This is a genomic window from Methanobrevibacter sp. (assembly GCF_045126245.1).
In the GTDB taxonomy this organism is placed as follows: Archaea; Methanobacteriota; Methanobacteria; order Methanobacteriales; family Methanobacteriaceae; genus Methanocatella.
The window spans coordinates 1-57,671 of sequence record NZ_JBGVOG010000020.1; the positions used below are offsets into that span (position 1 = coordinate 1).

Annotated in this window: 60 protein-coding genes (1 of these 60 running past the window's edge); 29 read left to right on the plus strand and 31 right to left on the minus strand. The window is 34.7% G+C overall.

The window, feature by feature from the left end:
* Positions 1-176: 176 nt before the first annotated feature.
* Positions 177-434: a hypothetical protein gene (locus tag ACJMLZ_RS01375; RefSeq protein WP_405303596.1), complete on the minus strand. Its 258-nt coding sequence runs from the start codon at positions 432-434 to the stop codon at positions 177-179.
* Positions 435-485: 51 nt separating this feature from the next.
* Between ACJMLZ_RS01375 and ACJMLZ_RS01380 the strand changes: the two genes are divergently transcribed.
* A complete protein-coding gene (locus ACJMLZ_RS01380) occupies positions 486-653 on the plus strand; it encodes a hypothetical protein (protein WP_405303597.1) in 168 nt (55 codons plus the stop codon).
* On the opposite strand, the gene ACJMLZ_RS01385 is transcribed toward ACJMLZ_RS01380, so the two are convergent.
* Positions 648-974, minus strand: a complete 327-nt coding sequence (locus tag ACJMLZ_RS01385; RefSeq protein WP_405303598.1) for a hypothetical protein — start codon at positions 972-974, stop codon at positions 648-650. The two genes, ACJMLZ_RS01380 and ACJMLZ_RS01385, sit on opposite strands and share 6 nt — an antisense overlap.
* A 43-nt stretch (positions 975-1,017) precedes the next feature.
* Between ACJMLZ_RS01385 and ACJMLZ_RS01390 the strand changes: the two genes are divergently transcribed.
* Positions 1,018-2,382: an MATE family efflux transporter gene (locus tag ACJMLZ_RS01390; protein ID WP_405303599.1), complete on the plus strand. Its 1,365-nt coding sequence runs from the start codon at positions 1,018-1,020 to the stop codon at positions 2,380-2,382.
* Between the two features lie 218 nt (positions 2,383-2,600).
* Positions 2,601-3,068, plus strand: a complete 468-nt coding sequence (locus ACJMLZ_RS01395) for a hypothetical protein (RefSeq protein WP_405303600.1) — start codon at positions 2,601-2,603, stop codon at positions 3,066-3,068.
* A gap of 1 nt (position 3,069) precedes the next feature.
* Here the strand turns inward: ACJMLZ_RS01395 and ACJMLZ_RS01400 are convergent, their stop codons facing one another.
* The 11 genes from ACJMLZ_RS01400 to ACJMLZ_RS01450 form a co-directional block, all read right to left on the minus strand.
* Positions 3,070-4,086 carry an alcohol dehydrogenase catalytic domain-containing protein gene (locus ACJMLZ_RS01400; RefSeq protein ID WP_405303601.1) on the minus strand — a complete coding sequence of 339 codons (1,017 nt, stop codon included), beginning with the start codon at positions 4,084-4,086 and terminating at the stop codon, positions 3,070-3,072.
* Positions 4,079-4,789: a 2-C-methyl-D-erythritol 4-phosphate cytidylyltransferase gene (locus tag ACJMLZ_RS01405; protein WP_405303602.1), complete on the minus strand. Its 711-nt coding sequence runs from the start codon at positions 4,787-4,789 to the stop codon at positions 4,079-4,081. Before ACJMLZ_RS01405 ends, ACJMLZ_RS01400 begins: the two co-directional genes overlap by 8 nt.
* Positions 4,790-4,794: 5 nt before the next feature.
* The gene (locus ACJMLZ_RS01410; protein ID WP_405303603.1) at positions 4,795-5,382 is read right to left on the minus strand and encodes a class I SAM-dependent methyltransferase; all 588 of its coding nucleotides are present in this window, start codon (positions 5,380-5,382) and stop codon (positions 4,795-4,797) included.
* An 87-nt stretch (positions 5,383-5,469) separates the two neighbouring features.
* Positions 5,470-6,072, minus strand: coding sequence for a class I SAM-dependent methyltransferase (locus ACJMLZ_RS01415; RefSeq protein ID WP_405303604.1), 603 nt, complete (start codon positions 6,070-6,072; stop codon positions 5,470-5,472).
* 306 nt (positions 6,073-6,378) lie between these two features.
* Positions 6,379-7,602, minus strand: a complete 1,224-nt coding sequence (gene argJ / locus ACJMLZ_RS01420) for a bifunctional ornithine acetyltransferase/N-acetylglutamate synthase (RefSeq protein ID WP_405303605.1) — start codon at positions 7,600-7,602, stop codon at positions 6,379-6,381.
* Positions 7,603-7,623: 21 nt separating this feature from the next.
* On the minus strand, positions 7,624-7,986 hold the full coding sequence (locus ACJMLZ_RS01425; RefSeq protein ID WP_405303606.1) for a hypothetical protein: 363 nt from the start codon (positions 7,984-7,986) through the stop codon (positions 7,624-7,626).
* Between the two features lie 21 nt (positions 7,987-8,007).
* Positions 8,008-9,210 carry a hypothetical protein gene (locus ACJMLZ_RS01430; protein WP_405303607.1) on the minus strand — a complete coding sequence of 401 codons (1,203 nt, stop codon included), beginning with the start codon at positions 9,208-9,210 and terminating at the stop codon, positions 8,008-8,010.
* On the minus strand, positions 9,203-10,228 hold the full coding sequence (locus tag ACJMLZ_RS01435; RefSeq protein ID WP_405303608.1) for an NYN domain-containing protein: 1,026 nt from the start codon (positions 10,226-10,228) through the stop codon (positions 9,203-9,205). The genes ACJMLZ_RS01430 and ACJMLZ_RS01435 overlap by 8 nt, the downstream gene beginning before the upstream one ends.
* A gap of 92 nt (positions 10,229-10,320) precedes the next feature.
* Entirely contained in the window at positions 10,321-11,064 is a 744-nt protein-coding gene (locus ACJMLZ_RS01440; protein ID WP_405303609.1) for a metallophosphoesterase family protein, read from the minus strand.
* A gap of 5 nt (positions 11,065-11,069) precedes the next feature.
* The gene (locus tag ACJMLZ_RS01445) at positions 11,070-11,420 is read right to left on the minus strand and encodes a nascent polypeptide-associated complex protein (protein ID WP_405303610.1); all 351 of its coding nucleotides are present in this window, start codon (positions 11,418-11,420) and stop codon (positions 11,070-11,072) included.
* 89 nt (positions 11,421-11,509) lie between these two features.
* On the minus strand, positions 11,510-12,649 hold the full coding sequence (locus tag ACJMLZ_RS01450) for an aldo/keto reductase (RefSeq protein ID WP_405303611.1): 1,140 nt from the start codon (positions 12,647-12,649) through the stop codon (positions 11,510-11,512).
* 243 nt (positions 12,650-12,892) lie between these two features.
* Here ACJMLZ_RS01450 and ACJMLZ_RS01455 point away from each other — a divergent pair, with 243 nt between their 5' ends.
* A complete protein-coding gene (locus tag ACJMLZ_RS01455; protein ID WP_405303612.1) occupies positions 12,893-13,429 on the plus strand; it encodes a DNA-3-methyladenine glycosylase I in 537 nt (178 codons plus the stop codon).
* A 37-nt stretch (positions 13,430-13,466) separates the two neighbouring features.
* Here the strand turns inward: ACJMLZ_RS01455 and ACJMLZ_RS01460 are convergent, their stop codons facing one another.
* The 3 genes from ACJMLZ_RS01460 to modA are packed head-to-tail and all read right to left on the minus strand — an operon-like array spanning position 13,467 to position 16,086.
* Entirely contained in the window at positions 13,467-14,504 is a 1,038-nt protein-coding gene (locus ACJMLZ_RS01460) for a sulfate/molybdate ABC transporter ATP-binding protein (RefSeq protein WP_405303613.1), read from the minus strand.
* 26 nt (positions 14,505-14,530) lie between these two features.
* On the minus strand, positions 14,531-15,208 hold the full coding sequence (gene modB / locus ACJMLZ_RS01465) for a molybdate ABC transporter permease subunit (RefSeq protein WP_405303614.1): 678 nt from the start codon (positions 15,206-15,208) through the stop codon (positions 14,531-14,533).
* Between the two features lie 47 nt (positions 15,209-15,255).
* Positions 15,256-16,086, minus strand: a complete 831-nt coding sequence (modA, locus tag ACJMLZ_RS01470) for a molybdate ABC transporter substrate-binding protein (protein ID WP_405303615.1) — start codon at positions 16,084-16,086, stop codon at positions 15,256-15,258.
* 502 nt (positions 16,087-16,588) lie between these two features.
* Here modA and ACJMLZ_RS01475 point away from each other — a divergent pair.
* Positions 16,589-16,996 carry a pyridoxamine 5'-phosphate oxidase family protein gene (locus ACJMLZ_RS01475; protein ID WP_405303616.1) on the plus strand — a complete coding sequence of 136 codons (408 nt, stop codon included), beginning with the start codon at positions 16,589-16,591 and terminating at the stop codon, positions 16,994-16,996.
* Positions 16,997-17,025: 29 nt separating this feature from the next.
* Here ACJMLZ_RS01475 and ACJMLZ_RS01480 read toward each other — a convergent pair whose 3' ends face one another.
* Positions 17,026-18,411 (minus strand): glutamate synthase-related protein, encoded by a 1,386-nt coding sequence (locus tag ACJMLZ_RS01480; protein ID WP_405303617.1) that lies wholly within the window; start codon positions 18,409-18,411, stop codon positions 17,026-17,028.
* Positions 18,412-18,455: 44 nt separating this feature from the next.
* Positions 18,456-19,256: a carboxymuconolactone decarboxylase family protein gene (locus ACJMLZ_RS01485; RefSeq protein WP_405303618.1), complete on the minus strand. Its 801-nt coding sequence runs from the start codon at positions 19,254-19,256 to the stop codon at positions 18,456-18,458.
* 120 nt (positions 19,257-19,376) lie between these two features.
* Between ACJMLZ_RS01485 and ACJMLZ_RS01490 the strand changes: the two genes are divergently transcribed.
* Positions 19,377-21,182: a YhgE/Pip family protein gene (locus ACJMLZ_RS01490; protein WP_405303619.1), complete on the plus strand. Its 1,806-nt coding sequence runs from the start codon at positions 19,377-19,379 to the stop codon at positions 21,180-21,182.
* 256 nt (positions 21,183-21,438) lie between these two features.
* On the opposite strand, the gene ACJMLZ_RS01495 is transcribed toward ACJMLZ_RS01490, so the two are convergent.
* Together ACJMLZ_RS01495 and ACJMLZ_RS01500 are read right to left on the minus strand one after the other, a co-directional pair.
* On the minus strand, positions 21,439-21,552 hold the full coding sequence (locus tag ACJMLZ_RS01495; protein ID WP_342765164.1) for a symporter small accessory protein: 114 nt from the start codon (positions 21,550-21,552) through the stop codon (positions 21,439-21,441).
* The gene (locus tag ACJMLZ_RS01500) at positions 21,552-23,162 is read right to left on the minus strand and encodes a sodium:solute symporter (RefSeq protein WP_405303620.1); all 1,611 of its coding nucleotides are present in this window, start codon (positions 23,160-23,162) and stop codon (positions 21,552-21,554) included. The genes ACJMLZ_RS01495 and ACJMLZ_RS01500 overlap by 1 nt, the downstream gene beginning before the upstream one ends.
* A 233-nt stretch (positions 23,163-23,395) precedes the next feature.
* Here ACJMLZ_RS01500 and ACJMLZ_RS01505 point away from each other — a divergent pair, with 233 nt between their 5' ends.
* Positions 23,396-24,697, plus strand: coding sequence for a phenylacetate--CoA ligase family protein (locus tag ACJMLZ_RS01505; RefSeq protein ID WP_405303621.1), 1,302 nt, complete (start codon positions 23,396-23,398; stop codon positions 24,695-24,697).
* Between the two features lie 8 nt (positions 24,698-24,705).
* A complete protein-coding gene (locus ACJMLZ_RS01510; RefSeq protein WP_405303622.1) occupies positions 24,706-25,137 on the plus strand; it encodes an amino acid-binding protein in 432 nt (143 codons plus the stop codon).
* 177 nt (positions 25,138-25,314) lie between these two features.
* On the opposite strand, the gene ACJMLZ_RS01515 is transcribed toward ACJMLZ_RS01510, so the two are convergent.
* Genes ACJMLZ_RS01515 through iorA form a run of 3 tightly spaced genes read right to left on the minus strand, consistent with a single transcriptional unit; the run spans position 25,315 to position 28,133 of the window.
* Positions 25,315-25,593 carry a hypothetical protein gene (locus ACJMLZ_RS01515; RefSeq protein ID WP_405303623.1) on the minus strand — a complete coding sequence of 93 codons (279 nt, stop codon included), beginning with the start codon at positions 25,591-25,593 and terminating at the stop codon, positions 25,315-25,317.
* A 55-nt stretch (positions 25,594-25,648) separates the two neighbouring features.
* A complete protein-coding gene (locus ACJMLZ_RS01520; protein WP_405303624.1) occupies positions 25,649-26,233 on the minus strand; it encodes an indolepyruvate oxidoreductase subunit beta in 585 nt (194 codons plus the stop codon).
* A 4-nt stretch (positions 26,234-26,237) separates the two neighbouring features.
* Positions 26,238-28,133 carry an indolepyruvate ferredoxin oxidoreductase subunit alpha gene (iorA, locus tag ACJMLZ_RS01525; RefSeq protein WP_405303625.1) on the minus strand — a complete coding sequence of 632 codons (1,896 nt, stop codon included), beginning with the start codon at positions 28,131-28,133 and terminating at the stop codon, positions 26,238-26,240.
* Positions 28,134-28,238: 105 nt separating this feature from the next.
* On the opposite strand from iorA, the gene tfrB reads away from it, so the two are divergent.
* From tfrB to glyS, 5 genes are read left to right on the plus strand one after another with little or no spacing between them, the layout of a single operon-like run.
* Entirely contained in the window at positions 28,239-29,714 is a 1,476-nt protein-coding gene (gene tfrB / locus ACJMLZ_RS01530) for a fumarate reductase (CoM/CoB) subunit TfrB (protein ID WP_405303626.1), read from the plus strand.
* A gap of 11 nt (positions 29,715-29,725) precedes the next feature.
* Entirely contained in the window at positions 29,726-30,634 is a 909-nt protein-coding gene (locus tag ACJMLZ_RS01535; RefSeq protein WP_405303653.1) for a TrmJ/YjtD family RNA methyltransferase, read from the plus strand.
* Positions 30,631-31,455, plus strand: coding sequence for a 4Fe-4S binding protein (locus ACJMLZ_RS01540; RefSeq protein WP_405303627.1), 825 nt, complete (start codon positions 30,631-30,633; stop codon positions 31,453-31,455). Before ACJMLZ_RS01535 ends, ACJMLZ_RS01540 begins: the two co-directional genes overlap by 4 nt.
* Before the next feature lie 28 nt (positions 31,456-31,483).
* Positions 31,484-32,071 (plus strand): dCTP deaminase, encoded by a 588-nt coding sequence (gene dcd / locus ACJMLZ_RS01545; protein WP_405303654.1) that lies wholly within the window; start codon positions 31,484-31,486, stop codon positions 32,069-32,071.
* A gap of 12 nt (positions 32,072-32,083) precedes the next feature.
* On the plus strand, positions 32,084-33,778 hold the full coding sequence (gene glyS, locus ACJMLZ_RS01550; protein ID WP_405303628.1) for a glycine--tRNA ligase: 1,695 nt from the start codon (positions 32,084-32,086) through the stop codon (positions 33,776-33,778).
* Positions 33,779-33,786: 8 nt separating this feature from the next.
* Here glyS and ACJMLZ_RS01555 read toward each other — a convergent pair whose 3' ends face one another.
* A complete protein-coding gene (locus ACJMLZ_RS01555; protein ID WP_405303629.1) occupies positions 33,787-34,566 on the minus strand; it encodes a helix-turn-helix transcriptional regulator in 780 nt (259 codons plus the stop codon).
* A 186-nt stretch (positions 34,567-34,752) separates the two neighbouring features.
* Here ACJMLZ_RS01555 and ACJMLZ_RS01560 point away from each other — a divergent pair, with 186 nt between their 5' ends.
* Genes ACJMLZ_RS01560 through ACJMLZ_RS01570 form a run of 3 tightly spaced genes read left to right on the plus strand, consistent with a single transcriptional unit; the run spans position 34,753 to position 37,111 of the window.
* Positions 34,753-35,517, plus strand: coding sequence for a TatD family hydrolase (locus tag ACJMLZ_RS01560; protein ID WP_405303630.1), 765 nt, complete (start codon positions 34,753-34,755; stop codon positions 35,515-35,517).
* A 26-nt stretch (positions 35,518-35,543) separates the two neighbouring features.
* Complete coding sequence (locus ACJMLZ_RS01565) at positions 35,544-36,173, plus strand: Ig-like domain-containing protein (protein WP_405303631.1); 630 nt, start codon at positions 35,544-35,546, stop codon at positions 36,171-36,173.
* Positions 36,174-36,214: 41 nt separating this feature from the next.
* On the plus strand, positions 36,215-37,111 hold the full coding sequence (locus ACJMLZ_RS01570) for a TDT family transporter (RefSeq protein ID WP_405303632.1): 897 nt from the start codon (positions 36,215-36,217) through the stop codon (positions 37,109-37,111).
* Between the two features lie 5 nt (positions 37,112-37,116).
* Here ACJMLZ_RS01570 and ACJMLZ_RS01575 read toward each other — a convergent pair whose 3' ends face one another.
* Positions 37,117-37,692 carry a cell division protein SepF gene (locus ACJMLZ_RS01575; protein WP_405303633.1) on the minus strand — a complete coding sequence of 192 codons (576 nt, stop codon included), beginning with the start codon at positions 37,690-37,692 and terminating at the stop codon, positions 37,117-37,119.
* Between the two features lie 5 nt (positions 37,693-37,697).
* Positions 37,698-38,750, minus strand: coding sequence for a DUF1611 domain-containing protein (locus ACJMLZ_RS01580; protein ID WP_405303634.1), 1,053 nt, complete (start codon positions 38,748-38,750; stop codon positions 37,698-37,700).
* A gap of 191 nt (positions 38,751-38,941) precedes the next feature.
* On the opposite strand from ACJMLZ_RS01580, the gene ACJMLZ_RS01585 reads away from it, so the two are divergent.
* Together ACJMLZ_RS01585 and ACJMLZ_RS01590 are read left to right on the plus strand one after the other, a co-directional pair.
* Complete coding sequence (locus tag ACJMLZ_RS01585; protein WP_405303635.1) at positions 38,942-39,886, plus strand: 3H domain-containing protein; 945 nt, start codon at positions 38,942-38,944, stop codon at positions 39,884-39,886.
* Positions 39,879-40,460 (plus strand): ZPR1 zinc finger domain-containing protein, encoded by a 582-nt coding sequence (locus tag ACJMLZ_RS01590; protein ID WP_405303636.1) that lies wholly within the window; start codon positions 39,879-39,881, stop codon positions 40,458-40,460. The genes ACJMLZ_RS01585 and ACJMLZ_RS01590 overlap by 8 nt, the downstream gene beginning before the upstream one ends.
* Positions 40,461-40,469: 9 nt before the next feature.
* On the opposite strand, the gene ACJMLZ_RS01595 is transcribed toward ACJMLZ_RS01590, so the two are convergent.
* On the minus strand, positions 40,470-40,901 hold the full coding sequence (locus tag ACJMLZ_RS01595; RefSeq protein WP_405303637.1) for a hypothetical protein: 432 nt from the start codon (positions 40,899-40,901) through the stop codon (positions 40,470-40,472).
* A 267-nt stretch (positions 40,902-41,168) separates the two neighbouring features.
* Positions 41,169-46,127 (minus strand): hypothetical protein, encoded by a 4,959-nt coding sequence (locus tag ACJMLZ_RS01600; RefSeq protein ID WP_405303638.1) that lies wholly within the window; start codon positions 46,125-46,127, stop codon positions 41,169-41,171.
* Between the two features lie 459 nt (positions 46,128-46,586).
* Between ACJMLZ_RS01600 and ACJMLZ_RS01605 the strand changes: the two genes are divergently transcribed.
* Complete coding sequence (locus tag ACJMLZ_RS01605) at positions 46,587-47,720, plus strand: adhesin (protein WP_405303639.1); 1,134 nt, start codon at positions 46,587-46,589, stop codon at positions 47,718-47,720.
* A gap of 55 nt (positions 47,721-47,775) precedes the next feature.
* Positions 47,776-48,459, plus strand: a complete 684-nt coding sequence (locus tag ACJMLZ_RS01610) for an MIP family channel protein (protein WP_405303640.1) — start codon at positions 47,776-47,778, stop codon at positions 48,457-48,459.
* 21 nt (positions 48,460-48,480) lie between these two features.
* On the opposite strand, the gene ACJMLZ_RS01615 is transcribed toward ACJMLZ_RS01610, so the two are convergent.
* Entirely contained in the window at positions 48,481-49,173 is a 693-nt protein-coding gene (locus ACJMLZ_RS01615) for a nitroreductase family protein (protein ID WP_405303641.1), read from the minus strand.
* A gap of 88 nt (positions 49,174-49,261) precedes the next feature.
* Here ACJMLZ_RS01615 and pyrH point away from each other — a divergent pair, with 88 nt between their 5' ends.
* From pyrH to ACJMLZ_RS01640, 5 genes are read left to right on the plus strand one after another with little or no spacing between them, the layout of a single operon-like run.
* A complete protein-coding gene (gene pyrH, locus ACJMLZ_RS01620) occupies positions 49,262-49,939 on the plus strand; it encodes a UMP kinase (protein WP_405303642.1) in 678 nt (225 codons plus the stop codon).
* A gap of 8 nt (positions 49,940-49,947) precedes the next feature.
* The gene (locus tag ACJMLZ_RS01625) at positions 49,948-50,733 is read left to right on the plus strand and encodes a TatD family hydrolase (RefSeq protein WP_405303643.1); all 786 of its coding nucleotides are present in this window, start codon (positions 49,948-49,950) and stop codon (positions 50,731-50,733) included.
* Between the two features lie 11 nt (positions 50,734-50,744).
* Entirely contained in the window at positions 50,745-50,936 is a 192-nt protein-coding gene (locus ACJMLZ_RS01630) for a DUF2116 family Zn-ribbon domain-containing protein (protein ID WP_292818544.1), read from the plus strand.
* Positions 50,937-50,944: 8 nt separating this feature from the next.
* A complete protein-coding gene (locus ACJMLZ_RS01635) occupies positions 50,945-51,268 on the plus strand; it encodes a YbjQ family protein (RefSeq protein WP_405303644.1) in 324 nt (107 codons plus the stop codon).
* Between the two features lies 1 nt (position 51,269).
* Positions 51,270-52,121, plus strand: a complete 852-nt coding sequence (locus tag ACJMLZ_RS01640; RefSeq protein WP_405303645.1) for a hypothetical protein — start codon at positions 51,270-51,272, stop codon at positions 52,119-52,121.
* 17 nt (positions 52,122-52,138) lie between these two features.
* On the opposite strand, the gene ACJMLZ_RS01645 is transcribed toward ACJMLZ_RS01640, so the two are convergent.
* A complete protein-coding gene (locus ACJMLZ_RS01645; RefSeq protein WP_405303655.1) occupies positions 52,139-52,951 on the minus strand; it encodes a sulfite exporter TauE/SafE family protein in 813 nt (270 codons plus the stop codon).
* A gap of 39 nt (positions 52,952-52,990) precedes the next feature.
* On the opposite strand from ACJMLZ_RS01645, the gene ACJMLZ_RS01650 reads away from it, so the two are divergent.
* The 4 genes from ACJMLZ_RS01650 (at position 52,991) to ACJMLZ_RS01665 (ending at position 57,299) form a co-directional block, all read left to right on the plus strand.
* The gene (locus tag ACJMLZ_RS01650) at positions 52,991-54,061 is read left to right on the plus strand and encodes a hypothetical protein (protein ID WP_405303646.1); all 1,071 of its coding nucleotides are present in this window, start codon (positions 52,991-52,993) and stop codon (positions 54,059-54,061) included.
* A 51-nt stretch (positions 54,062-54,112) separates the two neighbouring features.
* The gene (locus tag ACJMLZ_RS01655; protein ID WP_405303647.1) at positions 54,113-54,994 is read left to right on the plus strand and encodes a DMT family transporter; all 882 of its coding nucleotides are present in this window, start codon (positions 54,113-54,115) and stop codon (positions 54,992-54,994) included.
* Between the two features lie 109 nt (positions 54,995-55,103).
* A complete protein-coding gene (locus ACJMLZ_RS01660) occupies positions 55,104-55,322 on the plus strand; it encodes a hypothetical protein (RefSeq protein WP_405303648.1) in 219 nt (72 codons plus the stop codon).
* Between the two features lie 84 nt (positions 55,323-55,406).
* On the plus strand, positions 55,407-57,299 hold the full coding sequence (locus ACJMLZ_RS01665; protein WP_405303649.1) for an MJ1255/VC2487 family glycosyltransferase: 1,893 nt from the start codon (positions 55,407-55,409) through the stop codon (positions 57,297-57,299).
* Between the two features lie 26 nt (positions 57,300-57,325).
* On the opposite strand, the gene ACJMLZ_RS01670 is transcribed toward ACJMLZ_RS01665, so the two are convergent.
* A protein-coding gene (locus ACJMLZ_RS01670) for a transcription initiation factor IIB (RefSeq protein WP_405303656.1) crosses the window boundary here: on the minus strand, positions 57,326-57,671 show its final stretch. Its footprint extends 587 nt past the window's final position; 346 of the gene's 933 nt are visible here — the last part of the coding sequence; the start codon falls outside the window, past its right edge — the gene reads right to left on this strand; the stop codon is at positions 57,326-57,328.

The window sequence follows — 57,671 nt, forward strand, 5'->3', positions numbered from 1 at the left end:
GAAGTGACTGCAGAGGTACTTACTGAATGTCTTCCGCGTTTTGACTTCAGTGAATTTGAGGTGCCAACACCTCCTGAAAATAACCAAACAGCAATTGCAATAAGTTAAGATTAACATCTTAATTTATTTTCTTTTTTTAAAACAGGAAAAGTGAACACAAAAAATAAAAAATATAATTATGGATTGCATGCCTCATCGGCAGCACCCATGACAACGCTGATTTCATCCCCAATATTTATTTCTGATATCTTTTTTGGAGATTCATTTTTAGCATTATAGTAAGCTTGAGCAAAATTCATAGTTATATAGAATACTTCCTTAAAATCCAGAATGAAGTCATCACCATCGATTTTATTTAAAATATCGATTAACTCCACTGCAATTTCACTAGTCTCTAAATTATTGCCAAATTCAGCACCAACATTAATCAGCATATTTACACCTAAGATAATATTTAAAATTCATTATTAATATAATTAGATTATATGAAAACTTGTCCAAAATGCAAAAGATTATTGAAAAAGGTATTTCACGGCGAACCGGCAGATGAATTGGCTATCGAATCATTGAACGGTGAAATAATCCTAGGCAACTGTTGTGAAAGCGAGTATAATTATTATTGTGAATATTGTGATGAGTTTTTCCGATTATAAACCTAACATGTCCTTATCAGGATTAGCATTTTTAAACAAATTAATTTTAACATCCCTTTTCCAGGTAAACTTAAGCAAACCGGCGTGAATTATTTTCAAATCCTCATCTGAAAAGCCGTCCAAATAGTATATTTTACCCCTCTTTCCCACATTCATCATGAATCTAATCAGATGCCTATGCACCATGACTGAAAAAGGCTTATATACAATTATATCATCAGTGATATATTCCAACAGCATTTCAAGTTCAAAAACATCGGGAGCAATCACCTCAACATCACAATTTGGAAATTTTTCCAGAATAACTTCTTCGTAATCCAAATCATCACCATTAATAAATATTAGATTAACCAATATTAAAATTATGGCTAATAAAAATGTGGAGTTGATGAGGGGAGAACCTGAGAAAGCTGTCAAAAAATTAGCTATCCCAATCATGATTTCAATGATTCTTACCGCATTGTACAACATCGTTGACGGTATTTGGGTAGCAGGTCTGGGACCGACAGCCATTGCAGGAATTGGATTTGTAACACCCATATTTATGGTGTTGAACGGCGCAAGCGTAGGGCTTGGAAATGGTGCTACAAGCAGTATTTCAAGATTTATCGGAGCGAAAAATCATGAAATGGCGAATAAATCTGCAACACAGTCGTTATTTATCTTTTTAATTGCTTCAATTATTTTAACAATAATCTTTATTATAATACAGGAGCCTCTGCTTAGAAGCTATGGTGCGACAGGACAAACTCTAAAGGAAGCTGTGGCTTATGCAACACCCCTATTTTTAGGTTTAATTGCATTTATGTATTCAAATGGTTGCAGCGGTATCCTTCGTGGGGAAGGAGATATGAAAAGGGCAATGTATGTCGTTGTTGCAACCGTGATTTTAAATGCATCACTTGATCCTATATTCATCTACATCATGGGCTTCGGTTCAGCGGGAGCATCCCTTGCAACAATTGTAAGCTCAGCTATTGCAGCCATAATAATGTTGTACTGGATTTTAATTAAAAAAGATACTTATGTCAATGTCACTCTTAAAAATTTCAAGTTTGACTCAAAACTTACAAAAGACATTCTTAAAGTGGGAATTCCATCCGCACTTGACATGTTGATAATGGCAATTGCAATGTCAATATATCTGATTTTGATTTCACGGGTCGGAGGAGACTATGGAATTGCAACCTTCACAACCGGCCAGAGATTATATCTATTTGCAATAATGCCGCTTACAGCAATCGGGTCTGCAGTTATTGCAGTATCGGGAAGTGCATTTGGTGCTAAAAATGGAGATTACCTTTCAAGAACACACAAATACGGTGCAAAATGCGGATTGGCCTTAGGAGCCGTACTGAGTTTAATTTTAGTAGTATTTGCCACACCACTAGCTACAGTCTTCGCATATACTCCAGAAACCGCAAGTTTAGTTCCGGGAATTGCACAGTACCTTCAAATTGTATGTCCTGCTTTGATTTTAACAGGTATCGGACTCCCATCAAGCTTTTTCTATCAGGGCATCGGAAAGGGAACATACAGCCTAATGTTTACAATATTAAGGGAAATTATCTTTGTAGTTCCATTGATGCTGGTGTTCGTATTTGTACTGAACTGGGGTTTGGTCGGTATTTGGCTAGGTTTATGTATCGGAAGGGCCATAGCAAGTATCATTAACTATGTATTTGCCAGATACGAAATCAAAAGAACAAGAGCCAAATTTGGAAATTAAGAGTTGAACGCTCTTAAACTTTTTTTATTTTTATAATTGATATTTACTTTAAACACTACAATATTGATTTAACCATCTTAAATTGCTTTAAAAAATAACATACTAATTTATAAGTCTTTAATTCATATATAAGTATTACAAATATAATACAGGCTAAAAATATGAATGAAAAAGATTTTAATATAAGAACAAAAGTTATACAAGAAACATTTAATGATATGAGAGCGATAAAATGCGCTACACCTGAAAACATTAGAAAAGTTGATGAAGACATTTATCCCGGCGGAGACATATTTACAACAGAAGACGGCGATTTTATTGATTTGGAATTTCAGATGAATGACTTCAACGAGGACGAACTTGTAAAATATGTTGAATTGGCCGAATCGTTATACAAAAAACACCAAAGGCATGTTTCGATTTACATAATATGTCCAAAGGGAATTAACGTATGCGTAAAAGAATGTGAAATCAAATCAGAAGCTGATTTTACCATCAAACTGGCTTGCATCCAGGAAGATCCATGTAAACTAGTACTCAACGTGATTAAAGAAAAAGTAAAAAATGGGGATTTGCTTAACGGAGAGGACATGTTTGCCCTATCCATACTTCCGGTCATGTGCAATCCAGAAGATAGAAATTATTATAGAAAAGAATATTTTAGGATAATAAATCAAATATCCTAAATTACTTATTCCATTTTAAAATAGTTTTTCCGAATTTGGAGATATGGTCTGTGTCAAATGCTTCCTTCAGGTCATCCAGAGAATTTATCTCACATATGCCTGTGATTAATTTTTCTAGATATTCAAACAATTTGGGATTCTCTTTCAGGGTTTCTATAACCCCAATGAAATCCTGCCTATCTGACCTGCTGTTTCCTTGAATGGTCAAACCCTTCTCTAAAACCATACGGGTGTTGATTGGTATTGGGTATTCGCTGACCCCAAACAAGTTTATTGAACCTTGAGGGTTAATAATATCGATTATCTGGTCAATTGCAGTTTGAGATGCACTGGAACCGACACATTCAAAAGCATGGTCGACAACAAAATCATCAGGCACATTATGAATCTGATAAATTCCGTCTACAAATGTAAACAGATCCAAGTTTTCCAAATGTTTACCAAAAACAAACACTTCAGAATTAGGGAATTTTTCCTTTAAAAGAAGTGAAGTTATAAAACCCAAATTACCGTCTCCCCAAACACCGAGCTTATCTTTTGGAGTGACAGCTATCTGGTTGAATCTCTCGATTCCCTGATAAGCTACCGTAATCAATTCAATGAATGCAGATACATTCAAATTAAAATCATCAGGTATCTTTACAACCCTATCAGAATCCAATTTGATCAAATCAGATGTGAATCCGTCGAAACCGCTTCCCCTGAATCTTGATTTGTATGAGTAGTTGGCCCTGCAGACATCATCTCCGCAAGGGGTGTTCGGAATCATTACAACCATGTCCCCAGAGGTGAAATTTCCTTCACTGTCAAACACCACTTCACCAACGCCTTCATGGATTAATGCCATCGGCAATTTCTCCTCTAAAATTTCGGCAGGCCTTGAACCCTGATAGTACCTCTGGTCAGCCTGACAAATTGAAAGGTGGGTCGGCCTTACAACAACTCCATCCAATTCAATTTCATCAATCGATTCTTCAAAAAATTTTGGAGACTTTAATCTATAAACAATGTTAATCATGAATATCCTCAAGTATTGTATTTGCTAATTTTAAGTCATAAGGGTATGTAATTTTAATATTTGTCACTTCACCATCAACTAGATGTACATCCTCATCCTTAAGTGTGAAGATTTTGCATGCATCTGTAAGAATATTACTTTCCTCTTCTGTTAAACTGGTGATTAAGTTAAAAAGTTTCTTTATATTGAAGCTCTGTGGCGTTTGGCCTTGGTAATAATAATCCCTCACAGGGATACTTTCTATAGTTTCACCATTAATGCTCTCGACAATGGTGTCCGTAGCCGGAACAACGGTATCACATGCCCCATATTTCCTTGCAGCCTTAATGTTATCTTCAATAATCCTATGGGTTACGAATGGACGCACTGAATCGTGTGTAACGATTATTGAGTCCTCATCGATTCCGAAATTTTCATCAATGTAGGAAATGCTGTTCATTATTGTATCATTTCTTGTCTGACCCCCTTCAATCACAACAACATTGTCGCAATTCGGAATATGTTCATCAATCAAGTGAATAGTATGGTTTATGAAATTTTTTGGTGTCAGGACAATGATTTTATCAATGTCTCTGTTGATTACAAATTTTTCGATTGTATGGACTATTACCGGTTTATTGCCCAGATTCAAAAATTGCTTAGGAGTATCTGTGCCTCCCATTCTTGATCCGATACCGCCTGCCAAAATAGCTGCAAAAATCATCTAAATTACTCCTTTTTAAAAATTATCATATAATGGGATTTGCCGTTTGGATAATCCGCACCAAGTTCATCATTCAGATATACCTTTTCAAGACCATGTTTGGCAAACAATTCACATAACCTTTCCGGAGAACTTTTAATGTCGACAGGAGGCCCGTGAGGAATTTCAATTGGGTTAAAATCAACGATTGCAATCTTACCGTCATCATTGACTAATCTTTTAAGTTCATCGATAACCACATCTTCTTTTTGGGATGTCTTAAATCCATGGAACACATTAATCATCAATATAACATCAACGGATGAATCTTCAATCTCATGAATGCCTTCAGTAATGTCACCCACAATATTAAACAAATTTTCAACATCATTTTCATTTTTATATTCCTTTAAACCTTCCATGGACTCCTCATGAATATCTACTGCATAAACAACACCTTCCGGAAGATATTTTTCAATTGCACTGATGGAAATGTAACCATCACCGCAACCGGCATCCATAAAAGTCTCACTGCCTTCAAGATTCAATTCAATTAAAATTTCATCAGAATCTAAAAATTTTGCACTTGATTTCCCATGATGCTTATGGCCCATATACATCACCCATATTTCTAAATAATAATCTTTAAAAAATACTATTTAAAAGTTTTAAAAAAAAGAAAAAATGTTTGAGTTAAAAAATCATTCTTTTTCAAACATTATCAAATAATGAGATTTGCCTTCAGGAATATCCTCACCTATTTCCTCGTTTAAATAAGTCATCTTAAGACCGTGATTATTGAACAATTCTTCAAGGTCCTGAGGAGAACTTCTGACCGGTGTTGGGGGGCCTTTTGGCACATCCCATGCCTTGTAATCCATAATAGCTATTTTTCCATCATTTTTAACTATTCTGGCCAATTCATCCACAGCCTCATCCATTTTTCTTGAAGCCTTAAATCCATGAAATACATTGACCATCAAAACAACATCCACTGATGAGTCTTCAACACCCGGAATGCCCTCAGTAATGTCCGCTTCAATATTAATTAAATTTTCAACATCATTCTCTTGCTTATATTTTTCCATATCCTCAATAGAAGCATCATATATATCTACTGCATAAACAGTTCCCTTATGATTATAATCTTCAAGAACTTTGATTGCATTGTGACCGTCGCCACAACCGGCATCCATAAAAGTCTCGTCACCATTTAACTTCAACTCTTGAATAATCTCATCAGAATCAAGGAAATGTGCACTTGAAAATCCATGAGCCCTATGTCCATTTGCGGGTAACATCATAATTTCACCTAAATTATAATCTTTAAAAAATAGTATTTAATAATTATCAATGTGATGTGATATGAATATCAGTTAAAAATAGTTAAAATAAATAAAAAAAAGTTATAAGAGGATTATTTTTTCCAGGTTTGTTTTACTCCCCTTCCTCTTTTACTACCAGGTTTAGTATAACTTCTTTTTGGCCTGGTTCTTCTGTTAGTTCCTTTAACTTTAGCCATAATCTTCCCTCCTTAAAATCAATAATTATAAAATTAGAATTATATATAACATAAAAATATTTGTTTTCAACATATTTAAAGCTTTTCTTTAAGTGGTGTATTCAGCATTAATTTTAACATAATCATAAGTTAAATCACAGCCCCATGCAGTAGCCTCACCATCACCCAAATCCATATCAATATTTACTGTGACGTTTTTGGATTGCATGATTTTTTCAGCTCGCTCAAGGTATGGTGTGTCTTCAAATGCCAGGATTTCACCTTTTCTTACAAGGTCAACCTCATCTTCATCATCAGCTATGGCAATAGTGACAATGTCCGGATTTAAATCACATCCGGAATATCCGATTGCAGAAACAATTCTTCCCCAATTCGGATCGCCACCGAAAACGGCGGACTTGAATAAACTTGATGAAACAATTGATTTTGCCGCAAGTTTTGCATCTTCAAAATCTTTAGCTCCACATACATTAGCTTCGATGAATTTAGTGGCTCCTTCACCATCACGGGCCATTTTCTTAGCCAAATCTATGCACAAGTAATTTAAAGCATCCTGAAAATTAGAATCTATTTCCCCATTGCGGACAACTTCAACACCTGATGCTCCGTTGGCCATCATCAGGCAAGTATCATTGGTACTTTCATCACCATCGACAACAATCATGTTGAAGCTTATATCTGCAGCCTTCTTTAACGCCTTGTTAATGCTTTTGGCAGGAATAATCGCATCACTAACAATGAATGATAGCATTGTTCCCATATTTGGAGCAATCATTCCACTGCCTTTGGTAATTCCTGCAATTCTAACTGATTCACCAGTGGTTAAAGTTACTTCAACGGCACATTCCTTTGGAAATGTATCGGTAGTCATGATTGCACGAGCGGCGGCAAGGGAATTTTCCGGCTTATTTCCAAGTTTGGAAATGGACTCATAAGCCACTTTCGAAATAATGTCAATCGGCATTTCACGGCCTATAACTCCTGTTGATGCTATAGCTATTTCATCTTTTGGTATTTCCAAATCACGGGAAACAAGTTCCACCAAAGTTTCACAGTCTTTGAAACCTTGACTTCCTGTAAAACAATTAGCATTTCCACTATTTACAAAAACCGCAGATAAGAATCCGTTTTTTATAGCTTTTTTCGTATAGCTTACAGGAGCTGCAACAACCTTGTTTGATGTGAAAACCGCTGAAGCGGTACTGTTTGGAGATACGATAATAGTAACCCCATATTTGCCTTCACGTGCTCCGGATACTTCAAGATTTCCTATATTGGAAAATCCTCCATCAATATTTCTGATAAAATCCATAAAAATCACAAATAAAATAAATCAATAATTTAAATTACCATTATAGGTAATATTATACTCTTCCCTATCGCTTATATTGTTATAATCAATGTAGTCCATATCATAATCAAAATCAGTATGATTTTTGGTCAAATTATTGGTCATTTCCACAGTTACATTTTCAACATGAGGCCCATCATCTTCAGAACCGCCAAGAGCCATAGAAACACCAATACCTGCGCCAATAACAAATGCAACCAACACTAAAACTATGACAAACAATGTGGTCCTGCTGGATTTTCTAGGTTTGCGATGTTTGTTCATGCCCATTCTTTTAGTTTGTGGCGGAGGAGAGGTATACCTCGGTTTCAACACTCTTTTATCATTTTTCTTTCGTCTTCTCATGATACTTCTCTTCTATATCGATTAAACAACAAATGCATAAACTAAAGCTAAAATAACTCCAACGAATCCGAATACACCAAGCCCTAAGATATGCATCAAATAAACGAAAATAAACACAAATGCGAATACTCCAATCAATTTCGGTTTTTCATTTTCAACCAAATTGATTAAGGTTCTTGTAAATTCAGATGGAATATTGTATGCATACAATCCGTTAGCAATTTCAAAGACAACCAGTGACAGAGGAGATGTTGATTTTAAATCATCAACCAATTGAGCTCGCTCACCAGCTTCTCTTCTACTCCTTCCAATACCAGCCCTTATTTTAGCACCATTATCAAGTGCAAACCAAGCAGCATCAAGACCTGCCCGAATAGCCAAATCTTTTGATGGGAACCTTGCAATAAAATCATCCCCACCTTCCCGATAGCCTTCAAGTTCGCCTTCACATTCTGATTCTATGAAATTCTTAATTCCATTCATAAGTTCAACAAGCTGATTTCTGCCATGTTTATTAATAAATTTAGTGGAGTCTATTAAATCAATGAATAAATAATTTTCCAAATCGACAGGGTGTGATTCCCTAAGCAAAAATGGGGAATCAAATACCAATGCATACTCGCCGCCCAGTTTAGTAAATGCAACACCCGGAAATAAACCGACATCTTGAGTGTAGTGGATTGCCCTTTCTATAGCGGCCGCACCAGTCATTCCAACAGCAGATATTACTTGAATTCCTTCAGATAAGCCAATGCCAATAAGTTCAATTGCAACTCTAATCGCATCGTTTTTGCTTAACATTTTTGCAACAAGTTCAGTGTCTGTTTTTTCAACAATTTCTCCCGCTTCATTTTCAATAATCTTGACAAAAATATTGATCATATTGGAAGGATGCGGAATCTCAATATAAAAATAACGGTCACTTCCCATGATGATATTACTAACCAAAGCGTATTCTTCAATCTTATTCTCGGCAGGAGACAATTCATGGAAAGTATATTCCGCAGGAATATTTTCAGCACCCACATCACGAATAAGATTTTGTAGAATAGTTTCTGATGTAATTTCCGCTTTTTCAAGCTCAAAAAGAATAGTTTGAGTATAGTTAAATAACTCTACATATTCTGTTTCAAGAGAATTTGTTGGAAAGAATTTAGTTCCAACAGCGATAGGATTAAGATTAGTAGTAAGCTTAATAAACGACTTTGTTAAGCCATTAGCCATCCAAACCTCCTCCTTTTTCAAGTTCTATCTCAAAATCGCCAGGATTTTCCAAAAGCATGTCCGGCTTAACAGAAACAAATGGGAATTTCCAAGATCCCAATCTGCCTGCAATAGTACTTGCAATGTTTCTGGAGTTTCTTTTTATGAAAATTTCATCATGTTCATTAACACGAATTAAAATGTTATAAGGGGCATTTTCAGTTACTTCATCAGCCAATAGGATATTTAACTCGAAAGTGCCCGGTTTTGTAAACAGGTCATTTCGAACAGCTATTAACGGTTTTTTTTCAAGGCCTAACCTATCGGCAATAGTCACAGAAATATTGCCTGCATTTTTAACGGCAACTTTATAATCTTTAGGATGAACCAATACGAAAATAACATAAGGTGCGGCAATTTCAACATCATCCACCATTTCCACAATCTTGTTAAACATTGGAATTCTTGAAAAGATGCTTTCAAGCTTTGAACCGGCATTATTTTCATTATCAATACGGATAATAGCCTGCTTAGCTATATTTAATGGAGAAATCTCTAAACCTTCCTTGCCTGTATAAATTTCCCATCTTTTAAAGTTTAATTCTTTGATGATTTCATCACAGATATGTTGTAAGATATTCTTATCTTTTTTAGGCTTTTTAGGCTTTCCAAATGTCAATCTTCCATTTTCAATGACAAAAGGAATTCTCATAGAAGAAATATTTCTGAATTCAGCAGCATAATCTCTGAATTTATCATTAGACAATATTTTTGCTCTTTCGGTTGTAGCAATCTCAAGAATGAAATGATCTGCATCATTGCCTGCTGGAACTTCCTCTACATTTTCACTTTCCATCAATCTTTCAAATTTTTCTCTATCGTCAATATCATGGCGAAGTGATGCATCAGCAATAATTACAAACTCGTCTTCACCCTCTTCTAAAGCTTTAACGGCCGCAAGGATATTAGACATTTGAGGTTGTCCTTTTTCATTTTTTATATAGTGTGCTACGTTTGAAGCATCTACAACAACTTTCACAATATCACCTAAAAAATCTATTAATATAAAATTTGCTCAGTATATTATATATGTATAATCTCCATATTTAAAGTTAATTTTTAAAAAAAAAATTAGATTTTATTTCTAGGGAAGTTTCCAAATAAAAACCTTTCCCCGCCAACATTATTAAGATATACTTCTATTTCATCTTCAGAAATATTATAAACAACATAAGAATTTAGATTCTTTCCTCTTAGCTTATAAGAAGAAAGAGAACCTGCATTAACGATTATTGTATCGTTAAGTTTCCAAATATTTGGAACATGCTTATGTCCTGACAAGACCAAATCAACGCCATGTGTTGACAATGTTTTCAAGATATCTCCGGAATCGGATAGGATATTGCGTTCACGACCTGTTTGAGGAATCGGAATAAGATGGTGGTGAAAAGCAACAATCATAAAATTCTCATTAATGACGCACTCATCCAATTGGTGTTCCAGCCACAAATGCTGAGGTCGTCCAATATGCCCCCTATTTTCATCAGGAGTGCTGCTATCCAGCCCAATAACAGTTAAATCATCACCCATAGTTAGTTTCCAACTTCTCTCACCAATCAATTCCTCAAAAGTTTGATATCCCAAATTACGAGAATCATGGTTACCTGGAACCGCAAATAAAGGAGCTTCAAACACTTCCAAATATTTTGTAACCTGTTCAAACTCCGCATAATATCCATTTTCTGTCAAATCACCAGTCAATATAATCATGTCCGGATTTAACTGATTGATTTCACTTGCCGCTTGCATGAAAATTTCCTCATTGAAATCTGATCTGGAAACATGCAAGTCGGAAATATGGGCAATAACTGTCATATTATCTATTGGTTTAATTTCATGATGGCTTCTGCCAAATCGCCTTTACATTCTTCTAATGCTGCTCTTGCATCATCTTCAGAAACATTAGCGCTGTTAGCCACCATTTCTACATCTTCATCGGGAATTTCAATCTCATATTCAAGTTCCACTTCACGGGCTTTACCATCAATTTGATAGGTTTCCTGACCCATCACATTCATTAGACTTACACCAGGATTATCAATGATTAATTCTTTATCATCAAAGCGGATAATTACTTCACGGACGCCTTCAAGCTCTTCCATTTTCATTCCCATTTTTTTCATTTGTCTTTCCATCTGTTTCATTTGTTTCTTATTCATTCCAGGCATCATAAAAAATCCTCAATAAAATAACTATTTATAATTATGTTTTTAATTATTATTAAAATTTGCTTAATTTTTTAAAAAAAAAATAATATGGATTAATTTTCAAATCCATAAATTTCGGTTTCGAAGGTTTTTGCAACATCCTTTAAAACTTCAGGAATGTTGATTTGTTGAGGGCATTCCTCCAAGCATGCTTCACATTCAATGCAGTCAGAAGCTATTCCAACATCAGGAAGTTTTGAATAGTTCAGATAGGCATTTCCCTGCTGAGTCCAATCGTCCCTTCCAAGAATCTTATGTTTATTATATAAATCAAAGAGTTTTGCTATATTAATCTCTTCAGAGCAGGCATCGACGCAGTATCTGCATTTTGTGCAGTCCACAGTGATATTGCTATTGATAATCTCTGAAACCTCTTCAAGAAGATTTAATTCATCGTCGTTTAATGGATCTGCATTGTTGAATTCATCGATATTGTTTTGCAGCTGCTCAAAACTGCTTGCACCAGTGAAAACAACACAGACATCCAAATTGGCTACAAATCTCATTGCCCATGAAACAACTGATCTGTCGGGGTCATGCTCTTTCATGAGTTTTTCTGCTTCTTTCGGCACATCTGCAAGAAAACCTCCCTTATACGGCTCCATAACCATTACCGGCTTATTGTATTTTTTTGCAACATCCAAACATTTTTTGGATTCGATTGCTTCATCTTCCCAATCAAGATAATTGATTTGCAATAATACAAACTCTATTTCAGGATGGTCAAATAACAACTCTTCCAAAAATTCTGCATTACCATGAGTTGATAAACCAATGTGCTTAATAAAACCTTCATCTTTTTTCTTTTGAATAAAAGAGTATAAATCAACATTTTTCCAAGCATTTTCAGTATAACCGCTTACATTATGCAACAAATAATAATCAAAATAATCCACACCGCAATTTTCAAGCTGTTCAGCGAATATAGGTTCCAATTGTGATTCTTCAGTAATCACAAACAGCGGCAATTTGGTTGAAATTTTAAATGATTCACGGGGATATCTCTCAACTACAGATTTTCTAAAAGCCAATTCGCCTATACCATCATGATAGATATACGCTGTGTCAAAGAGATTAAATCCGCTTTCCATATACAAATCAACCATTTTGTTTACCTGTTCAAAATCAATGCTTTTAAAATCATCTTCATTTAAAAGCGGCAACCTCATCATTCCCATTCCTAACTGAACCATGTTATCTCCTCAATCATCCCTTTTTTTATCAAATAAGCTCATCACGCACTACGCAATTAGCCATATTTCCTCATATTTAAATTTTTACTAATTATTATTATATCCATTATAGATAATAAATTTTCGTTTAAATTTAAAGAAACATCATTAGCATCAAGGATAAGATAAAATATAAATACATATACCTTCTAGAGATTTCATTTGAAAAAAAATTTTTTAATTAGGTAAACCATAATTATCCTTATGAAAAAGACACGATGCAACTGGGTAAGCGATGATGAAGTTTACATCAGATATCATGATGAGGAATGGGGAATTCCGACACATGATGACCATGAACTGTTTGAAATGCTTGTTTTGGAATCATTTCAGGCGGGCCTTTCCTGGATTACCATTTTAAAAAAGCGTGAAAACTTTAAAAAGGCATTTGATGATTTTGATGTTGAAAAAGTGGCCAATTATGGTGAAGATAAAGTTGAAGAACTAAGAAATGATGAGGGAATTATTCGCCATAAAGGTAAAATCGCCTCCGCCATCAATAATGCAAAAATATTTATTGAAATCCAAAAGGAATTTGAAAGCTTTGATAAATATATCTGGTCATTTACGAATGGAAAAATTATAAAAGGAGAATTTTTAACGGAATCCGAACTTTCAAAAACCATTTCAAAAGACTTGAAAAAACGTGGAATGAAATTTGTTGGTCCGACAATCATTTATTCATATCTTGAGTCAATAGGCATAATTGACAATCATCAAAAAGATTGCTATAAATTTTGATTAAAAATTAGAAATAAAGTAATGGGAGTAAATAAGACTACTCTTCCAATAAGATTATGTCTTTTGGATCTATTTTTAAATAATCCGGAACTGTAAATTCATGCTCATCAATCTGCTTATCAGATTTCCACCATAGACCGTTTGCCAAGGTTATCTCCCATTCAAAAGGCATTTCCATTACTGTTGAATTATGTGTGTCAAACGCATTGACATCATCTTTTTCGGCAGCAGTGAAATCATGTGCCCTTATTCCAATATGATTGATATTAGGTGAAATTTTTTCAGCTACTTCAAATGTGACTCCCCAATCTAAAGATTTGAGATGATAATCATCAATAATTTCGACTTTGGAAATATTTTTACATCCTGTAAGCCTGGCGACTTGAACTTTTCTTGGATTCTCGAAGATGTCATAAGTGTCGCCCTTTGCTATAATTTTACCTTCATCCAACACTATAAGCTCATCACAGAACTGGAATGCCTCATCACGGTCATGAGTTACCATAATAGAAAATCCCTTAAAGTCCTTTAATGAATTTGCAAGTTCAATACGCAATTGCTCTTTTAAGAAAGTATCCATAGCACTGAACGGCTCATCCAACAATATTACATCAGGACCATAAGCCATTATACGGGCTAAGGCTACCCTTTGCTGTTGACCACCTGATAATTGCCTAGGATATCTTTTTTCCAATCCCTCTAAATGAAAACGTTTAATCATTTGAGCTACAACTGTTTCTTCATGTTCTTTAGGCAAACCAATAGCAATATTCTCTTCAACAGTCATATTAGGGAATAATGCATAATTCTGAAATAGGTAACCCACATTTCTCTTTTGAGGTTTTAAATTAATTTTTTTATCAGAATCAAAATAAATGTCATTTTCATCAGTGGTTACGCTCACAACTCCCTTATCAGGAGTCACAATACCTGCAATGGATTTCAATGTCATACTTTTACCGCAACCGGAAGGACCAAGAATACCTAAACGCCCTCTTCTCAATTCAAAATCGACATCCAAGTCAAATTCACTAAGTTCCATTTGGATATCTACTTTCAATAACTTATCACTCATAATCCATCCCTCTCAACTAAAGCGTATCATTTCCATTGCTTTTCCTTACGTATGGAAATATAATCCATGATGAAAATAGCTATAAACGATATAACAACAATAACTATTACATAATTAAAAGCTTCCCCCATATTACCTGCAGCCACTTCTGAGTAGACAGCCATAGGGAGAGTTCTAGTTTGACCGGCAATGTTACCTGCAAGCATAGCTGTAGCACCGAATTCTCCTAAACCACGAGCATAAGCAAGAATTCCACCACTGATAATTCCAGGCAATGCATTTGCAAATAAAACTTTCCAGAAAATTTTCCATTCTGACATACCTAATGTACGGCCGGCATCCAGCAGGTTTGAATCAACCTGTTCAAAAGCGCCCCTAGCGGAACGATACATTAAAGGAAAAGACATGACTACTGCAGCAATAACTGTTGCAGGCCATGAGAAAGCTATTTTCATAGCGAAAAATTCTATAAAAAAGCTACCAATTGGTCCTCTTACACCAAAGATATACAATAAAAAGAACCCTACAACGGTAGGGGGCAATACAATTGGGAGTGTAAAAATACCATCCAGTATAATCTTTAGTGTATCATTTTTAACCTTAACAAGCCAATAAGCAACAAACAAACCTACAAAAAAGGTTATGAAAATTGATAAGCTTGCAGTCTTCATTGAAATGAAAACCGGGGACCAATCAACAGCCATGTCTTTATCTCCTTTAATATTATTTAATTATCCACTTGTTTCAAAATCTATTTTTGATTAATAGTGAAACCATATTCAACGAATATGTCTTTAGCTTCTTGAGTTTGTAAGAATTCTAAGAATGCTTTTGCACCATCTGGGTTTGTAGCGTTTTTAGTAATAGCTACTGGGTAAATTACAGGAGTTTTTAAAGCATCATCAGGAGCTTCACAAACTACTTTAACACCATCATTGGATTTTGCATCAGTAGCATATACAATACCACAGTCAGCAGATCCTTGAGCTACTTGGTTTAATACAGCAGTTACATCAGTACCTAAAGATAATTTGGATTGGAGATCTTCCCAAATGCCTGTGTTGTTTAATGCTTCTCTAGCGTATTGACCTGCAGGTACGGATTCAGGATCACCAATTGCAATGGTACCGTTTACATCTTTCAAATCATCAAATGAAGTTATGTTAAGAGTTGAGTCTTTAGGTACAATTAAAACAACTTTGTTTTCTAAAAGTTGAACATTTGTATCGTTGTCAATTAAACTTTCATTGATTAATTTGTTCATTTGTTTATTAGCAGCAGACATGAATACATCTGTTTCCAAACCGTTTTCAATTTGGGTTTGTAAATCTCCACTTGAAGCGTAAGTAGGGACTACTTTTACACCAGGATATTTTTCTTCAAACATTGGAATTAACTTATCATCATAAACATTTTTTAAACTAGCAGCAGCAGCTAAATGAACTTCTGTACCATTTAAACTATCATCGGTAGAGCTACCGCCTAAAAAATCAAACCATCCAGCGCTAACTGCTGAACTTGCACAAACAATTGCTATCATTGCTATAACAGCAATAATTAACACTTTTCTCATAGATTTCATGGTTTTCCTCCTTTGAAATAATATATACAAAAACACCATCAGACATCAAATACAATAATCAAAGATTAATAAAAATTGCGAATAAGTTTATTTGCATATTCAATTAATCAGATAGATTAATGCTTCAACCAATAAACCCACACCAATAAAAAAATAACATTATAAACTGAATTATTATTCAATTTCATGATATTTTTTCACACACTAATTTCCCAATCTTAAATTACCATTCAATTATCATGATTAGTAATTATAAATAAGTTAACAGTGACATATATATTTTTTCATAACGAGCTAGGATATTTAGAAAAAAAGTGTGTTAATGAATGTAATATCGAAAAATATATTTTTGTTAAAAAATCATTAAAATTAAAAAAAATAAATTAATTTAACTTCTGGCAAAAGTAAATAATCTTACAATCATCTATTCAAAACGAAATAAAAAAAGTTTACATACAACATTTATAATATGAATTGAACAAATAATTACTTGAGGTGCAACATGTCAGAAATTGCAAAAATAGACGAATTTTTAACAAGAGCAGAAGTATTTTACCTTGCAACAGTAAACGGAGACAAACCAAAAGTCAGACCTCTGGGTTTCCATTTGCTGTTTGAAGACAAGATATACTTCGGAGTAGGAACCTTTAAAGAAGTTTACAAACAATTGGAAGCTAATCAAAATGTTGAAATAGCTGCCTGGGATGGAGAACACTTTTTAAGATATTATGGTGTCGCAGACCTAAGCAAAAATGAAGCTGTTGTCCAAAAAGCATTTGAACTCATGCCTGAGATTAAAGAAGCTTATGAAGCTAATGGCTGGGAAATGGGCGTTTTCTACCTTGACGATGCAACAGCAGAAATTAGAAATATGTTTGCTGTTGAAGAAACATATGAATTCAAGTATTAATGTGAAAAACATTAATACTCTCACTTTTTTTAAACATGTTTGATATCCGTATAATCGGATATTTCGGAGTTGATTGTGCACAAATCATTGATGTTTAAATCATGCACATCATTGTGCCCAGTAATCCTTGCAAAGGTTTTCAGCTCCTCAGTTGAAACTCTTAAATAATTTTCAACCCTTTTTGCCGCAGTTTCGATTTTAAGTCTTTTTCTTAACTCATCATCCTGAGTTGCAACACCAACAGGACAGTCCCCTGTATCACAAATCTTATATTGCTGACAGGCTGCTGCAATCATTGCAGCAGTCCCAATAGCTACTGCATTGGCACCCATTGCCAATGCCTTTGCAAAATCAGATGAAACTCTCAAACCGCCGGTTATTGTTAAATCAATGTCGCTTTCATTCTCGTCCAGGTATTTGCGAGCTCTTGAAAGCGCATAGATTGTTGGAACAGATGTTGAATCCCTAATCAATTTCGGACTTGCGCCGGTTGATCCGCCTCTCCCGTCAATTGTAATGAAATCAGGTTCGGCATATAACACATAATCGAGGTCATCTTCAATTTTACCCGCTGCAAACTTAAGGCCGATCGGACGGCCCAATGATTTGGACCTTAACTCATCAACCAAATCCTTCAAATCCTCTTTTGAATTGACTTCAGGAATTGTTGCTGGTGAGTGAATATCCTTGCCTATTTCCTTTCCCCTGACTTCTGCAATCTCTGCAGTTACCTTTTCGCCTTGAAGCTGCCCTCCAAGACCTGGTTTTGTAGATTGACCAATCTTGATTTCAATGGCATCTGCATTTTTCAGATTATCCTCAGTTAGAGAGTATTTGTTCGGAACATACTCAAAAATGTATTTATATGCATTTTCCATCTCATCTGTCAATATTCCACCTTCACCACTGCACTGGGCTGTCTTAATGGCTGCACTACCTTTAGCCAAAGCTATTTTTGTCTCCCTTGAAAGAGCACCAAAAGACATGTGAGTAATGTAAATAGGAGATTCAATGACTAACGGTTTTTTAGCATTCCCACCTATAATTGTTTGAGTGCTAACCTCAACATCGCCTTCCAAAGGCTGCGGGTTCAACTGATTTCCCAAAATTAAAATGTCATCCCAATTGGGCATTGGAAGCTCGGTATACATTGCCGCAACAATGGATTCGCCTGTAATAGCCATTTGGTGAATCGCATCCATTTGCCTTATACCCTTATCGCTTTTGGCATAATCTTTATCATAAGCCAAATCAGTGTTTTTAATTTCTTTAGCTTCTGTTGATTTTGAATTTTCAACTTCCACAAATTTTGAGATGTCCTGCTTACAGATTGGACATGCATCCAACTCGTTTAATAAAATTCCTGTTGCTTCCTCATTGTGAATATGACCACAAATAGTACATTTATAAATCATGCAATCACCTTTAATTTATAATATTAAATATTTCAATATCGACATCATTGACAAATTTCATTAATAATCGCTAAAGCGTTGAGAGCTCTTGGAAAACCAATATAAGGTAGAATTACCGCAATTGCAGAAATTAGTTTTTCCTTTTCATTTCCTACTGCCAAATTGCCTTGAACATGACCTCTCAGTTGATTTTCACAACCTCCCAAAGTCGCAATAAATGTGAATGTAATTAATTCACGCTGCTTGTCATCCAAACCATCCCTTGTATAAAAATCGCCGAAACAAAATCCTTCAAGGAATGTATTGAAATGCTTCTGGTCATCAGGTGTCTGATTTCTCATAATTTCAATGTTTTGCCTGCCAAAATATGACTCCTGGATTTCACGGCCTTTTTCATGCCTGGTGCTGGGATTAGTGTTTGACCTATTTTTTAAAGGTGACTCGATTCCTTTTTTGTCAAAAACTTTAATGACCACACCGAAAAAATTATGCGCTCTTGCAAACCCGACATAAGGAACCGCCTGATACAAAAGTTCCTTGACTTCCTCAGGTGAAATATCCTTATCCAAAGCGGAGAGTAATATTTTTTTAAATGACTTCGGAGATTGTGCAGCAATTAAAGAAGCCAATATTACTAAAATTGAGTCCTTTTCACTTAAAGAAGCATATTCAAACACTTCCCCAAATGCAAAATTTTTAAAGATTTCATGAAATTCAGGGTCGTTTTTTTTGATTATTCCAAAATTGCTAAAAAAATAATTAATGAGATAGCTTATGTTTTTAATATAAAAAAGCTTATCCACAAAAACAATATTTTCAACATCCAAACTTTTTTCATGACTCAATATCTCTTGAAAAGAAGATATTGAAATTTAAAAATTGTAATATACATTTTTATATAAAATTAAATAAAAATAATACTAACGAAATTTTAAAGTTGTAAATATAATAAGGTGGATTTAAACATGGTTGATTTAATAGACGGAATATTGAACAGTCGGCATAACATACGGGAAATAATACAAAACGACGCCAAATCAGCATTTGTAAATCCAATTGCAATTCTTCTTTTAATAGCAATCATTATATTGCCTTCCTTATATGGGCTAATTAACATTTATGCATGTTGGGATCCTTATGAAAATACTGATCATGTCCAATTTGCAATAGCTAATGAAGATAAAGGAGCCACATATGAAAATGTGAGCATAGATGCTGGTGGCGATTTGGTTGAAATGCTTGAAAATAATACTGATTTTGATTGGGTATTCGTGAGCTCGGATGAACTGCGGCAGGGCGTGCATAATGGAAAATATTATGCAGGTATGATAATACCCGCCAACTTCAGTGAATCGATTGTATCCATTACAACAGATGACCCCCATTCAGCTAGACTAGAATATATTGTTAATGAAAAATATCCTGTAGCGGCTAAATTGTCAGATGCCGCCGCAAAAGCAGTATATAACAATATCAATGCTGAAATCGTTACTTTTATTAATCTGGCAGCTTATGATAAACTCGGAGAATTGGAATCCGGACTGGCTTCAGGAGCAGCACAAATGTCAAGCGGTGCAGTTCTCTTGTCCAATGGAGCGGGCCAGGTAGGCAGCGGAGCAAGTCAGGTTTCAAGCGGTGCGGCACAATTATCCGACGGTGCAGGTCAGTTGGCAGACGGTGCCAATCAATTGGCTGATGGTGCAAGTCAAGTGGCTGGAGGTACTCAACAGGCATATGACAAAGTAAATACTTATAACACCGCCGTTCATGATGTTACTAATTTTGTTAGAGAAAATCATCCTGATTCTGAGTTTATAAAAGAATGGATGGATAGTGTTGATACTAAAGCAGATAATGTTACAGGCAAAGTTCAGCAGTTGAATGATGGTGCAAGTCAGGTAGCTAGCGGTTCTGCATCCTTAGCATCCAATACTGGCAGACTTAAAGGAGGCGTGGATGAACTATCTCAAGGATCAATAAGCTTGGCTGCTGGTGCGCAATTACTTGCAAATTCCGCTGCTTCAGCATTATTTACAGCATCCAGTTCATTGGCTTCAGCGGCAGGTTCACTCTCTGATGTAACCGGATTGAATGACAGTCAAGTAGGAGACTATTTCTACGCACCTGTAAAACTGGATAGATATGCAGAATTTGAAACCAGCAATTTCGGTTCCCAGGTTGCAGCATTTTATCTGGTTTTATCAATGTGGGTTGGTGGATTGATTACTACTGTAATTTTATCTGTCGGAACAAGTATCGGCACCCCATATAAACCTCATGAAATGTATTTCGGTAAAATGTTGCTGTTCAACATAATAGCAATACTGCAAACTACAGTAACACTAATCGGAGCATTCCTCCTTGGAATTGATGTTCACAATCCTGTAATGTTCATCTTTTCGTGTTATTTTGTTGCAATAATATTCATGACAATAATATACTCCCTAATATCACTATTCGGAAAGGTGGGAGATGGTATTGCAATAATCTTGCTGGTATTCCAAATATCCGGTACCGGTGGTATATATCCTGTTGAAATCATGCACAAAATCTTTGCAGTAATGTCACCGTATCTGCCGATGACTCATGCAATAAACATAGTGCGTGAATCACAGCTCGGTTTAATCTGGAGCAATTATATACCTTCATACATGTTCCTATTGGTAGCAGGAATAATTGTAACCCTGGCATCAATTATTCTAAAACAAAGATTTGATAAACGTACAAAATATTTCGAAGAAAAATTAGAAGAATCCGACATCTTTAATTAGATGTTTGTGATTCCATTTTTTTATTTTTTTAAATTAACCTAATTTTAAATAAGACACTGTTTTTCGTGATGAAATAGCTTCATAAAGAGGGAAAATTAAACATAATCGCCGGCATTACCATCAATTTAATGAAGCATCGAAACTAATTGCAGGCAGATTAGTCGAAAAATAACTCATAAATAAAACACCATGCATACCAAAAGACTAACACATTAAAAAAAAAAGTTAATATCTAAAAAAAGAAAAGTTAAGGAGATTAATCTCCTTTATTCCAGTTTACAATACCATAAACAATACATAAAAGTGTAGATAATATAATTCCAAGATATACTCCCCAAATCCATGGGTCTTCAATTCCTAAAATCGCCATTATACATCACTTCCTTTTGTATCAATGCTTTCAAATGCCTTATCGACAACCTCTTTAGCCGGAGGCTGGGTAAGTAAACTTACAACTATTGTAAATATTGCTGAAACCGGAACTGCTATTAACATTACATCAATGAACGGCCATGGTGCCGCAGGCAGGATTGTTTCAACGCCAAGCAGGAATTTACATATTCCAAGGCCAACTGCAGTCTTTTTGAATACGAATATCAGCCAGAACAGGCTCATGAATGTTCCGGATAGGATTCCTGCAATAGCACCGAGCCTTGTAATGCCTTTCCAGTAAAGTGCGCCTAAGAAAACCGGCAGGAATGCTGCTGCACAGATTTCAAAGAACAAGCTTGTACCCAATGCAACCACACTTCCAGGAAGTGAAAATGCCATTACCAAAGCTAAAAGAATAGCTATTAAAATACCCACTCTTGAAATTGAAACATCATCCAGTTTCCTTTTGCTTTTATCCCTTAATGTTGAGTAGATATCTACACCGAATGCAGTTCCCTGGGTGTGCAATTGAGAAGATATTGTTGACATTGCTGCCGCAATTAAAGAAAGCAGGAAAATGTATACGAACCATTCTGGCAGAGCCATTGTAATGAATGTTGGAATAATCTTGTCAATATTTCCTCCAACCACATCCACTGCAATCTTGCCTAATTTATCCATGAAATATACATTTGAAAGAGATCCTACAATATATGCAGTAGTCGGCATGATTGCAATGAAAATACCTCCAATCAAAACGGACCTGTTAAGTTCCTTATCGGATTTGACTGTCATGAATCTTACAATCAAAGAAGGTTGAGCAAGCACACCAATACCCACACCGATTAAAGTTGATGAAACTAAAGACCACCAGAATGGTGTTCCAAACTCCGGAAACGAAGTCCAGCCCGTTCCACCCGTTGCTATCGCATCGGCAGGGTATAAGTTAACCATACCTGAAAGTGCTGTATTTGAAGTGCTTACACCTCCAAGCAACCAATATACAAATACCAGCAGGAATATCATTGCAACAACCATGATTGTACCTTGAAGTGCATCAGTATACATCACACCACGGATTCCACCGAACAATACATAAAATGTGATAATTATTGATAAGATTAAAAGTGCAATACTAAAATCAATTAATAATGAAGATTCCAAAAATCTTGCAGCTCCAATCAACACAACCGCCGCATAGATTGGCATTGCACAGAAAATAATCAAACCAGAAACATATTGGATAAACTTACTGTCAAAACGTTTTCCTAAAAACTCAGGGAATGTCAAAGACCCCAAAGAATGGCCCATTCTACGAGTTCTTTTTCCCAAGAATACGAATGCTATGAACACCCCTATAATAATGTTTAAGAATGCCAACCATAGAACACTCATACCATATTCACCTGCAACTCCTCCAAATCCAACGATTGCCGCTGTCGAAATGAATGTTGCTCCATAACTCATTGCCATAATGAATGGGTGAGTGTCCTTACCAGCAATCATAAAGTCTTCAGAGGAATTAGTTTTCTTATATGCATAATAACCTACAAATACCAAAGCAAATATGTAGACTATAAATACAATTGCTAAAATCATTACATCCATAAATGATACCTCAAAAATTAAAAACTTGATATTACACTTAAATTTATAAATGTATAGATATATAAATATTAGCATAAAGATACATTGATGTACAATAATGTGCATAGTAATAATTTTGAAATCTGATTAAATCAGAATTGCCAGTTCAAATATTATATTAAAATAATATAACATTTAATATAAATGAAATATAATAATTAAACATAATTAGAAAATTTACTAACAGGGATAATATGTTTTGGAATGAAGAAGCGGAATGTATGGGAAATGATGAAAAAGAAGAAATACAACTGAAAAGACTTCAGGAGACCGTGAAATTGGCATATGAAAATGTCGAATTTTACAAAAAAAGATTTGATGAAGCAGGAATAAAACCTGAAGATATTAAAACTTTAAAAGATATTGAAAAAATACCATTCACCACAAAAAATGATTTAAGAGAAGCTTACCCGTTAGGATTGCTTGCAGTTCCTCGAGAAGAAATCGTAGAGGTTCACGCATCATCAGGAACAACCGGAAAACCAACCGTGACAGCATACACACAAAATGATTTGGACATATGGGGAGAATGTATTGCGCGCGGACTTAAAATGGCCGGAGCTGAAAAAGAATACATTATCCAAAATGCTTACGGCTATGGCCTGTTCACAGGAGGATTCGGTATTCACCACGGCGGAAATAAGATGGGTGCAATTACAATACCTATTTCCGCAGGAAACACCAAAAGACAGCTCGATACAATGGTGGATTTCCAAAGTGAAATCCTAACCTGCACTCCATCTTATGCAATGTATTTAGGAGAATCAAGAGAAAAAGCAGGAATTCCTCTAGAGGACATCAACTTAAAAATAGGAATCCACGGAGCCGAAATGTGGACTGATGAAATGAGAAAAAGAATCGAATCCTCACTTGGTATCAAAACACATAACATTTATGGATTAACAGAAGTAATGGGTCCGGGCGTTGCTCAAGAATGCGATCAACAAAACGGAATGCACATTCAGGATGACCACTTCTATCCGGAAATCATTAATCCGAAAACTGGCGAAACCCTAGGGTATGGCGAAAAAGGAGAACTTGTTCTAACTTCACTTACCAAAACAGGAATGCCTATTATAAGATTCAGAACAAAAGATCTAACTTCACTCATCGGGGAAAAATGTGAATGTGGAAGAACAACCGTAAGAATGACTAGAATCACCGGAAGAAGTGATGATATGTTGAAAATCAAAGGCGTTATGGTATTCCCATCACAAATTGAAAAGGCATTGCTTAAAATCGAAGGTGCCAGTCCTAACTACATGATTCACGTAACAAGACCGGACATTTTAGATGAAGTTGAAGTTAAGGTAGAAGCTACAAAAGATTTATTCTCAGACGAAATGAAAGAAATGGAAAGAGTGGAAAAGCAAATCCAAGCGGCAATCAGATCAGAAACCGGATTGAGGGTAGACGTGACACTCTGTGAACCGGAATCATTACCAAGAAGTGAAGGTAAAGCTGTTCGCGTAATCGATGAAAGAAAATTTGAATAGGTGATAAAATGGCAGTGAAACAAATTTCAATTTTCGTAGAAAACAAAGAAGGAAGAATTAAAAAGGCTATTGACACATTAGCTAAAGAAAACATCAATATTCGTGCTCTTTCAATAGCAGATACTTCAAAATATGGAATTTTAAGATTAATTGTTTCAGATAATGAAAAGGCAATAGCTGCACTTGAAAAAGATGGTTTTATTGTAAAGGAAAATGAAGTAATTATCTTGTCCGTTCCGGATGAACCTAACGGATTAAATTCCACATTGGCCGTTTTTGATGAAAAAGGAATAAACCTGGAATACTTATATGCTTTTGTAAGCAGCAATAGCGACGAAGCCATTGTAGTCATGAGACTGGAAAATATGGAAAAAGCTATTGACGCATTAAATGAAAGCAACGTTAAAATACTAGATGAAAACGACATTAAAGATTTATAGAAAAGATTAACCTCTTTTCTACACTATTTTTTAAAAAGTTACAGGAACTAAAAAAGAGAAACTGAAGAGAAATATCTCTTTTCTACAAATTGTTCTTGTTTTTAATTTCAATGATTTTTTCACAATAATAGAAAATAAAAGCAATTTATGCAAAATTAAAAAAAATAAAAAAAGTAGCTAAAATTCTTTAAGCATTTTAGCTATATCTTCTTTGGAATAACCTAAACGAACAAAAAGAGCTTTAAGAGGTTCTGTTTCAGGAATAACCCCTAACTCTTTCCAATTTTTAAAATCGTTTTTCATTATTCCATTAATTAAAAGTTGAATAGTGATTAAATCATCACTTTTAACAGCAATGAATGCATCTTCATCATCAAAAATATTATCCGGGTCAATTAGGGAAATACTTCCGTTTACCTCTCTTTTAACAATTGCATTATCAATTTTGTAAGCCATAATACCACAACTTCATTATATACTAAAAGTTTTATCTTAAATACTATTTATATTTTTAACCTTTGATGGATTTATATCCGCTTTCGATAGCCTTTAAATTCATGTCATGGAATTTAGGTTTTAAATTATTTTTCATTGCATCAATTACAGACTCCTTTGACAACGGAAAATTATCATCTGCAGTGACTGCACCCAATAAAACCATGTTTAATGCTAAAACACTTCCTGCTTCGATGGCTAATTTAGTCCCATCAATAGGAAGAACATGCTTGAAATTTTCGTTCAATGTCTTGGTTATGCTATCAACACTAGGATAATCTTTATCAGCGGAAGATGGAATAATCGGATGAGTATTGTAAACAATTTTAGTCTCGCTGTTTGCTTTATCCAATCCCCTTATTGTTTCAATTGGTTCGAAAGAAAGTAACATGTCCGCTCCCTGATTTGGAATAATTGAAGAGTTGAATCCGCCAATTTTTAACTCAGTGGAAACAGAACCCCCTCTCTGAGACATTCCATGAATTTCGCTCATCACTACATCCAAACCTTGGTTCATTGCAGCTTCACCTATAATAGTTGAGGTTTTAATAATTCCCTGACCTCCAACACCACAAATATAAATACTATAATGATTATCCATTTTCTCACTCCCTACCTGCTTCTAGAGCCCCATACTTGCAGACCTGAATACATACATTACATCCATCACATTGAGCTTCATCAACTGTGATTTTTCCATTGATTTTTGAAATTGCAGGACATGCGAGCTCACTTACACATTTATCACAATTATTGCAGTTTGACTCAACAAATTGAACCGGCGGTTTTTTAGTCAAGCCTTTAATTAAGGTACATGGTGCTTTTGATATAATTACTGCAGTATCATCTCTTTCGAAAGCCTCTTTATATGTTTTGACAACCTGTTCCAAGTTGAATGGATTGATTACCCGCACATAATCACATCCGCAAGCCAAAGCCAGTTTACGAATGGAAACTTCAGGGGCATCATCACCCATACCGTCAACCGGGATGCCCGGATTTGGCTGGCCTCCAGTCATTGCTGTAATCCTGTTATCAAGAACTGTCAGGACAAAATTATGCTTGTTGTGAACTGCATTGATTAAGGGTGAAACTCCACTATGGAAAAATGTTGAATCTCCGATGAAGCTTGCTACCTTTTGATTGGTGGAAACTGAAAATCCGCAACCGTCACCTACACTGGACCCCATTGACAACAGGTAATCAGCAGCATTGTACGGTGGATTAATTCCTAAGGTATAACATCCGATGTCTGATGCAAACACCACATCATCCGGTTTTAATCCAAGCTCATCAATAGCCTTGTTGATTCCATAATACATTGCCCTGTGAGGGCATCCTGCACATAAGACCGGTGCCCTTGAAGGGATATCTTCAGACAATTTTTCCAAACTTGATGAATAACTGATTGATTTGTCATCCTTGAAACTTAACACCTTATCGAATCCATCAGCCACAACATCTGAATTAAATTCATGGAAAAGAGGGAATGTGCCATCCAATTTACCGTGAACGATTACATCCAATTTTTTCGCGCCTATTGTAGCCAAGGCATCCCTTTCAATAATCGGGTCGACTTCCTCAACGACAAACACTTCATCGAGATTGCTTAAAAATTCAGCAACCTTTTCCTGTGGAAACGGATATGAAAATCCCAATTTCAAAATATCCATGTCCAATCCATTGAATTTGATAACATCATGAGCGTAATTATAAGCGCTGCTTGAAGATATAACTCCATATTTCTTATCACTTGCAAAGTCAATTTCACTATTCAAATCACTTTTATTTGCAATCTCTTCAATTTTATGAATTTTATCCCATAACCTCACATGCATTTCGCCGGCAAAAGCTGGAACGGGTACGAATTTTGAAGGGTCTTTATCGAAATGACCTCTCTTCCAGTGGTTATCACTGTTTGAAGAATTATCCTTTATGTCTCCAAATTCAACAACACCCCTCATATGGGATACACGAGTGGTTGTTCTGACAATTACTGGAAGGCCAAATTCCTCAGACAATTCAAATGCATATTTAACCATGTCTTTTACTTCTTGACAATTTGACGGTTCCAAAACAGGAACGTTCGCCAGTCTCGCATAGTTACGAGTGTCCTGCTCATTTTGAGATGAAAACAGTGAAGGATCATCGGCGGACAAGATGACCATACCGCCTTTAACACCGGAATATGCAGTTGTCATGAATGAATCACTGGCCACATTCATCCCTACATGTTTCATGAAAGTAAATGAACGTAATCCTGAAGCGGCCGCGGTTGCCGCAACTTCCATCGCCACTTTTTCATTTGTTGAAAATTCAAAGTAGATATTGGCATCTTTAGCCAATACGGATAATACGTTTCCAATTTCTGATGAAGGAGTTCCAGGATAGGTGGCTGCAATAGAAACACCCGCTTCTATCACTCCCCTAACAGCAGCTTCATTACCAAGTAAAAATTGTTTTTCACCTTGAACCCCTGTAACTAATTCTTTTAAATTCATTATATTTTCCTCAAAATAATCATTAATACAATATATTATATAATAGTTTGATGTATAAATATTATATTATAATATTTTATAAGCTTTTAGAAATGGAGGGGAATGATGATTAAAGTTTATGTTTCAAGGTTTGATGGTGAAAAAGACACAGAACCTCATTTGGAGTGTTATGAAATTGAAAAAACACCTCAGATGAAAGTATTGGATGCGCTTCAAGCCATTAACGAAAAATATGATGCCGACATTAGTTTTAGAAGCTCATGTAGGGCTGGACAATGCGGATCATGTGGAATCTTGTTTAAAGGAAATGGGGCTCTTGCATGTCAGAAGGAAATAAAAGATGGTGCAATTATTGAACCGCTCAATTTTCCTGTCATTAAAGATTTAATAGTTGATAAATCAAGTATCGAAGCTAAAGTAAAAGATTTAGAGTTATCCCTCCAATGTGACCATGAATGTAGTGAACTCGATACTTCAATTACAAAAGATGACACAAAAGATACCAAAAAAGTAAGAAGCTGTATAGAATGTTATTCCTGCCTTTCAACTTGCCCTGTTGTCAATATTGCAACTGAAGAATTCGGCGGACCTTACCTAATGAGATATATCAATAAATTTGAAACTGACCCTAGAGACAACTTTGACAGGCTGAAAGATGCTTTGGATGAAGGATTGTACAATTGTACAAGTTGCGGAAAATGTTTGGCTGTTTGTCCTAAAAACATCAACACATTTGGAGACGCAATAGAAAAAATGAGAGCCATTGCAGTTGCAAATGGTTCAGGCCCACTTCCGGAACATGTGGCATTTAAAGATAATATCTTAAAAACTGGAAGGTCTATAAAAACCGATAAAACATCATTTATCGATGAAGTTGAAAATTATACTGGATCCAAAGTGGCTTTCTTTACCGGATGCATGGTCGATTATAAATTCCCTGAAATCGGACACATGCTGGTAAATGTCTTAAAGGAAAACGGCATTGACGTTGATGTTCCAGAAGGCCAGGTATGTTGCGGTTCCCCTCTTTTAAGAACCGGGCAAACAGATATAGTTCAGGAACTCGTTGACAAAAATAAAGAAGTCTTTAAAGATTACGATACCGTGATTACTGTTTGTTCAGGCTGTGGAGCTACCTTGAAAAATAATCATCCGGAATTCGGCTCAAAATTACACGTAATGGACATCAGTGAATTTTTAGTGGATAAACTTGATGCGAGCAAAATGAAAGAAGTTGACATGAAAGTTACCTATCATGACCCATGCCATTTAGGAAGGGGCCAAGGCATAAAAGATGCACCAAGAGATATAATTGAAATGATTCCTGGAATCAAATTCGAAGAAATGAAATATCCTTGCCAATGCTGCGGAGCCGGTGGAGGAATAAAATCCGGAAAACCTGAAATCGCAATGGATTTATCAAAATCAAAGGCGGAAATGATTAAGGATACAGGTGCTGATGCGGTAGTTACAATTTGTCCTTTCTGTGATTTGAACTTGCAGGATGGTTTAAATGCGATAGGTTGCGAAGACATCAAATCTATGCACATACTTGAATTATTAACAAAAGCTTATGAATAATTATAATGGAGTTGATTAAGATAGGAGATGCTGCTGTAAGTGAAGAAAAAGTGGTGGATACAGCCCCATTAGCTTCACCAAAAGAGGAAGAAGACTCAAAAGCAGAAAAAAAATCAACTTCAACAAAAAAATCAAAAGCAAAAACCCAATCCAGAGGAACCGGAAGGGCGAAACTTACAAAAGCTCAGGAAGAAAAGGAAATAAACCTCTTTAAAGAGAATATTTACATTGTTTTTGTTGAGTGTGAAACTCCCGGAAATATTGGTTTTCTTGCAAGAACCATGGCAAACTTTGGATTGAAAAATTTAATACTTATAAATCCTCCCAAACTAACAAACGAGGCATATTATCAGGCAACACACGGAAAATATATTGTTGAAAATGCAAAAATCTACAAAACTTTGGATGAATTTTACCAATCCCAAAGAATTGATTTTAAAGTTGCCTCTACTGGTATGGCCGGAGGAAGTTATAATTTATCTAGAATTCCCCTTAGACCGGAAGAGCTAGGAAAATCATTGAATGCTTCAAATAAAATAGCAATTTTATTTGGAAGGGAAGGAAATGGACTTACAAATAAAGAGATTGAAGATTGTGACATTTGTGTCTCCATTCCCACAGACCCCACTTACCCTATAATGAATATCTCCCATGCTGCCGCAATCATATTCTATGAATTGTTTAAAAACAAACATGATTATGGCGTTAAAGGTTTGGAAGAAAGCAGCGAGCTTGAAAAAGAATATTTATTAAAGGACATGAGTGATTTGATTAACAGTTTGGATATACCGGACCACAAAAAGAAAAATGGTTTAAAATCATTCAAAAATATTATCAATAGAGCATTCATAACTGGTAGGGAAGCGCATACATTAAAAGGCATATTAAGACGATTAAAAATAAAACTTGGTGAAGAATGAAACGAATTAGCTTTGCAGAAATCAGTATTTTTGTCCTAAAATACATTTTCAATTGGAGATTTTGGATAGCTGAAATCACAAAAAAATCAAAGGCATATAAAAAATTTATTGATAAAATGCTTTTTGAAGATGATGAAATTGTAGTTATCCCAAATACCATAAATATCAACAAAAAAATTGAATCTGAAGGCTCCGAATTCTTGCCAACAGAGATTATTAAAGATGTCATCAAACGTTGTGATGACATTGTAATTATGGATACCTGCCTTTGTAGGACTTCAAACGATTGTAAGGACTATCCACAAGATATCGGCTGTATATTCCTTGGACCAACAAGTAAAAAGATTCCAAGAAGCATCGGTAAAAAAGCAACAGTCGAAGAAGCATTGGCTCAGGTGGATAAAGCTGATGCTGCGGGTTTGAGCCATATAATCGGTAGAAACAAAATCGATACTGTTTGGATGAATGTCAGACCTGGAAAAGGACTTTTAACAATCTGCCACTGCTGTCCATGTTGCTGCCTGTGGAAAGTTTATCCTAATTTAGATAGCGACATTAGCGATAAACTAGAAAAGTTGGATGGCGTGCAAGTTAAACTACACGATGACAACTGTAAAAAATGTAAGAAATGTCTTGATATGTGCATGTTCAAGGCCATCAGCATGGAAGACGGTAAAATCACAATCGACACAGACAACTGCAAAGGATGCGGATTATGTGCTAATTCCTGTAAATTTGATGCCATCAGCATTGAATATAGCGACAAGACTATTGAAAATGTAGTCAATAGAATTGATAACCTTTATGAAAAAGAATTATAAAACTTATTAAATGATTTTGTGTGAAAACATGGCAATCTTAAGTGATAAAGATATAAAAAAATACTTAAAAGAGGGAAAAATAGCAATCGAACCTCTTAAAGACGAAAAGCAAATACAACCATCTTCCGTTGATATGAGATTGGGAGATGAATTTAAAGTATTTAAAGTCATAAGAAAACCTTACATTGATCCTAAAGATGAAGAAGATGTTGCATCCTATATGGAATCAACCACCGTCAAAGAGGGTGAAGCGTTCATTATACATCCAAATGAATTTGCCCTTGCTACAACTTTGGAATATGTTAAAATACCTGATGATTTGGTTGCAAGAGTGGAAGGACGTTCAAGCATGGGGCGTTTAGGTGTTACAATGCATGTTACAGCAGGTTTTATTGACCCTGGTTTTGAAGGGAAAATCACTTTAGAAATATCCAATATTGGTGCAATGCCTGTCGCACTTTATCCTGGCCAAAGAGTTTGTCAAATCGTGTTTGAAACCATGACAACCCCTTCAGAAGTGCCATATGGACACCCTGATAGAAATAGTAAATATATGGGCCAGACTCGCCCTGAAAGCAGTAGAGTCAAATTAGATTATGAATTGAAAAAAGATTAGGAGTTAATATTTATGAATCATGATAAAATGAACAATATAAGTGCAAAAAGAGGATTTTTATGGCCGTCCTTTGAAATTTACTCAGGAGTATCAGGTTTTACTGACTATGGTCCCCTTGGAGCAAGCCTAAAGAACAACATTATGCAAAAATGGAGAAAGCAATATGTTTCCGGTGAAGGATTTTATGAAATTGAAGGTCCTACAGTAATGCCTAAAGAAGTCTTGAAAGCATCAGGACATGTTGACAACTTCACAGACCCAATGTGCAAATGTGAAAAATGTGGTGAAGTTTTCAGAGCAGACCACATCATTGAAGAGGTGATTGGGGAAGATGTGGAAAGTCTGGAAAACGAAGAGCTTGACCAGATTGTCATCGACAACAATATAGTATGTCCGGAATGTGGTGGAAAATTATCCAACATCTGGAATTATAATTTGATGTTTAAAACAGAAATCGGAGCAAAAGGAGATAAAGTAGGTTACATGAGACCTGAAACCGCTCAAGGAATATTCATTTTATTCAAACGTTTGGAAAGATTTTTCAGAGGAAAACTTCCATTTGGAGCAGTTCAGCTTGGAAAAGCATACAGAAATGAAATATCTCCAAGACAAGGCGTTATCAGACTTAGGGAATTTACACAGGCGGAAGCGGAGATATTCCTAAACCCTAAAGATAAAACCCATCCGAAATTCGCACAAATTGAAAACGAGATATTGCGCTTAAATTCACAGGAAGTTCAAGAAAATAACACAGAACCATTGGAAATTACTGCACGTGAAGCTCTGGACAAAGGCATTGTGGCCAACGAAATGCTAATTTATCAATTATATTTAGCACGTAAATTTTTAACTGAAATTGGAATTCCAGAAGAAGTTTTAAGATTCAGACAACACCTTGCAGGGGAAATGGCACATTATGCACTTGACTGTTGGGATGTAGAAGTGAAAACCGACAAATACGGTTGGGTTGAAATCATTGGAATCGCCGATAGGGGAGATTATGACTTGACTTCACACTCCGAGTTCAGTAATGATGAACTGAACGTGTTTATTGAATACGACGAACCTAAAAAAGTTCAAAAAACAGTCGTTAAACCTAATTTATCCAAATTTGGACCTATATTTAAAGGAGATTCACCTAAAGTAAAACAAGCCATTGAAGATGCTGACCCTGAAGACATCAAGGCAGCACTTGAAAATGATGGAAAATTCACCGTTGAGTTGGATAAGGTTTATGAAGTAGACAAAGATTTGCTCATATTTGAAGAAATTGAAGAGGAAATCACTGGTGAGAGAATCATACCTCATGTAATTGAACCCTCATTCGGTATTGACCGTATAGTATATTCAGTTTTACTCCATTCATTTACAGAAACTGAAGAAAAAGACTACTTTAAATTTGATAAATCAGTTGCTCCGGTGCAGGTTGGAGTTTTCCCTCTTGTCAATAAGGAAGGCCCGCGTGAAATTGCTCAAGATTTAACTGAAAGCTTAAGAATGGCCGGATTTAGAGTAGAATATGATGCAACAGGAACAATTGGAAAAAGATACGCTCGAGCTGATGAAATTGGTACTCCTCTTGCAATAACAGTTGATTTCGATACCCTTGAAGATAATCAGGTGACAGTAAGGGACAGAGACACCGAAAATCAGCAAAGAATTCCGATTGATGAGCTAAACGACTACTTGGAAAAATATTATAAATGAGTTTAAACTCATTTATTTAAATTTTTAAAATTTTCATAGAGATTATCTGCCCATTTCAATGAATTGCTATTTTTTGAGATTAATAATCTATTTTGATCAAAACTCCCATCTTCCTTAAATAATCCCAGAATCATCACTTTATCTGTGACTATCAATAGAAAATTATCTTCTTTTTTAAATGATGAAAAACTTTTAATTTCAGATTTTTCTTCAAAAACACTTAGAATATCGCTGGAAACCATCATTTCTACATATTTATTGTTTTTAACCATATTATTCAATTGATTATTGAAATTTTCATAATAAAACGGCAAAATGCATTTTACAAACTCAGCTTCCATTAGGGCATTCTCAATATAATTGTAGGTCCTATACGCATCAATATCATCGGATTCAATTAGACTCGCCTGCCCTATCAAGTATATCTCGGCTATTGATTCATTTGGAATCATATCAACCAGATGTTTATCCAAAATATTGAAAAACTTGTTTATCACATCAATTGTTTTATTCAACTCCAGAATGTTTTCAATCTGCATTTTCATGGAATTGGTCAAATGATATTTGCTTGATTGCCTGTAGACAAAATTTTCCAATTCCAGCTTGTGCATGGTGCTTGATACTGAACTGTAGCTTAATCCAGTATCCTCAGTCAAGGATTTCATGCTTTTAGGGTTTTCATATAATGTTGCTATAATTTTTAACCTAGACAACGAGTTTGTAATATATTTTACATCTTTTGAAATAGATTCATAACTTTTTAAATAATTTTCGTTTTCTTCAATCACAATAGACCACCTATTAGTATTACTTATTCTATTATTTTTATTACTAAAAATATAAAATTTCTTGAAGTGAACAACCGCATAGGATAACACTTGCAAAAACTATAAAAGAAGTTAGATTTTTTAGATATTTTTTTAAAACAGAATAAACAAATTAAACATAAACTAATAAAATCGAATGGGATAAAAATGATTGATACACATATGCATGCAGATTCAAGAAGCGGCGAGGATTTTAGGCAAATGTATCTTGCAGGAATCAATACAGCAATTACATGCAGCTATTACCCTTATAGAATAGAACATGAAATGATTCTCTTAAATCACTTAAACAGAATATTGGAATTGGACACTGCAAGAGCAGAAGAACATGGACTTGATTTGAAGGTAGCATTAGGCATTCATCCAACAAACACCAATATAAATCCGGAAATAATCTTTGAAAGCCTATACAAATGGATTGATGCCAAACAAATTGTTGCCATTGGCGAAATTGGTCTTGAAGATATGAGTGAAAACGAAATTGAGATATTTAAAAAACAACTGGATATTGCACAGGAGACCAAATCAAAAGTGATTGTTCATACACCTCGAAAAAACAAAAAGGAAGTTCTAAAAGAGATTATTGAAATCATACCTCAACATTTAGATGAAACACAGGCAGTTATCGACCACATCAACCCAGACGTTATTGAAGAGTCAATCAATACCGATTGTATGCTCGGCTTAACTGTGCAACCCCAAAAAATGGAAAAAGAAGACGCTATAGCAATTTTGGATGAATATGGTTTTGATAGATTCCTGTTAAATAGTGACATTAGCAATAAACCGTCAGATCCTCTTTCAGTTCCTAAAACTGTACGGGAACTTGAAAGACTAGGATATCCTCGCAAAGAAATTGATAAAGTATCATTTAAAAATGCAGAAGACTTTTTCGATTTAAACACAATTTAAATATTATGAATTACTAAGTTATCATTATGGGAAACGACAAATTAATCATAACGGCATTAATTGCAATTATTGCCATTTTACTTATATTAATTGGGGCCACGGTTATTCCAACAATGATGAAAGAAGACTGCCAATTAGACATTACCAGCCCGGAATCTTTAAATGGGAGAGATAATATCACTGTCCATTTATATGATTCTGAAAACAACCCAATCTCCGATAAAAACATTAAAGTTATCCTTAGAAATTCCAACACCTCACAGGAATATTTAATTAAAACAGATTCAAACGGAATTGCCACATTAACATTAACTGAAGATAATGTTGGAACATATAACCTAACATGCAGCTTTGAAGGTGACGATACCTACAAACCGGCTTCCACTACAAAAGAGATTACCGTAAATGGCACTAGCGAGGCAACTGCAAGCAGTACTCAAGATCCAATTGAAGCAAATAGGCCTAAAAATGATCCCAACTACAAAGGATACACACCAAATCACGAAAGTGAAATTATTAACGGTTGGAATCCCCATGAACACGAAACCTATCGTGAAAGCATGAGCGATGGAAACGTGAAAATTCACTATGACGACGGTTACTTCAGGCTTGTTGACAGAAACGGATATGTAATTACTTACGGTTATGGCGGTTAAACCCATAGCCTTTTTAATTTTTAAAAATCAATATAATAAATATGATTGAAAAAATACCTATTCCAATTTGCGGATTAATTCTTGCATTATTATCCCTTGGAAATCTCTTAAACGATACACATCCCTATTTAAGAGTACTTTGCGCCACAATAGGTATAATACTCATGATTTTAATATTGGCAAAACTCATTTTATATCCCAAAAATATTAAAAAGGATTTAAAAAATCCAGTTATTGCGAGTAATTCCGGCACTTTTTCTATGAGTTTAATGCTTTTATCTACATACCTTTCACAATTTATGCCGGATATCGCGTGTGGTGTGTGGATATTGGGTGTAGCTTTACACATTTCACTAATGATTTACTTTACCCATCATTTTATCATATCCAACTTTGATATTTCAACAGTTTATCCAAGCTACTGGATAGTCTTTATTGGAATTACAATGGCCGCAATCACAGCACATGTGCACGGCCTTAATGAAATAGGATTCATATTCTTTTTGGCAGGATTTATTGCAATGCTCATTACACTGCCCCTTGTCATATACAGATACCTGAAATACAGTGACATTCCTGATGCCAATAAACCGTTGATATGTATTTTCAATGCGGTTTTAAGCATATTAATAGTGGGATACATAAATTCCTACAATAGCATATCAATTGAGTTTTTAGGAATAATGTATGCATTTGCATGTATATTTTACATATTTTCACTGATTAAATTCCTGGAATATAGAAAATTAGATTTTTATCCAAGTTTTGCGGCATTTACATTTCCATTTGTAATCAGCACTCTTGCAACAAAAGGAGTAATTTCAAAAATAGGGTCAAACATCATATTGGACGATGTATTGACTTTGCAGACAATCATAGCCTCAGCTATCGTATTGTATGTATTAATAAAATATATAAAATTTTTAAGTAGAAATTAATCTACTTAACTTTTATTAATCAGCCTGACTTTATTAGGAGATATAATAATCAAATTCTTTTCTTCAGAGCGAGCGAGCAATAATGCTTGAGCACCATATCCCTCTCTCATCTGTTTGATTTTTTGTCCTGCCAATTTAAAGTTAGCTGGACTTTCCCTTTCCAAGAAGGACAAATCTAAAATAACAGGATTTCTCTCTTCAATTACTTGGTCAATAACATAGTTCACATCATCAATTGATTTTGGTCTAATGAGAACAATCTCATAATATGACTGTTCGGGAGTAATCACATAATCGTCATAATCATCATAAATCGGAGTAGGTCTTGGCATTTGCTCAGAATTATGGTTGGGTTTGTATTCGGGATTAGGATTATAGTTCACTTTGGAACTTTGAGCAGGATTATAGTTTTCAGAACCGTTTTGTTGCAGCCTTTCGCGTAAATTGGAAACCCCAACCTTCACATCATTACTCAAATCATCCAATATTTCATAAAAGCTTGTTTCACCATTTGTTTTTTTATCGCTTGAGTTAGTTTCTTCAAAACCTAAACTTCTTTTTAATGTGTCAGTAAAGCTCATTTAAATTACTCCTCTAAATATTTAAGAATAGCATCTAATAATTTAGCTGCCCCATTATTATAAACATCTTCAGCAGGCAATCCAAATTCTGATTCGAAAGATTCGATAGTCATGCCGTCATCAGCATTTTTAAGATTGATAGATAAACCCACAACTTTTGTAGGTTCAACAGCCTCAATAGCTTTAATTTCTTCTTTGATACCTTTTGGATCTCTGTAAGGGTGATTTGGTCTGTGTCCAACAATAACCGCATCAGGAGCAGCTCCAATTAAAATAGCCGCAGACAATCCTCTTGGGTGAGGATTTCCGTCTTCAGTTAAGCTAGATTGACCTTCAATAAAAATAATATCAGGGTTTTTTGTCTCTTCCACATATTTAATTGCGGACAATACGGCTGCCGGGACATCCATAGCGGATAAACTTCCAGCCCTAAAATTAAAATCAGTCGGTTCTTCCAATCCCATTTCATCAGTGGAAATAATTGCAGGGGTCAAATCTCTTTCCATACAAGCAATGCCTAGCTGTTTGGTAGTGGTTCTTTTTCCACATTCCTGGGATGTTCCTCCAACAAAGATTACTGGAGCTTTCGGAACATAAGATATTTTTGGTAAAACTTCACAGGATTTCTCAGGAGCCACACCAGCTATCCTTTCAACAACGTCCAACCTAGGGCCTATTTCCTTTATCACCACATTTTTTGAATCTGCAAATTTCTTTAAGGATAAGTTTTCACTTATTGATAAAGATCTAAATGAAGTAATTACATTCAATCCCGCATCGATAGCCTGAACTGCGTATTTCAGTGCAGATCCTTCAGCACCAATCGGCAACATTATAACAAGAGATTTTGCTTCAGGCGCGCTTTTTAAACATTCTTCCAAGCTACCCGCAACAGTATATTTGCAAAACTCTTTTCCTTGCTTGTTAACATTATCATCAATGAATCCTATAGCTTCAACACCTTCAAGATTGGAGAATTTTTCTCCTCCACCGCCACAACCAACTACAATGAATGGATTTAAATCTTGAATCTCTTTAACTGATTTTATTGAATACAACAATTTCACCCCTATAACTTATAATTTATAATTATCCCGTAATTTTATTATCCTACTATTTTTGAAAAAATCATAAAAATAATATTATACTATTAGATATAATTTTTCATATTAATAAATGTAAATGTTTAAAGTGTAATAATTATTAAATATAATATTGATAATAAAAAAATTAAAAGGAGAAATAAAGCATGAGAAAACCCTATGTTATTTTGATTGGAAGTGCATCAGGAATTGGAAAATCAACAATAGCTGCGGAACTGGCCAAACAACTTAATATAAAACATTTGATTGAAAGTGATTTTATTAGGGCTGTTGTGCGCGGTATAATAGGTAAGGAATATGCTCCAGCACTCCATAGCTCATCATATGATGCCTATAAACATCTAAGAAACAAGAATCGTTATGAAGACTACAATGATTTGGTTTCCGCAGGGTTTGATGAACATGCCTCCTATGTGATTCCTGCTTTGGAAAAGATTATTCAAAGAGCAATAACCGACTATGACGACATAGTCATTGAGGGAGTTCACTTAGTTCCAGGACTAATTGACATTGACCAGTTCAAGGAATATGCAAACATATACTTCTTCGTTTTAAGTTCAGATGAGGAATCCCACAAAGAGAGATTCGTTAAAAGAGCCATTCAAATTCAAAGAGGTGGAAAACAGCTTGATTACTTTAAAGAAAACAGGATTATCCACGACCACCTGTTAAAGCAGGCGGAAAAGAATGATGTTGATATAATAAAAACTGAAACCATTGAAAAGACATTGGATAAGATTTTATCAATCATCAATAAAGCTTGCACCACAATAAAGCTAACAAATAACGTTGAAGAACTTGAAGATGTGATAAACATCATCATCAAAGAAAATAACGGTTCTCTTGAAAAAGTGACATATAACATTCCTGGCTTCAAAGAACCGCTGGTCAGAAACATCAATGTTTCAGACGTGTACTCCGCTGAAAAGTTTATAAAAAATATTAATGAAAATAAAGACAAAAAAGAATACTTGAATAAACTCTATGACTTATCTGACTACAGAAATACATCCATATGTGCTTCAAACCAGGAAAAGTTGGATAAAATTATAACAGAATTAGAAGATAAAGGATATGTTTTAAATGAATGATGATACTCTTACTGAAATGATTATTAAATGTCCCGCATGCGGAATTGAAGGTGTTGCCAAATCAATAATGAAGGAAATTGAGATACCTCATTTCGGAAATGTTTTAGAAACCAGCATACAATGCCCATCCTGCGGGTTTAAACACAATGACATTATAGCTCTTGAACAAAATGACCCTGCAAAATATGTTCTTGAAATAAATAGAAATAACTTATCCATTCGCGTTGTAAGATCCCAATCCGCAACCGTTTCAATCCCTGAAGTTGGCGTTAAAGTGGAACCCGGCCCAAAGTCAGAGGGATATGTGACAAATGTAGAGGGAATATTAACCCGTTTTGAAGATGCAGTTAAAAAAGCGATGAACTTATTTGACAATGAAGAGTCACAAGCTAATGCTCAAAAGACCCTAGAACATATTCAGGAGTTAAAAAAAGGAAACGGAACTGCAACATTAATCATTCTGGATCCATTTGGACAAAGTAATATAGTTAGTGAAAAAGCAGAAATACTGGACATTCCTGAAGAGGAATTGCATAAATTAAAAACTGGTTTTACTCATATTGAAGATAATTAGAAAGAAGAATTATTCTTCTTCCTCTTCTTCATCAAGACTTGCTGAGAAATTGGTGAAAGTATCTTCTTCAACAACGTCTTTTAATTTTAAAGTTTTTTGAACATCCATAGCCAATGCATTACAGTCAGCTTTAATAGCTTCTAAATGTAATAAAATTCTTTCTTTTTCTTGATTAATCCTTTCGATGTTAGTGTATGGGTAAGTAGATTCCTTAAGCATTTCATATTCAATTGTAGTGTAAGGATAATCGTTTAATTGTTTACATACATTTTTTAAAACATCGCCTAAAAACTTGTTCATTTCAACTTTTACTCTTTCCCTAATCATCTTGTCATCATCTAAGTTTTCTTTCATTAAACGAACAACTTCAGCCTTAGCGAAAGGTAATTTTTCTTCATCTTCTTCATCAAATTCTTCTTCAAAAATTTCATCTTCAGGCATAATAACATCTCATTCGATTATTTAATAATATTGACTATATCCGCCATTTTTAATAAAAAGTCGGCAGCACATCAATATCTAAGTAAACATTTATTGAAAGTTATATATAAATGTATTGATTTAATTAGAGAATTGAAGCAGTATTCGAGTAGTTTTTAGTGTAAGATATAAAATAATCATGCGGAAAATTAATAATTTTAATACTTGTAAAATTTTGAAAAACAGTTTTAAAAAAATAAAAAATAGTAGCATTAAAGCTACTTTAAATTATCTTTTCTTTGCAAAATTGCCACCCAAAACTATTATGGAAAACAGAACAGAAATTACCAGAATTACTAACGGATTGGCTGTAATGTGATTTTCACCAATTAGAACATCCATCCTATCTTCATTAGATGAAATAGAAGTTGAATTCGGTTCATAATCCTGTTTTTTAGGATTTTTGCTAACATTGACTAAAACGTCATCCTGATTATTATCCAAATCATAATCAAATGTGTCGGCCATTGAAGAAACCGCATTTCTAACAATGCCCTCACCAGAGGCCATTGCCCTTACATATAATTCAGCGGATTCCCCATTGTCCAGATAATCAATATCCCATTGTTGGTCCAAGTCATTATAGATTCCTTTTGTAGGTATTACTGACCTTAAAATCAATGACTCATCCGGAATTTCATTAACCCTAACATTTCTAGCAGCATCAGGTCCGGCATTAGCTATTTTGATTGAATAATCTATAGGATCACCAACTTCATAATAGTATTTTGAGACTGTCTTTGTAATTGATAAATCACAGGCGGGTGCGACGCTGATATCTTCAACATCCCTATTGTTAGTCGGGAACGGGTCATGCTCATTTCCGGATACCATAACAATATTTTCAAAATTGCCTGTAGATATTACCCTACAAATAATATCCAATTGTTTAAATTCGTTTAAAGCCAAATTACCAACATACCAAGTACCATCCATTGCAATGTCATCACTTGACTCAACAAATTCAACACCGCTAGGCATCATATCTTTAACACTTACATTTGTTGCATCATTTGGACCGATATTCCTCACAACGATAGTCCATTTAATCAAATCACCATAGTTCGGATTTGAATTGTTGACTGTTTTCACAACAGACAAATCACTAACAGGATAAACATTGATTATTTCACTATCATTGTTATTGGATTCATCTCTATCAACCTGTGAACAAATTGCAAATGCCTCATTTTGAATTTCACCTAATCTATTTACAACACAAGTGATATTAATATATGCAGTTTGTCCATTATTCAATCTGGAAATGCTCCATTTATTATCGCTGAATGTTCCAACAGTGCTTGAATAATTTTTTAATATTAAACCGTCATCCAACAAATCGGAAACCACAACATTGGTCGCACGGTCAGGACCGTTATTCTTAACAGATATCAACCAGGTGATATCCTCACCGAAGTAAGGTTTTTTATTGGATACTTGTTTAGTTACTTCCAAATCAACTGTTGACGGAACTTTAATTGATTTGCTGTCATTGTTGTTGGATGGGTTCAAATCAACTTCATCGGAAGAAACTGATGCAAAATTGGTAATTGTACCTGTTTTATTGACTTTACAAGTAATTTCCAACATTTGATACTCGCCATTCTCCAAACAGCAGACACTCCAAATTCCATTGTCATAAATGCCCTTACTTGCATTGACATCCATCAATATCAAACCTTTTGGCAGAATATCTTCTACAACCACAGAAGTTGCCTTATCAGGACCATCGTTCTTAGCGATTAATGTCCATTTGACGATATCTCCATATTTCGGATTTGAATTGTTAACTGATTTGGATACGCTTACATCAGCGGTTCTTGAAACGTTTATATAATCATCATCCTTATTATTGGACAAATCATAATCAAATCTAGTTCCGTTTACAGAAACATTGTTTTGTATGATTCCTGTAGCATTCACACGGGCAACAATATTCAATTGGACGGATTTATTTGGATTCAGTGTACCTATATTCCATTTACCGCTAACCGGGTCATATTTTCCATTACTGTCATCACTAACCCAAATCAATGAATCCGGAAGCAAATCATATGCTACAACCTTAGTTGCAGTATTCGGACCGTTATTGTTAACAATAATATACCAGCATACGGTGTCGCCGTAGTTAGGGTTGGTGACATTGACAGCTTTTATAACTTCCAAATCCGCTGCAGGATTAATTAACACAGATGCATCATCCACATTGTTGGATTCATTATAATCATAATGTTTTCCAGTGATATTGGCAGTATTTACGATTAAGCCTGTCTTATTAACCTTACAAATGATTTCATAAGTTAAATTTTCACCAATCTCCATGTTACCCACTGTAATAACACCATTGGAGTATGTTCCTCTAGGCAAAACTGAACTGATGTAAATTAGACCGTCAGGCAATGCATCATATACTTTAACTGCTGTTGCCTTATTAGGACCATTGTTTGAAATAACTATCTTCCAGGTTATTTCATCACCAAAGTCGGCGGATGAAACGTTGATTGACTTTTCAATGGACAGATCAGTTGATGCATTGACTCTGATTGTACTGGAATCCCTGTTATTTGATTCGTTCCTGTCAATTTCACGACCACTGACAACAACATTATTTTGAATAGTGCCTATTCCATTTACTTTACAAATGATTTCTAATTTAACTTCCTTATTGACTCCAAGAGTTCCAATATTCCATTCTCCTGTATTGTTATTATAGTTACCAGTACTGTTAATGTAAATCAAAGACCTATGAAGAATATCCTTCACCACAACATCATGTGCAGTATCAGGACCATTATTTCTAACGACTATTGTCCATTTGATTAAATCAGCATAGTTTGGATTTGAATTATTAACAGACTTTACAACCTCCAAATCACAGGTTTTTGGAATTGTAATTGATGCTTCATCGTGATTATTGGTTAGATTTACATCATATTCATTAGAAGTGACATTTGCTTCATTAACTATTTCCCCGGTTTTATTAACCCTAGCATAGATGTTAACAATTATTGTTTGATTGACATCAACATCACCGATATATAAAATACCTGTCTGAGGATCATATGCATTATTGCTGTCATCATCAATATAAATCAATCCGCTTGGAAGAACGTCAAAGACTGTAACGTTTGTTGCTTTATTAGGACCATTGTTTGTAATGTTCAATGTCCAAACGACAATATCATCAAAGTTATAAGACTCAGAAGTGGATAGCTTTCTAATTTGGCTATCGATTTTTGGAATAACATTGAATGCTGTTGTATTAGTGATAGCCTTATAGTAAGTATCCTCGTAATGCCTAGCAGTCACATAATACTTTCCAGGCTGCAAGTCATTTAACTCATCTGAAACTTCACCAAGATAGTTGGAATTTAATGTTTTATTATAAATCAATGTGCCGTCGTCTTTTTCAACTGTGAGTAAAATCCTCATGTTATACTCACGGTCATCCTGATACAGTCTGCCGTTATTTGTAGCCCCATCCAGAGGGGATTCCCCGTCAATGGACAAATGAGAATACTCGGCAGCATTATAAATTGCATTTGAAACGGCAAGATTATTATATCTTGCAATGTTGTTTCCGCCATGGATTACCGCCATCAATTCTTCTGTTTGACCATAATAAACATCATTTGCATAAATTGGCAATAAATAAACCCAAGCCTGATTTTCAAACAGAGTATTATTTTTTAAAACCAATTCATTGCCGTATTTATCATAATATATCGCACTGCCATTTCTGGCAGTATTGAAATAGAAATCTGAATTAAATACATTAGCTTCAGTACTGTTTATATAAATTGCGCCTCCCAATCCATCATTCAACTTATTATAATCCGGACGGGCCTCATTGGATATGAATGAAGATTTGTTTATAAGAGTATTTTTACCCTTTATGTATATCGCACCACCATCCACATCAGCGATATTATAATCAAAGTCTGAACCGGAAATCTTAACATTTTCAGCTTCAATATTTAAAGCTCCGCCATAAACGTCTGCATGATTGTCAGTGAAATTAGAATCGACAATGTCAATATTTAAACCAGCTACTTGAATGGCACCTCCTTTAGGAGCATCATTACCCTCAAAATAACAATTATTTATTTCCAAGTCCATGACATCATATAGCAATCCTGTAGAAACCGCACCGCCATATAACTTAATGGCGGAATTATTTATTAAAGTACAATTTTCAAGTTTTCCGGATGCATGAAATGTTAATGCTCCCCCTTGATCGGCCGAATTGTTAATGAATATGCAATTGGCGTAATTTACGCCATTACGAACACAACCTGCGCCCCCATGAGAATAACCGTTAACACTAATCGCATGGTTATTGATGAAAGTACAGTTATTCACCAATGCACTATAATTCTCTACATCCAAACCAATTTGTATTGCACCTCCATATACTGATCCGCTGCCTTTAATCCAATTTGAATCAAAAATAGAATTTATTATCCTTGAATTCAAACCATAAGCTCCAACAGCTCCTCCCGTAGAGAAGTTTTCAAAGTTTTTGAAATATCCCGAATTATTCCTAAATTCACAATTTCGAATAGTGAGATTCTCAGCCGCATACAAATCATATTTGGTGGACAATACACCTCCATGATTACAATGGTTATTTTCAAATACACAATTGTCAACAACGACATTCTTTGCATTTATAAACAACGCCGATCCAACATCCCCTTCAGCATTGGAAAACCTTAAATTAGAAATGACCGTTCCTGAAGCATTACCCCTAATATAAAAAATGCTTGATATGCCTCCGCCATTTAAACTAGCGGAAGATGTGGATGTTATTGTTAACGTTTTATCAATGTTCACTGTTGATTCATTTCCGTTTGCAACGTACTCACCGACCAGATAGATATTATCTCCAGCCCGCGCAATATTAATGGCATTTTGAATATCTTCGAATGTTCCCTGTTCAACATAATAATCAGTAGCCAGAACATTTTCACTACTTCTATCTACCTCCAAAATTTCATTAACTTGAGAATTTCCTAGTTTATCTTCAATATCAAACTCCATTGCAATTCCACTGCTTTTTTCATTTAAATCTACGGCATAGGAATCTTCAATAGATAATCCAATAGCCGCAAAAATTAAACAGACAAATAGCAATGGAATAATGAAATTTTTGCTAATAGCTATTTTTTGAGTTTTATTTAACATTTAATCACCTTTTGAGGACGATTATAACCACTATTAATTAACAAAAGCTATCAAACAGCAATTAAACTTTTTACTTTAGTTAAAACTTTAAAAAGAATAAAATATTATTATAAAATTTAAAAAACTGCTCCGAAATCATTGGAAACACTATTTTTTAGCCATCCAACACATAATATCTTTATTAATAATGCACAGATTTTAGAACCGCTCCAATTTCACAACATAAAATAAACTTTTTTAAATTCTTGCTAAATTTAACTTAAAATAAAAGATAACCTCTTTAAATCCTCAAAATGAGTATTAAACCCTAATTTATATAAATCTTTGCTAATTAATGACTAAAAATTATTATTTTCTAAAAATATTCTATTTTAAAATAAAATTAATTATTTAACATGAATAAAATATTTTAGTCATAAAAACCAAAAATAAAATACAATAAAAGTTAAGGTAAGAGCTATGAAAAAACAAATTGCAATACTGATAATGGCATTATTAATAATTGCACCAGTTATTCAGGATGTATCTGCAACTAAAACTGTTTTTATTACAACAGACAATATTGTAGACCATGATTTTGATGTAAATTTATTAAATTCCATTAAAAAATACATACAGGAGATTAGCGGAGGGGAACTTCAAGTCATTATTGATAATCAGGCCCCCGCTCCGGGAGAAGGTTCAAGATCAATGCAAGTAACAAGTGACGTAAGTATAAATTTGGCGGCGGCAGATGCTGGAAACTTCATATTATTAGGTAATTATAGTGTAAATAAAGACAAACAGATTATTTTTGTTAACATTGGAGATTATGATTTAGACAATTATTCTAATTATCTTAGAAGGGCATGGGATGACAACTATTCAAATGAAAGTTTAGCAGGTTTACGCGCTCCAGGAACATTCCTGAAAAATTCAGGAATATACTACATTCAACCTGCAAAGGAATACCCCGACAATTACCATGATGGTATTTTAAGCCGCTACGATGATGAAATGTGTAAAAATATTGCTCAGGAAATTGTTGATATAATCAATACCCATGGAAATGATACAAGGGTATATAATGATGAGTTGGTTGTGAAAAATCACATTTCACCGGAGGGAATGGCAAATGCAAGTAAAGCTCTAGTAAATGACAATGATACTGAATTTAAAGGAAAATATGGGGCTTACAGTGGTCCCCAATTGTTATACCAAACAAGTGCCTATCTAAATGGTGATGGAATCGATATTCCAAAGAAATATGGCGAACCTGAAGACCCTATGGGCATTTCATTTATGGTAAGAGATTCCTATTCAATATACGATTATTTCAAAATGGGCGGAATAGTTAAGGAGTACATGGATGAAAATGGGCGTGCTCCTGATTCAATTGAATATGAAGGAGCCCATATCGGATATTATGATTTATTATACAATTTTGCAAAAATAACTCAAAATCATACCGATGCCAAACATATGGACTTTGAAAACGAGTATCACTTTGATAAAGTAAACGATTCAGTATTACTGCATGTGTTCCCATTTGTTTTAATAGCATTCGTATTATTTGTTGCATATTGGGGATATAAGAAGATAAGGAGATTTTAAGTATTACAAATAACAAGTATTGTTTATTGAATGAATAGATATGGAAGGGAAATTTATGAAAAGATATATTTCAGAATTAATCGGAACAATGGTTTTAGTCCTATTTGGATGTGGAAGCGCTGCCATAGCAGGCTCTCTTTTAGGAAACCTAGGTATTGCAATGGCTTTCGGTTTATCAATTGTGGCCATGGCATACGTAATCGGAGACATCTCAGGATGCCACATCAACCCTGCCGTTTCAATAGGCATGTGGATTGATGGAAGGCTGGAAGCAAAAGATTTAATCATGTACATTGTCTTCCAATGTATCGGTGCGATAATTGGTATTGCACTTCTTGTGGCAATTATTAATTCCGCTCCAAATCTTGGAGGATACTTGACAACAGGATTAGGTCAGAATGGATTTGGTTCCGCATCAAGTGTTGGTTTAGATGTTGTAGGTGCAATAATTGTAGAAATTATCTTAACTTTTGTATTTGTATTTACAGTTCTTGGAGTTACCAAAAAAACAGAAAATGCTGCAGTAGCAGGTATTGTAATCGGTTTAACATTAGCATTCGTGCATATTATGGGAATTCCATTGACCGGTACTTCAGTTAACCCGGCACGTAGTTTGGCTCCCGCATTATTCATGGGCGGACAAGCTCTCCAACAAGTTTGGGTATTTATATTAGCTCCAATTGTAGGTGCAGTGATTGCAGGTTTATTATACAAAGGTTTAACCACAGAGGATGCTTAAATCCTCTAACTTTTTTTATTTTTAAATTCTTATACTTCCAATGTAAGTATAACCATTAATATTCTCAAAATCATCATTTATTTCAAATTCAAATGTTTTTTCATTGGCAACATACATATGGGCCAAACTGATTCCGATATCAATCGGATTCCATTTTTTAAGAATATGGCGCTTAATAATGTTCTGTTTCCGTTGATAAACATCAAAACCATTATTAGAATGTTTATAAAACCAAGGCTGTGAATTAATGGCTGAAGGTGCAAGCTGTGCAGGTTTTAATCTATCATCCTCAAAATCACTAATATTCGCTAGACTTTTCCTATTAAATTTGGAGACATCCCTTGTTAAATCATTAGATTTGCCAAAAGCGATTGCGATTATAAATTCAGGATCTTTATTTTTAACTGAAGCCATACCTACCCAACAGCTGCCGATGCCCATGCTTTGTAAAAAAAGAGAAACCTGCTGAAAAATAAACCCGATATTTTCAAGATAATTTTCTTTTTTCTCACTGTATAATGCCAAATAGTATGGTGCACTCCAACGTGTTTTTAAATTTACTTTATCTTTTGTTAAAATCTCATATCTATAACTTATATCATCATTCAAAGACTTTACATTTGAAATAAATTCATGGATTGGATTCATATCAATTGTATCATCAACATACTTCCGGCAGGATTTTCTAACATATATCTGATTAGCTAAATTCATTGAAAACCACCATATGAATACTAAATTTATTTTTACATTATATAAACTATAAATAATATCTAAAAGATATATTATATAAGGTGAATATATGAAAATTGTTGTAGCAATTGGAGGATCAATTTTATTGAAAGAATATAATTGTACAAAATTCCAAGAGTACAGTGCTATTTTAAAGGATTTATCTAAAGAACATGAATTATTTGTAGTGATTGGTGGCGGAAAACCTGCAAGAGACTACATTGGAGTGGTTCGTGATTTAGGTGCAGGAGAAGCGCAATGCGATGATATCGGAATTGAAGTTACAAGAATCAATGCAAAATTAATGTTGTCCGCTCTTGGTGATGCAGCATATCAAAGAGTTCCTCATAATTTCCAGGAAGCCTTGGAATTTTCAGCCAGCGGAAAAATAATTGTTATGGGTGGAACCGAACCTGCACACAGTACAGATGCAGTTTCAGCTATTCTTGCAGAATATATAAATGCAGATAAATTAATCAACCTGACTTCCGTTGATGGAATGTATACAAAAGATCCTAATAAATTTGATGATGCAGAACTTGTCCCTGAAATCACTGCAAGTGATTTGCTTGACTTTTTAAGTGGCAAAGATGTTAAAGCTGGAACTTATGAATTCTTTGACACCACAGCAGTTCAAATGATTAAAAGATCCAATTTGGAAACAGTTATAACCAATGGTTTTGAACCTGAAAACCTAATTAAAGCCGTTAATGGTGAAAAAATTGGTACCAAAATTATAAATGAATAGGTGATTAAGTGGATAATCTCATCGATATCGGTTTAAATCTAATGCATAAATCATTTGCAAAAGACCGATTGGAAATTATTGAAGAAGCTAAAAAAGTTGGAGTCAATCAATTCATCATTACCGGAACCAATGTGCATTCAAGTCATATTGCTGCTGAATATGCATCCAAATACCCTGAAACATTATTTTCAACATCAGGAGTGCATCCCCATGATGCAAAGACATGCAATGGCCATACCATTAATGAATTAGAAAAGATATCTAAAAATAGTTCAGTAGTGGCCATTGGAGAATGTGGCCTTGACTATAACAGAAACTTTTCACCGCAAGATTTGCAGAGAAAATGGTTTGAAGCACAGGTTGAACTTGCACAAAGACTTGACATGCCTTTATTTTTACATGAAAGGGAAGCGCACAACGATTTATACAATATACTAAAAAAATATGATGTTGGCGAGAAAGCCGTTGTTCATTGCTTTACCGGAACTAAAAGTGAAGCACAAAATTATATTGATTTAGGATGTTATATTGGTGTTACAGGATGGATTTGTGATATGAAAAGAGGAAGAGACTTGCAAGAAGCTGTAAGTGTAATTCCCCCTGAAAAATTGATGATTGAAACTGATGCACCATTTTTAATACCAAAAAACTTTGATGTGAAACCTAAAAAAAATAGAAATGAACCGAAATATTTACCTCATATCCTCGAATTTATTGCACTCTGCATGGGTCTTGATAAAGAAGAACTTGCAGTTCAAGTTACTAAAAATACTAAAGAATTTTTTAAAATATAGGAAGTGAAAAAATGGCAGTAGAACCTCATAAACATTGTCCAATATGTGGAACACCAATACCTTTAAACGAACTTGTATGCTCACCAGATTGCCAAAAAGTCTGGGACGCTAGATTAGCTCAAACCAAAAGAACTAGATTAATATTATACGTAGTTATTGCAATATTTCTAATTATTTGGGCAATAATGACCTTTATGAAATAGTGGTATTAATGATTATAACCTCATCAAATACACTTGCCGATAAAAAAATAATCGACTATAAAGGGTTGGTTACCGGAGAATCACTTATTGGAGCCAACATTTATAAAGACTTATTTTCCGGAGTTCGTGATGTTGTAGGCGGAAGGACATCTAAATACGAAGAAGAACTCAAAAAAGCCAGAGACCTTGCTTTGGAAAGTATGGAAGATAAAGCTAAAGCTTTAGGGGCTAATGCAATTATCGGACTTAAAATCTCTTATGACAATCTTGGCGGCACTATGGGAAATACAATTCTGGTAACCGCTTATGGTACTGCAATTTATTTTGAATAACATGAAAATTAGAAATACTGAGATTGACATCATACATGGTATGAAAGTGCTTTTCTGTATTGGTGCAGGTACCGCAATAGGGCTTTTAGTTTACGGTATTTTTTTATATTTCCATATCGACATTTTCGGTTGGAATTTAGGTTTGATTTTCGCACCATTGGCAGCGGGCTACGTTGAAACCATTCTTGCAAATAGGATTATTGGCGAAAATGTAGGTGCAATAAGTGCATTCATTCTTTTTATAGATACAACATTTTACAGTTTTATCCTAAAAAATCCAACTTTAGGGATTAATTTAATAACCGCAGGATCAATAATTGTTATCTTACAAGCCGCATTTCCAACATTGATAAATTATATTCTTTTAGTTGTGCTTGGAGGAATCTTTTCAAATTTCCTGAAAGACTTGAAAAGAATTGTTAAAAAAATTGAAGATGTATATGCGAACCGGGGCATATTTTTTTGGAATGGTCCTCCTATAAAAATAGAAGATGAAGAAATAACCCTGTTCGACGAAGTTGAAAGCAACAATAAACTGAATAGCCTGGATTTTTACTTTATAACAAGTACAGATATGGTTGATAGAGAACATGAAATTATTGGAGTTTTCCAAAGTCAAGTGATTTTAAAAAGGGATACACATTTGGTTCATGCCGACATTGAAGAATTTGAGCTTAAAACACTGAATTATATTAAACAGGGAAAGGACGAATGTTTAATAAAACTATCAGAAAAGATTAAATCCTATGGGGGAAACGGAATTCTGAATTTGGAAATTCATTATGGTCTTGTTGGACTTGGTGGAGATGATTTCCATATAAGCGCGACTGGAATCGGGCTTTATGTCCCTTGAAAAATTCTATAACTTAATTAAGGTAAAATACCTAACATTTTTAATGCCATATACACCACTAAAACAGAAAATACTATTTTTAATTTCTTTTGAGGAACTTTGTGCGCCATTTTAGCTCCAAATGATGCAAACGGTACTGAAAAACAAGCTATTAAAATAAAATTAATAATGCTAACATATCCAATTGAATATGGGAATGTGCTAACGCCCCAACCGGATACGATATATGACAAAAATCCTCCGATGGCAGTTAAACTGATGAATATTGATGATGTTCCAATAGCTTCTATTAATGAAAATCCCAAAAGGGCTGTTAAAATTACTATTAGGAATACTCCTCCTCCGATGCCTAAAAGACCGGACGCGAATCCAACCAAAATCCCGATGACGGCACAGGAAATCAAATTGAACGGAATTTTTGCTTCTTCCCTTTCCTTATTGAGATCAACAATATTTTTAATTGCAACAAATAACAGCAAACAACCGAATATTATTTCCAAAGTTCGTGATGGAAGCCCTGAAGCGACAAACCCTCCAATAGCACCACCAACTATTCCAAATACACCCAATTGCAATCCCGGTTTTATAATCCCATCTAGAGATTTTGTGTGTCTATATGCTCCGCTTAATGCTGTTGGAATGATAATGGCCAGACTTGTTCCGATTGATATTAGCATTGCAAGGCTGGGTTCAACTCCGATGTATTTCAAAAGAAAATACTGTAAAGGAACAATTAAAAATCCTCCTCCAACACCCAAAAGTCCAGATGCAAAACCTGCGCAAATACCAATTAAGATTAAGCCTATGAAATATTCTATCGGAAACATAATCATCATTTATTTAAACTATTAATACTTAAATTATTGTTAATGAGAGTTAATAAAACTATCATAATCGGATTGATATTTATGCTCCTTGCGGGAGCGATATTTGTAAGTGACATTCTTAACCCAGTTATAAGACCAATTACATATCAATTTCTAATGGGATCCTCCAAAGGGAAAGACATCATATTCTTTGGCCTTTTAGGATTATTCCTGATATTGTCCCAAGCGATTGATAGAGATATTGACGCTACCAGATATTTGAAAATCTCAATGCTGATAGGCTTTGCGACATTGACTTTAGGAATTCTTTTGGAAATTGTCTTTAGACTGGAAATGGGAATCAAACTCAACACCATTTTTGCATCAATGACAGGCACAATGAGCACCACCAGTATTTTGCACACACACCTGTTAAAGTCCATTTTAGGAGCACTTTTAACTCAGATTATAGGGCCGCTAATCCAAAGCGACATCAACACGGGAGTTGGCCTATATCAATATCTTCCAAGTTTCAGTTTTTTAGTAATTTTACTGATCCCAATATTGTTCATTACTCTTGTTTTTGCAATGCAAAGACGCCCATGGCTTACAAATTTCCTGATTGCATTCTTTTCAAGCTGTTTGATAATTGGATCCATCGATGGAGGGATGTTTGCAACACCATCATATGTGGGATTATTGGGATTATATTTAGTTTATAGGAATGGTTATTATCTGAATTACATTGTTGGAACTGTATTGGGCGATGAAGCATTGCTTAATGAAAATGAAGCCATTCAACCAGTTTATAAAAATCATGACCTTAGCCGAATCAGATATCTGTTTAACAGATTTTTAATTTACTTCGTTGTAATTGCTGTGATAATTTTAAGATTCACCGTTGCATTTGCAGGAGCCGAACCGGATTACTATACCATTAACATTGCAAATGAGAGTGGAGACATTGATTTTGGAGATATTCCCATGGAAAAAATCACTCAAAGCAACAACATTACCACATATCATGTAGATTCACAATACAATGAGATGAAACTGTTAAATGATTTGAAAGTTCCCTTAAACAATTCGTGCGAGTACTATACCGTAAGTTGGAATGTTTACTCCTATCTGTGAAAAATTGATTTTATAGAAAGCATTATATTTTTTTAAACCAAACTTTAAGTAATGAAAAAAACCTATCTAATTTTACCAATTCTTGCGGGAATCATGTTTGGGTCAGCAGGAATATTTGTGCGAACATTAACTCATAATGGAATTGATCCAACCACACTTCTGTTTTTAAGGTTTTCAATAGCCTCAATTCCAATCCTGCTAGCTATCTTATTTACCAATAAAGGATTGTTTAAAATAGATTTATCGGATTTACCATTATTTTTAGCATGTGCGATTTGTATTATTGGACTTAATTTATGCTATAACGAGTCCATGAATACCATACCATTATCTCTTGCAGCAGTGCTTCTGTCTCTTGCCCCAATTTACGTATTAATTCTTGCATACATATTATTTGGAGAGAAAATAACGCCCAAAAAGTTAGTCTGTATGTTTTTAGCAATAATTGGATGTTTGCTTATGACTGGAGTTTTAGAAGATAGCTTAACATCTGCTCCATTATTGGGCATTCTACTGGGTATCGGTGCGGGCTTATTTTGGGCAGTATACCTTATGGCATCTAAAAAATCAATTGAAAGAGGCAAGCACACATACACTATACTATTTTATTCGATAGTTCTCATTTCAATTGCATTAATTCCCTTTACAGATTTTAGCCAAATTGCAAGTTTTGTTTCTATAAATCCTACTTTAACAATAGCATTTCTAATAATACACTCAACATTTTCATTTGCATTGCCTTATATTCTCTCAACAGTAAGTTTGAATTATATTGATTCGGGCGTTTCATCAATCTTACTCTCGGGTTCAGAACCACTTGCCGCATTAATCTTTGGATTGCTATTATATTCGGAAATCCCCACAATCCTAATGTTTTTTGGATTTGTATTATCGATGATTGCTATGATGTTACTTGGAAAAACGAACACCTAATGCAACAAATTATATGCAAAATTCATTAAGTTTGCCTAAAAATGACCAAAGTATTTATTACCCAGTTCCATTAAAGTTAATAATAACTAGTTGAATGGAGGTAAAAAATATGGTAAACGCTATACTTGCAGCAATTTTATCCTTCTTTATTCCAGGTTTAGGTCAAGCACTTGCTGGAGACATTAAAAAAGGAGTAATCTTTTTCGTAATTGCAATTGTATTAGGTTTCATTTTAGGATGGATATTTGGAATGGGAATCATTACATACATTGTTGCTCTTCTTTACGATTTATATGCTGCTTATGATGCATATAACATGGCAAAATAAGGTTAAAATATTTAATTTTAACCATTTTTTTCTTTTTTTAAAATTTTACAAAAACTTATTAATTCTAAAATTAAATTTTTACATATGATTTTAAGCATTATCATTCCTACATACAATGAGGAAGAATACCTTCCGGTTCTCTTAGAGAGCATTAAAAAACAAAGTTTTACCGATTATGAAGTTATTGTAGCTGATGCTAATTCAACCGACAACACCAGAAAAATCGCTGAAGAATATGGCTGTATTGTAGTTGATGGTGGTCTTCCGGGCGTAGGTAGAAATAATGGTGCGAAAGTGGCCAAAGGAGAATATCTGCTGTTTTTAGATTCTGATTTGGAGCTTACTGACGATTACCTGAGGGATGTCTTATACGAATTCAGAATGGAACATCTCGGAATAGCCATTACTCAAATGCTTCCGATGTCAAATAAAGTTGAGGACAAACTGTTCCACGATTTCGCCAATTACTTCATGATTGGTGTTGAAAATATAAAGCCCCACGGTGCAGGATGTTATGGAATAATCTCTCGAAAAGAACTGCACGATGAATGTGAGGGATTCGATGAATCCTTAACTTTCGGTGAAGATACCGATTATATTGAAAGGTTGGCCAAAAAAGGAAGGTTTAAAGTTCTAAGAAATGCAAAAATTGGCGTTTCGACCAGAAGGCTTGAAGAGGAAGGCATAACAACATTAATTAGACAATATGGAACAAGTACTGTTAATGACTTTTTAGGAAAAAGAACCGACGCCAAGGAACTTAACTATAATTTTGACCATGGACATGAAAGAATTACACCTAAGAGATTTGAGAATCTGGAAAAAAGAGTAGAACAGATTAATGACATAAAAGAAAGCTACGACAAATCTATTGCACGCATTAACAATACCCGATCCCGAATAAAATCTAGCCACCGTCAAAGAGACAGGAAAGTTGTGTTTTACTGCGTTTGCGGTGAGGGAATGGGACATGCAATAAGGACTAGTGTAATTGTCGATAAAATCAAAGAAAAATATGACGTATACCTTTTTTCAAGTGACAGGGCTTATGAATACTTAAAATCCAAATTTGACAATGTCTATGAAATAGGCGGATTCAACACCGTCTATATCAACAACAAGGTAAATAACCTAAAAACATTATCAGATGCGATAAAAAGAAATCCAACCAACATCAAGGTAGGATATGAGAACCTATATAAAAAAGCTGCACAGCTGAAGCCTGATGTCATTGTAACTGATTTTGAAATATATGCTACAATGCTTTCCAAAATACGCAATATTCCATTAATCAGCTTAGACAATATTCACATGATTACACAAACCAAAATTGACTATCCTAAAAGCCATTATGTTGAAATGCTTAAAGCGAAAGGAGTCATAAAAACCTATGTTGTGAATCCAAGAATCCACATTTTAACAAGTTTCTTTTATCCAAAAATCCGGGCAAAGAAAAATGCCGTAATATATCCTCCAATCATCCGTGAAGAAATTCTAAAAATGGAACCCAAAGAAGGAAACCATATTATCGTATATCAGACAAGCCGTGAAAGTGAAAAACTTGTTGGTAGACTTAAGGCACTTAAAGATGAACAGTTTATCGTGTACGGATTTGATAAAGAAGAGACTGACGGAAACTTATGTTATAAACACTTTAATGAAGATGAATTTTATGATGATCTTGCCTCTGCAAAAGCAGTAATCTGCAACGGAGGATTCACTTTTATCTCCGAAGCCATACATCTTAAAAAGCCAATCTATTCTGTGCCTGCGGTTGGAAACTTCGAACAAACATTAAACGGATTTTACGTGCAAAAATTAGGCTATGGGGAGTATCATGAAGTAATGAGTGCTAAAAGAGTGGCCAATTTCTTAAAAAGACTTCCAAAATATCAAAAAAGACTTGCTAAAGTTAAAAAGACAAATAACGATGGAATCGTCCAAGAGTTAATCTATAGAATCGAAAAATATTCCTAATAAAAAAAGATAAAAAAAACGAGTGTTTATAAAGTAACACCCATTTCCAATTGTTCTGTTAATTCTTTGTATCTGTTACGGATAGTAACTTCGGTTACACCCGCAATATCTGCAACATCCCTTTGTGTTTTTCTCTCACCAAGCAAAACAGAAGCGATGTATAATGCGGCTGCAGCCACACCGGTAGGGCCTCTTCCTGAAGTCAAACCTTTTTCCATAGCTTTTTCAATAATTTCAATAGCTTTGGATTGTGCTTCACCTGATAATCCCAGTTCTGATGCGAACCTTGGAACGTAATCTACTGGAGAAGTTGGTGGTAACTTAATATTTAATTCACGGGTCAAAAACCTGTAAGTTCTTCCCACTTCTTTT

Coding starts and splice junctions, on each gene's coding strand:
- ACJMLZ_RS01375 (WP_405303596.1), bottom strand. CDS start 434: ATGCTGATTAATGTTGGTGCTGAATTTGGCAATAATTTAGAGACTAGT.
- ACJMLZ_RS01380 (WP_405303597.1), top strand. CDS start 486: ATGAAAACTTGTCCAAAATGCAAAAGATTATTGAAAAAGGTATTTCAC.
- ACJMLZ_RS01390 (WP_405303599.1), top strand. CDS start 1,018: ATGGCTAATAAAAATGTGGAGTTGATGAGGGGAGAACCTGAGAAAGCT.
- ACJMLZ_RS01395 (WP_405303600.1), top strand. CDS start 2,601: ATGAGAGCGATAAAATGCGCTACACCTGAAAACATTAGAAAAGTTGAT.
- ACJMLZ_RS01400 (WP_405303601.1), bottom strand. CDS start 4,086: ATGATTAACATTGTTTATAGATTAAAGTCTCCAAAATTTTTTGAAGAA.
- ACJMLZ_RS01405 (WP_405303602.1), bottom strand. CDS start 4,789: ATGATTTTTGCAGCTATTTTGGCAGGCGGTATCGGATCAAGAATGGGA.
- ACJMLZ_RS01410 (WP_405303603.1), bottom strand. CDS start 5,382: ATGGGCCATAAGCATCATGGGAAATCAAGTGCAAAATTTTTAGATTCT.
- ACJMLZ_RS01415 (WP_405303604.1), bottom strand. CDS start 6,072: ATGATGTTACCCGCAAATGGACATAGGGCTCATGGATTTTCAAGTGCA.
- argJ (WP_405303605.1), bottom strand. CDS start 7,602: ATGGATTTTATCAGAAATATTGATGGAGGATTTTCCAATATAGGAAAT.
- ACJMLZ_RS01425 (WP_405303606.1), bottom strand. CDS start 7,986: ATGAGAAGACGAAAGAAAAATGATAAAAGAGTGTTGAAACCGAGGTAT.
- ACJMLZ_RS01430 (WP_405303607.1), bottom strand. CDS start 9,210: ATGGCTAATGGCTTAACAAAGTCGTTTATTAAGCTTACTACTAATCTT.
- ACJMLZ_RS01440 (WP_405303609.1), bottom strand. CDS start 11,064: ATGACAGTTATTGCCCATATTTCCGACTTGCATGTTTCCAGATCAGAT.
- ACJMLZ_RS01445 (WP_405303610.1), bottom strand. CDS start 11,420: ATGATGCCTGGAATGAATAAGAAACAAATGAAACAGATGGAAAGACAA.
- ACJMLZ_RS01450 (WP_405303611.1), bottom strand. CDS start 12,649: ATGGTTCAGTTAGGAATGGGAATGATGAGGTTGCCGCTTTTAAATGAA.
- ACJMLZ_RS01455 (WP_405303612.1), top strand. CDS start 12,893: ATGAAAAAGACACGATGCAACTGGGTAAGCGATGATGAAGTTTACATC.
- ACJMLZ_RS01460 (WP_405303613.1), bottom strand. CDS start 14,504: ATGAGTGATAAGTTATTGAAAGTAGATATCCAAATGGAACTTAGTGAA.
- modB (WP_405303614.1), bottom strand. CDS start 15,208: ATGGCTGTTGATTGGTCCCCGGTTTTCATTTCAATGAAGACTGCAAGC.
- modA (WP_405303615.1), bottom strand. CDS start 16,086: ATGAAATCTATGAGAAAAGTGTTAATTATTGCTGTTATAGCAATGATA.
- ACJMLZ_RS01475 (WP_405303616.1), top strand. CDS start 16,589: ATGTCAGAAATTGCAAAAATAGACGAATTTTTAACAAGAGCAGAAGTA.
- ACJMLZ_RS01480 (WP_405303617.1), bottom strand. CDS start 18,411: ATGATTTATAAATGTACTATTTGTGGTCATATTCACAATGAGGAAGCA.
- ACJMLZ_RS01490 (WP_405303619.1), top strand. CDS start 19,377: ATGGTTGATTTAATAGACGGAATATTGAACAGTCGGCATAACATACGG.
- ACJMLZ_RS01495 (WP_342765164.1), bottom strand. CDS start 21,552: ATGGCGATTTTAGGAATTGAAGACCCATGGATTTGGGGAGTATATCTT.
- ACJMLZ_RS01500 (WP_405303620.1), bottom strand. CDS start 23,162: ATGGATGTAATGATTTTAGCAATTGTATTTATAGTCTACATATTTGCT.
- ACJMLZ_RS01505 (WP_405303621.1), top strand. CDS start 23,396: ATGTTTTGGAATGAAGAAGCGGAATGTATGGGAAATGATGAAAAAGAA.
- ACJMLZ_RS01510 (WP_405303622.1), top strand. CDS start 24,706: ATGGCAGTGAAACAAATTTCAATTTTCGTAGAAAACAAAGAAGGAAGA.
- ACJMLZ_RS01515 (WP_405303623.1), bottom strand. CDS start 25,593: ATGGCTTACAAAATTGATAATGCAATTGTTAAAAGAGAGGTAAACGGA.
- ACJMLZ_RS01520 (WP_405303624.1), bottom strand. CDS start 26,233: ATGGATAATCATTATAGTATTTATATTTGTGGTGTTGGAGGTCAGGGA.
- iorA (WP_405303625.1), bottom strand. CDS start 28,133: ATGAATTTAAAAGAATTAGTTACAGGGGTTCAAGGTGAAAAACAATTT.
- tfrB (WP_405303626.1), top strand. CDS start 28,239: ATGATTAAAGTTTATGTTTCAAGGTTTGATGGTGAAAAAGACACAGAA.
- ACJMLZ_RS01540 (WP_405303627.1), top strand. CDS start 30,631: ATGAAACGAATTAGCTTTGCAGAAATCAGTATTTTTGTCCTAAAATAC.
- dcd (WP_405303654.1), top strand. CDS start 31,484: ATGGCAATCTTAAGTGATAAAGATATAAAAAAATACTTAAAAGAGGGA.
- glyS (WP_405303628.1), top strand. CDS start 32,084: ATGAATCATGATAAAATGAACAATATAAGTGCAAAAAGAGGATTTTTA.
- ACJMLZ_RS01560 (WP_405303630.1), top strand. CDS start 34,753: ATGATTGATACACATATGCATGCAGATTCAAGAAGCGGCGAGGATTTT.
- ACJMLZ_RS01565 (WP_405303631.1), top strand. CDS start 35,544: ATGGGAAACGACAAATTAATCATAACGGCATTAATTGCAATTATTGCC.
- ACJMLZ_RS01570 (WP_405303632.1), top strand. CDS start 36,215: ATGATTGAAAAAATACCTATTCCAATTTGCGGATTAATTCTTGCATTA.
- ACJMLZ_RS01575 (WP_405303633.1), bottom strand. CDS start 37,692: ATGAGCTTTACTGACACATTAAAAAGAAGTTTAGGTTTTGAAGAAACT.
- ACJMLZ_RS01585 (WP_405303635.1), top strand. CDS start 38,942: ATGAGAAAACCCTATGTTATTTTGATTGGAAGTGCATCAGGAATTGGA.
- ACJMLZ_RS01590 (WP_405303636.1), top strand. CDS start 39,879: ATGAATGATGATACTCTTACTGAAATGATTATTAAATGTCCCGCATGC.
- ACJMLZ_RS01595 (WP_405303637.1), bottom strand. CDS start 40,901: ATGCCTGAAGATGAAATTTTTGAAGAAGAATTTGATGAAGAAGATGAA.
- ACJMLZ_RS01600 (WP_405303638.1), bottom strand. CDS start 46,127: ATGTTAAATAAAACTCAAAAAATAGCTATTAGCAAAAATTTCATTATT.
- ACJMLZ_RS01605 (WP_405303639.1), top strand. CDS start 46,587: ATGAAAAAACAAATTGCAATACTGATAATGGCATTATTAATAATTGCA.
- ACJMLZ_RS01610 (WP_405303640.1), top strand. CDS start 47,776: ATGAAAAGATATATTTCAGAATTAATCGGAACAATGGTTTTAGTCCTA.
- ACJMLZ_RS01615 (WP_405303641.1), bottom strand. CDS start 49,173: ATGAATTTAGCTAATCAGATATATGTTAGAAAATCCTGCCGGAAGTAT.
- pyrH (WP_405303642.1), top strand. CDS start 49,262: ATGAAAATTGTTGTAGCAATTGGAGGATCAATTTTATTGAAAGAATAT.
- ACJMLZ_RS01630 (WP_292818544.1), top strand. CDS start 50,745: ATGGCAGTAGAACCTCATAAACATTGTCCAATATGTGGAACACCAATA.
- ACJMLZ_RS01635 (WP_405303644.1), top strand. CDS start 50,945: ATGATTATAACCTCATCAAATACACTTGCCGATAAAAAAATAATCGAC.
- ACJMLZ_RS01640 (WP_405303645.1), top strand. CDS start 51,270: ATGAAAATTAGAAATACTGAGATTGACATCATACATGGTATGAAAGTG.
- ACJMLZ_RS01650 (WP_405303646.1), top strand. CDS start 52,991: ATGAGAGTTAATAAAACTATCATAATCGGATTGATATTTATGCTCCTT.
- ACJMLZ_RS01655 (WP_405303647.1), top strand. CDS start 54,113: ATGAAAAAAACCTATCTAATTTTACCAATTCTTGCGGGAATCATGTTT.
- ACJMLZ_RS01660 (WP_405303648.1), top strand. CDS start 55,104: ATGGTAAACGCTATACTTGCAGCAATTTTATCCTTCTTTATTCCAGGT.
- ACJMLZ_RS01665 (WP_405303649.1), top strand. CDS start 55,407: ATGATTTTAAGCATTATCATTCCTACATACAATGAGGAAGAATACCTT.